This is a genomic window from Pseudaestuariivita sp. (assembly GCF_052825805.1).
The window spans coordinates 1-56,222 of record NZ_JBRBVB010000001.1; the positions used below are offsets into that span (position 1 = coordinate 1).

General features: G+C 65.8%; 53 protein-coding genes (1 of these 53 running past the window's edge). 34 read left to right on the plus strand and 19 right to left on the minus strand.

Translation table 11 applies throughout. From position 1 onward, the window contains the following. Positions 1-318: 318 nt before the first annotated feature. From ACU0B3_RS00005 to ACU0B3_RS00070, 14 genes are all read left to right on the plus strand, one after another. Positions 319-1,326, plus strand: a complete 1,008-nt coding sequence (locus tag ACU0B3_RS00005; protein ID WP_446258747.1) for an ABC transporter substrate-binding protein — start codon at positions 319-321, stop codon at positions 1,324-1,326. A gap of 115 nt (positions 1,327-1,441) precedes the next feature. Next, on the plus strand, positions 1,442-2,242 hold the full coding sequence (locus ACU0B3_RS00010; RefSeq protein ID WP_446258748.1) for an ABC transporter ATP-binding protein: 801 nt from the start codon (positions 1,442-1,444) through the stop codon (positions 2,240-2,242). Then, positions 2,239-3,000, plus strand: coding sequence for an ABC transporter permease (locus ACU0B3_RS00015; RefSeq protein ID WP_446258749.1), 762 nt, complete (start codon positions 2,239-2,241; stop codon positions 2,998-3,000). The genes ACU0B3_RS00010 and ACU0B3_RS00015 overlap by 4 nt, the downstream gene beginning before the upstream one ends. Positions 3,001-3,105: 105 nt before the next feature. Next, entirely contained in the window at positions 3,106-3,693 is a 588-nt protein-coding gene (hisB, locus tag ACU0B3_RS00020; protein WP_446258750.1) for an imidazoleglycerol-phosphate dehydratase HisB, read from the plus strand. A 3-nt stretch (positions 3,694-3,696) separates the two neighbouring features. Continuing rightward, positions 3,697-4,335 carry an imidazole glycerol phosphate synthase subunit HisH gene (hisH, locus tag ACU0B3_RS00025; protein WP_446258751.1) on the plus strand — a complete coding sequence of 213 codons (639 nt, stop codon included), beginning with the start codon at positions 3,697-3,699 and terminating at the stop codon, positions 4,333-4,335. A 61-nt stretch (positions 4,336-4,396) separates the two neighbouring features. Continuing rightward, positions 4,397-5,617 carry an MFS transporter gene (locus ACU0B3_RS00030; RefSeq protein ID WP_446258752.1) on the plus strand — a complete coding sequence of 407 codons (1,221 nt, stop codon included), beginning with the start codon at positions 4,397-4,399 and terminating at the stop codon, positions 5,615-5,617. 59 nt (positions 5,618-5,676) lie between these two features. After that, entirely contained in the window at positions 5,677-7,389 is a 1,713-nt protein-coding gene (metG, locus tag ACU0B3_RS00035) for a methionine--tRNA ligase (RefSeq protein WP_446258753.1), read from the plus strand. 195 nt (positions 7,390-7,584) lie between these two features. Next, positions 7,585-8,262 (plus strand): haloacid dehalogenase type II, encoded by a 678-nt coding sequence (locus ACU0B3_RS00040; protein WP_446258754.1) that lies wholly within the window; start codon positions 7,585-7,587, stop codon positions 8,260-8,262. Continuing rightward, positions 8,262-9,083, plus strand: coding sequence for an alpha/beta fold hydrolase (locus ACU0B3_RS00045; RefSeq protein ID WP_446258755.1), 822 nt, complete (start codon positions 8,262-8,264; stop codon positions 9,081-9,083). Before ACU0B3_RS00040 ends, ACU0B3_RS00045 begins: the two co-directional genes overlap by 1 nt. After that, positions 9,080-10,060: a threonine ammonia-lyase gene (locus ACU0B3_RS00050; RefSeq protein ID WP_446258756.1), complete on the plus strand. Its 981-nt coding sequence runs from the start codon at positions 9,080-9,082 to the stop codon at positions 10,058-10,060. The genes ACU0B3_RS00045 and ACU0B3_RS00050 overlap by 4 nt, the downstream gene beginning before the upstream one ends. Beyond that, positions 10,057-11,250, plus strand: coding sequence for an endonuclease/exonuclease/phosphatase family protein (locus ACU0B3_RS00055; protein WP_446258757.1), 1,194 nt, complete (start codon positions 10,057-10,059; stop codon positions 11,248-11,250). The genes ACU0B3_RS00050 and ACU0B3_RS00055 overlap by 4 nt, the downstream gene beginning before the upstream one ends. A gap of 63 nt (positions 11,251-11,313) precedes the next feature. Next, complete coding sequence (locus ACU0B3_RS00060) at positions 11,314-12,483, plus strand: TCR/Tet family MFS transporter (protein ID WP_446258955.1); 1,170 nt, start codon at positions 11,314-11,316, stop codon at positions 12,481-12,483. Between the two features lie 126 nt (positions 12,484-12,609). After that, positions 12,610-13,692 carry a zinc-binding dehydrogenase gene (locus ACU0B3_RS00065; RefSeq protein WP_446258758.1) on the plus strand — a complete coding sequence of 361 codons (1,083 nt, stop codon included), beginning with the start codon at positions 12,610-12,612 and terminating at the stop codon, positions 13,690-13,692. A 68-nt stretch (positions 13,693-13,760) separates the two neighbouring features. Then, entirely contained in the window at positions 13,761-14,987 is a 1,227-nt protein-coding gene (locus ACU0B3_RS00070; RefSeq protein WP_446258759.1) for a mandelate racemase/muconate lactonizing enzyme family protein, read from the plus strand. Between the two features lie 413 nt (positions 14,988-15,400). On the opposite strand, the gene ACU0B3_RS00075 is transcribed toward ACU0B3_RS00070, so the two are convergent. From ACU0B3_RS00075 to ACU0B3_RS00090, 4 genes are all read right to left on the minus strand, one after another. After that, positions 15,401-17,278, minus strand: coding sequence for an acyl-CoA synthetase (locus ACU0B3_RS00075; RefSeq protein ID WP_446258760.1), 1,878 nt, complete (start codon positions 17,276-17,278; stop codon positions 15,401-15,403). A 284-nt stretch (positions 17,279-17,562) separates the two neighbouring features. Next, positions 17,563-18,060, minus strand: a complete 498-nt coding sequence (locus ACU0B3_RS00080) for a MarR family winged helix-turn-helix transcriptional regulator (RefSeq protein ID WP_446258761.1) — start codon at positions 18,058-18,060, stop codon at positions 17,563-17,565. Positions 18,061-18,406: 346 nt separating this feature from the next. Further along, positions 18,407-18,664: an FAD assembly factor SdhE gene (locus tag ACU0B3_RS00085; protein ID WP_446258762.1), complete on the minus strand. Its 258-nt coding sequence runs from the start codon at positions 18,662-18,664 to the stop codon at positions 18,407-18,409. A 29-nt stretch (positions 18,665-18,693) separates the two neighbouring features. Then, positions 18,694-19,089: a helix-turn-helix domain-containing protein gene (locus tag ACU0B3_RS00090; RefSeq protein ID WP_446258763.1), complete on the minus strand. Its 396-nt coding sequence runs from the start codon at positions 19,087-19,089 to the stop codon at positions 18,694-18,696. An 87-nt stretch (positions 19,090-19,176) separates the two neighbouring features. On the opposite strand from ACU0B3_RS00090, the gene ACU0B3_RS00095 reads away from it, so the two are divergent. The 3 genes from ACU0B3_RS00095 to ACU0B3_RS00105 all read left to right on the plus strand — a co-directional run bounded on the left by ACU0B3_RS00095 (position 19,177) and on the right by ACU0B3_RS00105 (position 21,629). Continuing rightward, positions 19,177-20,379: a pyridoxal phosphate-dependent aminotransferase gene (locus ACU0B3_RS00095; protein WP_446258764.1), complete on the plus strand. Its 1,203-nt coding sequence runs from the start codon at positions 19,177-19,179 to the stop codon at positions 20,377-20,379. A gap of 74 nt (positions 20,380-20,453) precedes the next feature. After that, positions 20,454-21,197: a Crp/Fnr family transcriptional regulator gene (locus ACU0B3_RS00100; RefSeq protein WP_446258765.1), complete on the plus strand. Its 744-nt coding sequence runs from the start codon at positions 20,454-20,456 to the stop codon at positions 21,195-21,197. A 33-nt stretch (positions 21,198-21,230) separates the two neighbouring features. Continuing rightward, complete coding sequence (locus ACU0B3_RS00105; RefSeq protein ID WP_446258766.1) at positions 21,231-21,629, plus strand: hypothetical protein; 399 nt, start codon at positions 21,231-21,233, stop codon at positions 21,627-21,629. A gap of 175 nt (positions 21,630-21,804) precedes the next feature. Here the strand turns inward: ACU0B3_RS00105 and ACU0B3_RS00110 are convergent, their stop codons facing one another. Beyond that, a complete protein-coding gene (locus ACU0B3_RS00110) occupies positions 21,805-23,151 on the minus strand; it encodes an MATE family efflux transporter (protein ID WP_446258767.1) in 1,347 nt (448 codons plus the stop codon). A 76-nt stretch (positions 23,152-23,227) separates the two neighbouring features. Between ACU0B3_RS00110 and ACU0B3_RS00115 the strand changes: the two genes are divergently transcribed. Both ACU0B3_RS00115 and ACU0B3_RS00120 read left to right on the plus strand, forming a co-directional pair. Further along, positions 23,228-23,794, plus strand: a complete 567-nt coding sequence (locus ACU0B3_RS00115) for a gamma-glutamylcyclotransferase (protein WP_446258768.1) — start codon at positions 23,228-23,230, stop codon at positions 23,792-23,794. A gap of 63 nt (positions 23,795-23,857) precedes the next feature. Then, on the plus strand, positions 23,858-24,247 hold the full coding sequence (locus tag ACU0B3_RS00120; protein WP_446258769.1) for a VOC family protein: 390 nt from the start codon (positions 23,858-23,860) through the stop codon (positions 24,245-24,247). 19 nt (positions 24,248-24,266) lie between these two features. Here the strand turns inward: ACU0B3_RS00120 and ACU0B3_RS00125 are convergent, their stop codons facing one another. Continuing rightward, a complete protein-coding gene (locus ACU0B3_RS00125; protein ID WP_446258770.1) occupies positions 24,267-24,659 on the minus strand; it encodes a metallopeptidase family protein in 393 nt (130 codons plus the stop codon). A 200-nt stretch (positions 24,660-24,859) separates the two neighbouring features. After that, entirely contained in the window at positions 24,860-25,783 is a 924-nt protein-coding gene (locus ACU0B3_RS00130) for an MBL fold metallo-hydrolase (protein ID WP_446258771.1), read from the minus strand. 80 nt (positions 25,784-25,863) lie between these two features. Here ACU0B3_RS00130 and ACU0B3_RS00135 point away from each other — a divergent pair, with 80 nt between their 5' ends. Further along, positions 25,864-26,292, plus strand: a complete 429-nt coding sequence (locus ACU0B3_RS00135) for a DUF1801 domain-containing protein (protein WP_446258772.1) — start codon at positions 25,864-25,866, stop codon at positions 26,290-26,292. 319 nt (positions 26,293-26,611) lie between these two features. Here ACU0B3_RS00135 and ACU0B3_RS00140 read toward each other — a convergent pair whose 3' ends face one another. After that, positions 26,612-28,189, minus strand: coding sequence for a diguanylate cyclase (locus ACU0B3_RS00140; protein ID WP_446258773.1), 1,578 nt, complete (start codon positions 28,187-28,189; stop codon positions 26,612-26,614). A 208-nt stretch (positions 28,190-28,397) separates the two neighbouring features. Between ACU0B3_RS00140 and gltX the strand changes: the two genes are divergently transcribed. After that, positions 28,398-29,738, plus strand: a complete 1,341-nt coding sequence (gene gltX / locus ACU0B3_RS00145) for a glutamate--tRNA ligase (protein ID WP_446258774.1) — start codon at positions 28,398-28,400, stop codon at positions 29,736-29,738. Positions 29,739-30,125: 387 nt separating this feature from the next. On the opposite strand, the gene ACU0B3_RS00150 is transcribed toward gltX, so the two are convergent. After that, positions 30,126-31,784 carry an NAD+ synthase gene (locus ACU0B3_RS00150; protein ID WP_446258775.1) on the minus strand — a complete coding sequence of 553 codons (1,659 nt, stop codon included), beginning with the start codon at positions 31,782-31,784 and terminating at the stop codon, positions 30,126-30,128. A 1,033-nt stretch (positions 31,785-32,817) separates the two neighbouring features. Between ACU0B3_RS00150 and ACU0B3_RS00155 the strand changes: the two genes are divergently transcribed. Both ACU0B3_RS00155 and ACU0B3_RS00160 read left to right on the plus strand, forming a co-directional pair. Continuing rightward, entirely contained in the window at positions 32,818-34,284 is a 1,467-nt protein-coding gene (locus tag ACU0B3_RS00155; protein ID WP_446258776.1) for an MORN repeat-containing protein, read from the plus strand. Positions 34,285-34,366: 82 nt separating this feature from the next. Next, positions 34,367-35,389 (plus strand): glycosyltransferase family 4 protein, encoded by a 1,023-nt coding sequence (locus ACU0B3_RS00160; protein ID WP_446258777.1) that lies wholly within the window; start codon positions 34,367-34,369, stop codon positions 35,387-35,389. Positions 35,390-35,597: 208 nt separating this feature from the next. Here ACU0B3_RS00160 and ACU0B3_RS00165 read toward each other — a convergent pair whose 3' ends face one another. Together ACU0B3_RS00165 and ACU0B3_RS00170 are read right to left on the minus strand one after the other, a co-directional pair. Next, positions 35,598-37,121: a cryptochrome/photolyase family protein gene (locus tag ACU0B3_RS00165; protein WP_446258778.1), complete on the minus strand. Its 1,524-nt coding sequence runs from the start codon at positions 37,119-37,121 to the stop codon at positions 35,598-35,600. After that, the gene (locus ACU0B3_RS00170) at positions 37,118-37,783 is read right to left on the minus strand and encodes an SDR family NAD(P)-dependent oxidoreductase (protein WP_446258779.1); all 666 of its coding nucleotides are present in this window, start codon (positions 37,781-37,783) and stop codon (positions 37,118-37,120) included. Before ACU0B3_RS00170 ends, ACU0B3_RS00165 begins: the two co-directional genes overlap by 4 nt. A 258-nt stretch (positions 37,784-38,041) precedes the next feature. Between ACU0B3_RS00170 and ACU0B3_RS00175 the strand changes: the two genes are divergently transcribed. Beyond that, positions 38,042-39,625: a 2-isopropylmalate synthase gene (locus ACU0B3_RS00175; protein WP_446258780.1), complete on the plus strand. Its 1,584-nt coding sequence runs from the start codon at positions 38,042-38,044 to the stop codon at positions 39,623-39,625. A 61-nt stretch (positions 39,626-39,686) separates the two neighbouring features. Beyond that, a complete protein-coding gene (locus ACU0B3_RS00180; RefSeq protein WP_446258781.1) occupies positions 39,687-40,466 on the plus strand; it encodes a class I SAM-dependent methyltransferase in 780 nt (259 codons plus the stop codon). Here ACU0B3_RS00180 and ACU0B3_RS00185 read toward each other — a convergent pair. Both ACU0B3_RS00185 and ACU0B3_RS00190 read right to left on the minus strand, forming a co-directional pair. Then, positions 40,463-41,554, minus strand: a complete 1,092-nt coding sequence (locus tag ACU0B3_RS00185) for a THUMP domain-containing class I SAM-dependent RNA methyltransferase (RefSeq protein ID WP_446258782.1) — start codon at positions 41,552-41,554, stop codon at positions 40,463-40,465. The two genes, ACU0B3_RS00180 and ACU0B3_RS00185, sit on opposite strands and share 4 nt — an antisense overlap. A gap of 4 nt (positions 41,555-41,558) precedes the next feature. Beyond that, positions 41,559-42,545, minus strand: a complete 987-nt coding sequence (locus tag ACU0B3_RS00190) for a 2-hydroxyacid dehydrogenase (RefSeq protein ID WP_446258783.1) — start codon at positions 42,543-42,545, stop codon at positions 41,559-41,561. 124 nt (positions 42,546-42,669) lie between these two features. On the opposite strand from ACU0B3_RS00190, the gene ACU0B3_RS00195 reads away from it, so the two are divergent. After that, the gene (locus ACU0B3_RS00195; RefSeq protein ID WP_446258784.1) at positions 42,670-43,194 is read left to right on the plus strand and encodes an SH3 domain-containing protein; all 525 of its coding nucleotides are present in this window, start codon (positions 42,670-42,672) and stop codon (positions 43,192-43,194) included. Positions 43,195-43,338: 144 nt separating this feature from the next. Here the strand turns inward: ACU0B3_RS00195 and ACU0B3_RS00200 are convergent, their stop codons facing one another. Next, positions 43,339-44,421: a Hint domain-containing protein gene (locus ACU0B3_RS00200; protein WP_446258785.1), complete on the minus strand. Its 1,083-nt coding sequence runs from the start codon at positions 44,419-44,421 to the stop codon at positions 43,339-43,341. A 179-nt stretch (positions 44,422-44,600) separates the two neighbouring features. Next, positions 44,601-45,368: a hydroxyacylglutathione hydrolase gene (gene gloB / locus ACU0B3_RS00205; protein ID WP_446258786.1), complete on the minus strand. Its 768-nt coding sequence runs from the start codon at positions 45,366-45,368 to the stop codon at positions 44,601-44,603. A gap of 122 nt (positions 45,369-45,490) precedes the next feature. Between gloB and ACU0B3_RS00210 the strand changes: the two genes are divergently transcribed. The 6 genes from ACU0B3_RS00210 to ACU0B3_RS00235 all read left to right on the plus strand — a co-directional run bounded on the left by ACU0B3_RS00210 (position 45,491) and on the right by ACU0B3_RS00235 (position 51,273). Continuing rightward, entirely contained in the window at positions 45,491-46,402 is a 912-nt protein-coding gene (locus ACU0B3_RS00210) for a sugar kinase (protein WP_446258787.1), read from the plus strand. Next, positions 46,399-48,000, plus strand: coding sequence for a GMC family oxidoreductase (locus ACU0B3_RS00215; RefSeq protein ID WP_446258956.1), 1,602 nt, complete (start codon positions 46,399-46,401; stop codon positions 47,998-48,000). Before ACU0B3_RS00210 ends, ACU0B3_RS00215 begins: the two co-directional genes overlap by 4 nt. 15 nt (positions 48,001-48,015) lie before the next feature. Further along, a complete protein-coding gene (locus tag ACU0B3_RS00220) occupies positions 48,016-48,789 on the plus strand; it encodes an HpcH/HpaI aldolase family protein (protein ID WP_446258788.1) in 774 nt (257 codons plus the stop codon). Between the two features lie 54 nt (positions 48,790-48,843). Further along, positions 48,844-49,323: a DUF4166 domain-containing protein gene (locus tag ACU0B3_RS00225; protein ID WP_446258789.1), complete on the plus strand. Its 480-nt coding sequence runs from the start codon at positions 48,844-48,846 to the stop codon at positions 49,321-49,323. Between the two features lie 203 nt (positions 49,324-49,526). Then, positions 49,527-50,723, plus strand: a complete 1,197-nt coding sequence (locus tag ACU0B3_RS00230; RefSeq protein ID WP_446258790.1) for an amino acid aminotransferase — start codon at positions 49,527-49,529, stop codon at positions 50,721-50,723. A gap of 88 nt (positions 50,724-50,811) precedes the next feature. Beyond that, positions 50,812-51,273, plus strand: a complete 462-nt coding sequence (locus ACU0B3_RS00235; RefSeq protein ID WP_446258791.1) for a MarR family winged helix-turn-helix transcriptional regulator — start codon at positions 50,812-50,814, stop codon at positions 51,271-51,273. 281 nt (positions 51,274-51,554) lie between these two features. On the opposite strand, the gene ACU0B3_RS00240 is transcribed toward ACU0B3_RS00235, so the two are convergent. Beyond that, on the minus strand, positions 51,555-52,697 hold the full coding sequence (locus tag ACU0B3_RS00240) for a Gfo/Idh/MocA family protein (RefSeq protein WP_446258792.1): 1,143 nt from the start codon (positions 52,695-52,697) through the stop codon (positions 51,555-51,557). Then, entirely contained in the window at positions 52,685-53,767 is a 1,083-nt protein-coding gene (locus ACU0B3_RS00245; protein ID WP_446258793.1) for a sugar phosphate isomerase/epimerase family protein, read from the minus strand. The genes ACU0B3_RS00240 and ACU0B3_RS00245 overlap by 13 nt, the downstream gene beginning before the upstream one ends. A 99-nt stretch (positions 53,768-53,866) precedes the next feature. Between ACU0B3_RS00245 and ACU0B3_RS00250 the strand changes: the two genes are divergently transcribed. After that, positions 53,867-54,382: a winged helix DNA-binding protein gene (locus ACU0B3_RS00250; RefSeq protein WP_446258794.1), complete on the plus strand. Its 516-nt coding sequence runs from the start codon at positions 53,867-53,869 to the stop codon at positions 54,380-54,382. A 144-nt stretch (positions 54,383-54,526) separates the two neighbouring features. Further along, positions 54,527-54,895 (plus strand): hypothetical protein, encoded by a 369-nt coding sequence (locus ACU0B3_RS00255; protein WP_446258795.1) that lies wholly within the window; start codon positions 54,527-54,529, stop codon positions 54,893-54,895. A gap of 2 nt (positions 54,896-54,897) precedes the next feature. Here the strand turns inward: ACU0B3_RS00255 and ACU0B3_RS00260 are convergent, their stop codons facing one another. Next, a complete protein-coding gene (locus ACU0B3_RS00260; protein ID WP_446258796.1) occupies positions 54,898-55,371 on the minus strand; it encodes a hypothetical protein in 474 nt (157 codons plus the stop codon). Positions 55,372-55,404: 33 nt separating this feature from the next. Next, positions 55,405-56,222: the 3' end of a DNA topoisomerase IV subunit B gene (gene parE / locus ACU0B3_RS00265; RefSeq protein WP_446258797.1), read on the minus strand. Its footprint extends 1,141 nt past the window's final position; the window shows 818 of its 1,959 coding nt (coding positions 1,142-1,959); the start codon falls outside the window, past its right edge; the stop codon is at positions 55,405-55,407.

Sequence of the window (56,222 nt, forward strand, 5' to 3'; positions counted from 1 at the left end):
CAACAAAGAGCGCCTGCCTGAGCCGCTCGGCTACATCACACCAATCGAAGCAGAGGAGAAATACGAACAAGCCTTGCAGTCAGATAAAATCGTAGCTTGAAAAACGAACTCAACAGTCTCCGGCAAAACCGGGGCGGTTCACCGAAGCGCAAATTCGATGCTGCTGCGCGCATCACCACTTGCCTCTTATCAAGGCAGTCTGCATGATTTGAGGCAGCGCCCGTAGCATCGCTTGGGAGAGCACGCCCGCCGCGCCGGTTGCGATTGTCCGCACCCGGCAGGCAGGCAGGATGCACGGCGCCTATGAGGGAGAACACCATGCTCAAACGTTTGCTCGCGGCTGCCGCCGCCTCTGCCGTGATGGCCACTGCCGCCTCCGCGGAAACCGATGTGCCCTTTGCACTCGACTGGAAATTCGAAGGGCCCTCCGCGCCCTACTTTGCCGCCATCGACAATGGCCATTTCGCGGATGCCGGCCTCGCGGTCGAAATCTCGGCCGGCCAGGGCTCGCTTGACGCGATCCCGAAGGTCGCCACCGGCGCCTTCCCGATGGGCTTTGCCGACATCAACTCGTTGATCAAGTTCCTCGATCAGAACCCCGGCGCGCCCGTGACCGCCGTGATGATGGTCTACGACAAGCCGCCCTTCGCCATTATCGGGCGCAAGTCGCTTGGCGTCTCGGAACCCAAGGACCTCGAAGGCCGCGTCCTCGGCGCACCGCCCCCCGACGGCGCCTGGGCGCAGTTCCCGGCCTTTGCCACGGCCAACGACCTCGATGTGGACGCGATCACCGTCGAGCCGGTGGGCTTTCCCACTCGCGAGCCAATGCTGGCCGAAGGTAACGTGGCGGCTGTGACCGGCTTCTCCTTCTCGTCCTTCCTCAACCTCGTGCGCCTCGGCGTGCCGGAGGATGACATCTCGACGATCCTGATGGCCGACAACGGGCTTTCGCTCTACGGCAACGCGATCATCGTGAACACCGACTTCGCGGAGGCCAACCCGGAGATCGTGACCGGCTTCCTGACCGCAGTCGCGGCAGGCTGGAAAGACGCAATCGCGATGCCCGGCGCCGCCATCGAGAGCCTGATCGAGCGCAACCCCGCCGCCGACGCCGCCCTCGAAGAGCGCCGCCTGCAGCTCGCCATTGACGCAAACGTCGCCACCGACTTTGCCATGGCCAACGGCATGGGCGGGATCGACGCGGACCGTATGGCAAAGGCACTGGAGCAACTCGCCGAAACCTACGAGTTCCAGAACGCACCTGACGCCAGCCTCTACTTCACCGACGCGTACCTGCCCGCCGCTGACGCGCGGATGTTGAAGTAAGTTCTAAGTCCAATGCCTCCGGCGGGGATATTTCTCGCCAGAAGAAGATAAAGACCCGCGTGTCCTTCTTCTGGCCGTCAAATATCCCCGCCGGAGGCTCCCCAAGGCCGCCCCCATGACCGACGCCCTGATTGAGATCCGTAACGTCCGCCACGCGTACCAGACCCAGGACGGCCCTTTGCCCGTGCTGGACGGTCTCGACATCTCGGTACCCGAGGGCGGTTTTGTCGCCGTCGTAGGGCCTTCGGGGTGTGGCAAGTCCACGCTGACCCGGCTTGTGGCAGGGCTGATGAAGCCTGACGAGGGCGAGGTTTTTTTACATGGCGAGAGGGTCAAGGGACCCAAGTCGACCGTTGGCATGGCGTTTCAAAACCCGGTGATGCTCGAATGGCGGACGGTGCTTGAGAACGTGCTCTTGCCGCTCGAGATCGTGCCGACCAAGCTCTCGAAGGCAGCGCAGAAGGACCGCGCGCGGCATCTGTTGTCGCTGGTGGGTCTCGAAGGGTTCGAGGACAAGCGCCCTTCGGAGCTCTCGGGTGGGATGCGGCAGCGCGCTTCGCTGTGCCGGGCCATCGTGCATCAGCCCGAGGTGCTCATCCTAGATGAACCCTTTGGCGCGCTCGATGCCTTCACGCGCGAGGACCTCTGGCAGACCATGCACAAGGTCAAGGAGGAAGAGCCCTTCACTGGCGTTCTCATCACCCACGACCTGCGCGAATCGATCTTTCTGGCCGATCAGGTAGTCGTTCTTTCAGGCCGGCCTGCTCGCACGCAGTACGTCATGGACATCCCGTCGAACGGCCCCCGCGTGCTCGACGATCTCTACACGCCCGAAGCGGCCGAACGGCTCAACATCCTGCGCCACCAGATCCAGATCGCCCAAGGGCGCAGTCCCGCCGAGGAGACTGCAGCATGACCCCTCGCGCCATTCTCGTACCACTCTCGGCACTCGTGATATTCGGCCTCTTCTGGGAGTTCCTCGTCTGGGTGAACGGCTGGCCGAACTACAAGATGGCCTCGCCCTCGGACCTCTGGCCCGCCTTCTGGAAGTTCCGCTGGCTCTTTCTCGAATACGGCTGGGACACGCTCTGGCGCACCGTCGTCGGCCTGATCATTGCGGTGATATTCGGCGTCGCGCTCGGCATGGTCATGGGCTTTTCGCGCACCATGCGCGACGCGCTCTACCCGCTGCTCGTGGGATTCAACGCCATCCCAAAGGCCACGGTGGTTCCGATCATCGCGCTCCTCTTCGTCGGGCAGCACGACATGAACACGATCCTGATCGCGTTCCTGATTTCTTTCTTTCCCATCGCCGTGTCCGTCTCAATCGGGCTTTCGACGCTCGAGCCGGAGTACCGCGACATCCTTGCGGCCCTCGGCGCCTCCAAGATGACGATCTTCTGGAAAATCGCCCTGCCGAAGACCCTCCCGGAGTTCTTTGGCGCGCTCAAGGTCGCGGTCACGCTCGCCTTCATCGGAACCAACCTGATGGAGATTGTCGAGCCGCACGGGCGCGGCCTTGGCCACCTCTTTGACTCGGGGAAAATCTCTGCCGACTACCCGCTGATGTTCGCCGTCCTGATCGCGCTCGCGCTGATGGGGATCGTGCTCTACTACGTGGTGGTCGCGCTCGAGAAGGTGTTTGCCGGCTGGGCGGAGCGTCAGCCCACCTGACTGCCGCAGGCTCAAAGCGCAACACTTGTAAGGTGGGCATCTGCCCACCCCCTTCCCTCGGCACTGCGCACGGCCTAGAAGGCGGCAAAGCCCGAGGGACACGCCATGCGCCGCGCCGAGATCACACGCAAGACCGCCGAGACCGACATCTCCGTCCAGATCGACCTCGACGGGACCGGAGCCTACGACAACCAGACGGGCGTCGGGTTCTTTGATCACATGCTCGATCAGCTCGCGCGGCACGCGCTGATCGACATGACCATCCGCTGCGAAGGCGACCTGCACATCGACGACCACCACTCGGTGGAGGACGTGGGCATCGCGCTCGGCCAGGCGCTCACACAGGCGCTTGGCGACAAGAAGGGCATTCGCCGCTACGGCTCCTGCCATCTGCCGATGGACGACGCGCAGGTGCGCTGTGCGCTCGACCTCTCGGGGCGGCCTTTCCTTGTGTGGAACGTGGACTTCCCCACGGCCAAGATCGGGACATTCGACACCGAGTTGGTGCGCGAGTTCTTCCAGGCGTTTGCCACGCACGGCGGGATCACGCTGCACGTGGACCAGCTCCACGGGATCAACAGCCACCACATCGCCGAGGCAGCGTTCAAGGCAGTTGCGCGCGCGCTGCGTGAAGCCGTCGAGAATGACGCCCGCCGCGCGGATGCCATCCCGTCGACCAAAGGGTCGCTTTAGGCAATGACCACGGCGATCATCGACTACGACAGCGGCAACCTGCACTCCGCTCACAAGGCGTTTGCGCGCATGGCCGCCGAGGCGGACGCGGGCGAGGTCACCGTCACCTCCGACCCCGAGGTCATCTCTAAAGCCGACCGGATCGTGCTGCCTGGTGACGGCGCCTTCCCCGCCTGCCGACGGGCGCTCTTTGACCACCGCGGCGTCTTCGAGGCGATGGAGGAGGCGCTCGTCACCCACGCCCGCCCCTTCTTCGGCATTTGCATCGGGATGCAGATGCTGGCCACGAAGGGGCTCGAGTACAGTGAGACGCTCGGATTCGACTGGATCGGCGGCACGGTGGCGCCGATCACGCCGAGCAACACGAGCCTGAAGGTCCCGCATATGGGGTGGAACGATCTGGTGCTCGAGGCCTCGCATCCCGTTCTCGACGGGATCGCAACCGGCGATCACGCCTATTTCGTGCACTCGTTCCAGTTCGAGGTCGATGACCCCGCACACCGCATCGCGCATGTGGATTATGCCGGCGACATCACGGCCATCGTCGCACGCGACACGCTGGTCGGCACGCAGTTTCACCCGGAGAAAAGCGCGGCCACGGGCCTGCGCATGATCCGCAACTTTTTGACGTGGCGGCCCTGACGGGACAGCCATTGTCGGTTTTCAGGCGGAAGCGCCCTGCCCGCCCGCCTAGTCTGGACCCATGCGCCTGATCCTTACCCTCGCCGCGCTTTACCTGTCGGTGATCCTGCTCCAGCTCTCCTCCGGCGGCGTCGGCCCACTCGACGCGCTCTCGGGGCTGGCGCTGGGGTTCACGACGCCGCAGATCGGCCTTCTGGGGTCCGCGCATTTCATCGGGTTCTTCATCGGCTGCTGGTGGGCGCCGCGCCTGATGGGCAGCGTCGGGCCGTCCCGGGCCTACGCGACGTTTACCGCGCTCGGTGCGATGGGGCTCTTGGCGCACACGCTGACGGATGCGCCGCTGGCCTGGGCCGTCTTTCGCGTCGCCTCGGGCATCTGCATCGCCGGCAGCTACACCGTGATCGAGGCGTGGCTGCAGGCGCGCGCCACCAACGAGACGCGCGGCCGGGCCATGGGCACCTACCGCTTCATCGACCTCGGCGCATCGCTGGCCGCGCAAGGCATGATCGGCGTGCTCGAGCCCGGCGCCTACGTCTCCTACAATATCCTCGCGCTGATCTGTTGCGCCGCGATCCTGCCGATGGCCGTCACGCGCCTCGCGCCGCCGCCTGTGGGCGATCACCCGCGCCTCGACCCGCGACTGCCGCTGCGTCTGTCCCCGCTCGCCGTGGCCGCCGTGCTGGTGGCCGCGCTCGGCACCGCGTCCTTTCGCATGATCGGCCCGGTCTATGGCGAGAATGTCGGCCTGCCGCCCGGCCAGATCGCGCTCTTTCTTGCTGCCTTCATCGGAGGCGGGGCGCTGTCGCAGTACCCGGTGGGCTGGCTCGCGGACAAGTACGACCGGCGCTGGGTGCTGATCTGGCTGTCGGTGGCCGCGATTGGCTCGAGCCTCCTGACGGCGCTGCTCCCACCCGGAGGCGCAGGCCAGGTGCTCGCGCTCTCGGCACTCTTCGGCTTCACCTCGATGCCGATCTTCTCGGTGGCCGCCGCCCACGCACACGATTTTGCGCGCGGCGATCAGCGGGTCGAGCTGTCGGCGGCGTTGATGTTCTGGTACGCGCTCGGCGCCATCGCCGCGCCGCTCGCCGCCTCCTGGCTGATGGCGCAAGCCGGGCCGGCCGCGCTCTTCTGGCTGATCTCCGCGGGCCACGCGGCGCTTGTGGTTTTCGGCCTGATGCGGATGCGCGTGCGCGCCGCGCCCGAGGACCGCACCAACTATGTCTACGCGCCGCGCACCTCGTTCCTGATCGGGCGCCTCCTGGGTAAAAGCCGCGATAAGTGATCTGGCCCCGGGCGGGCCAAGCCTATATCACGCGCAGGACCCTAGACCCGGACGCGCCGATGACCCGCCACCTGATCACCTCCGCCATTCCCTACATCAACGGGATCAAGCACCTCGGAAACCTCGTCGGCAGCCAGCTGCCCGCCGACCTCTACGCCCGCTACCAGCGCGCGCGTGGGAACGAAGTGCTCTTTCTCTGCGCCACCGACGAGCATGGCACCCCTGCCGAACTCGCTGCTGCGAAGGCGGGCAAACCCGTGGCCGAGTTCTGCGCCGAGATGCACGAGGTCCAGGCCAGGATCGCGGACGGCTTCCGGTTGTCCTTCGACCACTTTGGGAGGTCCTCGTCACAGCAGAACCGACGCCTGACCCAGCACTTTGCAGGGCGCCTGGCGGAGGCAGGGCTGATCGAGGAAGTCTCTGAAGCCCAAGTCTATTCGAACGCCGACGGACGCTTCCTGCCGGACCGGTACATCGAGGGCACCTGCCCCAACTGCGGCTACGAGCACGCGCGCGGCGACCAGTGCGAGAACTGCACCAAGCAGCTCGACCCGACCGACCTGATCAACCCGCGCTCGGCAATCTCCGGCTCGACCGATCTGGAGGTGCGCGAGACAAAGCACCTTTACCTCCGCCAGTCCCAGATGCGCGACCAGCTGAATGCCTGGATCGACAGCAAGAGCGACTGGCCGGTTCTAACCACGTCGATCGCCAAGAAGTGGCTGAACGACGGCGACGGCCTGCAAGACCGCGGCATCACGCGCGACCTCAGCTGGGGCGTGCCGGTCAAGCGCGGGTCCGACGATTGGCCGGGCATGGAGGGCAAGGTGTTCTACGTCTGGTTCGACGCCCCCATCGAGTACATCGCCTGCGCCGAGGAATGGCAGGACGCCGGCAAGGGCTCTGACTGGGAGCGCTGGTGGCGCACGGACAAAGGCGCGTCCGACGTGCGCTACACGCAGTTCATGGGCAAGGACAACGTGCCTTTCCACACGCTCAGTTTTCCAGCGACGATCCTCGGCTCCGGCGAGGATTGGAAGCTGGTCGATTACATCAAATCCTTCAATTACCTCAACTACGACGGCGGTCAGTTCTCGACCTCGAAAGGCCGTGGCGTGTTCCAGGATCAGGCGCTCGAGATCCTGCCCGCGGACTACTGGCGCTGGTGGCTCCTGAGCCACGCGCCGGAAAGCTCGGATGCCGAGTTCACCTGGGAGGCGTTCCAAAAGGATGTAAACAAGGACCTCGCGGATGTGCTCGGCAACTTCGTCAGCCGCATCACCAAGTTCTGCCGCTCCAAATTCGGCGAAGAGGTCCCGACAGGCGGCGCCTTTGGCCCCGAAGAGGAGACGCTCGTCGCGACCTTACAGGCGCGCCTCGCGGCCTATGAAGCGCATATGGAGGCCATCGAAGTGCGCAAGGCGGCCGGTGAGCTGCGCGCGATGTGGGTTGCAGGCAACGAGTACCTGCAATCCGCCGCGCCCTGGTCGACGTTCAAGACCGATCCAGAGGCGGCCGCTGCGCAAGTGCGGCTGGGCCTCAACCTCATCCGCCTTTACGCGATCCTCTCGGCGCCCTTCGTGCCGGACGCCGCGGAGACGATGATGCAGGCGATGGGCTCGGACGACTGGAGTTGGCCGACGGATGTGGCCGCAGCCCTGCAAGCCCTGCCGGCAGGGCATGGCTTCACCGTACCGGACGTGCTTTTTGCCAAGATCACGGACGAAGCGCGAGAAGACTGGCAAGAGCGTTTCTCGGGCACGCGCGACTGAAAACGTTGCAGCAAATTCAATGCCGCCCTCCCGAGGGGAGTTTACTTGGGAAGATGAAGCGGAACGTGAGCTCTTCATCTTCCCAGAAAAACTCCCCCCGGAGGGCCGATTTACCAAAAGCCGTCAGGATGGTGGTGAGCGCCCCTTCCCCCGGTGGCAGTCGCGTGTCAGTCTCCGCGTAGCGAGGGACCTGAGATGCCGATCACGACTGCTATCTTTGACGCCTATGGCACTCTTTTTGACGTGGCAGCGGCGGCGCGCGAGGCGGCGGGCGAGCCGGGACGAGAGGCTTTTGCCGAGGCGTGGCCGCAGGTGGCAAGAGACTGGCGGCTCAAGCAACTGCAGTACACCTGGCTGCGGGCCGTCCAAGGCGCGCATTGTGATTTCTGGCAGGTCACGCAGGACGGGCTCGATTGGGCGCTGGAGGCGGCGGGGCTGGCGGAGCCGGAGCTGCGCGCGCGGCTGTTGCAGCTTTACTGGGAGCTGTCCGCTTACCCGGAGGTGCCGGGCATGTTGCAGGCGTTGAAGGCGCGTGGGCTGGCGACGGGTATTCTTTCCAATGGCTCGCCCGCGATGCTGGAGGGGGCTGTGCAGTCGGCGAGGGTCGGAGACGTGCTGGACGCGGTGCTGAGTGTGGAGGACGTGGGCGTCTTCAAGCCCGCCAGTGTGGTCTATGACATGGTCGGCGCGCGGTTCAGGTGCGCACCCGGTGAGGTGCTCTTTGTCTCGTCCAATGGCTGGGACGCGGCGGCGGCGGCGGCTTACGGGTTCCGTACGGTGTGGGTGAACCGGGCGGGGGAACCGGTGGACCGGTTGCCGGGCAAGCCTGAGACCATCCTAACGGATCTGACGCGCATCCCGGAGGTGATCTGATGGCGCATTTTACCACGTCGGACCGGCTGTCGATTTACTACGAAGATGAAGGCCAAGGACTGCCGGTGCTGTGCCTGTCGGGGCTGACGCGGGATGGGCGGGACTTTGACTATGTTGCACCGCATCTGACGGATGTGCGGCTCATTCGGATGGATTACCGCGGACGGGGGCGTTCGGAGTTTGGCGACTGGCGCGACTACACCCTGCAGCGAGAGGGGATGGACGCGCTGGAGCTGCTCGATCATCTGGGGATCGCACAGGCTGCGATCCTCGGGACCTCGCGTGGGGGGCTGATCGCCATGGGGCTGGCGGCCACCGTCAAGGCGCGGCTGCTGGGCGTTGCGTTGAATGACATCGGGCCGGAGCTGGACCCGAAAGGGCTGACCAACATCATGGGTTACCTTGGCCGGGCGCCGGTCTGGAAGACGCTAGACGAAGCAGCCGAGCACCGCCCGCATGTCATGCCCGGGTTCGCCAACGTCCCGGCTGCGCGGTGGCGGGCAGAGGTGGAAAAGTTCTACGTCGAGACGCCAAACGGGCTCACGATCACCTATGATCCGCATTTGCGCGACGCGGTCGAGGCCGGAGGCGCGACACCGATGCCAGACCTCTGGCCCTTTTTCGACGCGCTGGAGGGGCTACCCGTTGCGGCGCTGCGCGGGGCGAACAGTGACCTTTTGAGTGCCGAGACATTTGCCGAGATGCAGAGGCGCCGTCCCGACATGCACGCGGCAGACGTCGCGGACCGCGGTCACGTGCCGTTTTTGGACGAGGCGGAAAGCCTCGCCGCGCTGCGCGGCTGGATTGGAGACATGACATGAATATCGAGATGATCCGCGCGGCGCAAAAGCGCCTCGACGGCCACGCGCGCAAGACGCCGCTGCTGAGCTCACCGTTTCTGGACGAGATCGCGGGGCGGCGGGTGTTTTTCAAGCCCGAGTGCCTGCAGCACACCGGCAGCTTCAAGTATCGTGGCGCGCGCAACGCAGTGGCGGCTTTGGACGATGAGACGCGGGCGCGCGGGGTGATTGCCTCGTCCTCGGGCAACCACGCGCAGGGCGTCGCACTGGCGGCGCGCGAGCATGGCGTGCCGGCGGTGATCGTGATGCCGGACGACGCGCCGCAGCTCAAGATCGCCAACACCCGCGCGCTGGGGGCGGAGGTGGTGCTCTATGACCGCGCAGCCGGCGAGGACCGGGAGGCGATCAGCGCAGACCTGGCGCAAGCGCGCGGGCTGACGCTCATCCGCCCTTTCAACGAGCCGCAGGTGATCGCGGGGCAAGGGACCTGTGGGCTGGAGATCGCCGCGCAAGCCGCCGAGCACGGCGTGTTGGAGGCGGAGGTGCTCGTCTGCTGCGGCGGGGGCGGGTTCACGGCGGGCATCGCGCTTGCGCTCGAGGCCGAAGCGCCCGGGATGCGCGTGCGCCCGGCGGAGCCGGAGGGATTCGACGACGTGAAACGCTCGCTCGAGACGGGCGCGATCCAGAGCAACGCGGCGACCAGCGGCAACATCTGCGACGCGATCATCACGCCGGCGCCGGGCGACATCACCTTTCCGATCCTGCACCGGCTTTGCGGGCCGGGGCTGACGATCACCGAAGGGCAGGCACTCGCGGCGATGTTCCACATCTTTGAACGGCTCAAGCTGGTGGCCGAACCCGGCGGTGCGGCGGCAGCGGCGGTGGCGCTCTTTGGCGGCGACCAACTGGAGAGCGACACGGTCATCTGCACCATCTCGGGCGGCAACGTGGACCCGCACATGTTCGCCCGCGCGCTCGTCAGCAAAGGCCAGCCATGAGCGCGTTCACCATCGCCAGTTTCAACGTCAAGAACCTGATCGGGCCGGATCAGGAATACTACCGTTTTCAGAGTTACACGCCCGAGGAATACGCGTGGAAGGCGGCCTGGCTCGCCGATCAGGTGCTGACTCTCGACGCGGATGTTGTTGGATTCCAAGAGATTTTCGAGGAAAGCGCGCTGCGCGACGTGATCGCCATGGCCGATGCCGAAGGGGCGGAGGCCAATGCGCAGAACGTGCCGGACGCCTCGAAACGCTACCGGCGCAAGGCGATTTTTCGCAGGCTGGCCTACACGGGGTACGGCGATGCCGCGCTCGCCTTTGCGCCGAACGTGAACGACGGCGCGCCGGGGCAGCGGCGGCCGGGGGTGGCGATCCTCGCGCGGCACGGGTTCGCGGAGCCGCCTGAGATCATTCAAGAGCTCGAAGCGCCGCTCACGATCCCCTTTTCCGCTTTGGGTGGTGCGGAGGATGGTGGCGGGTTCACCCTGAAGCGCCTGTCGCGCCCGATCCTCAAGGCGCGGGTGCGCGCGGGCGCGCATGTCGTCACGGTCTTTAACTGCCATCTCAAGTCCAAGCTGGGCGAGTATCCGCGCCCTGAGGGGGCAGACTTTGCGCCCGAGGCGGACCTAACGCGGTATGACCCGGTGGGACGCGCGGCGGGCGCGCTCAGGGCGGCGCTGCGGCGCATGGCCGAGGCGTGGGTGCTGCGGCGCGAAATCGTGACAGAGCTTGGCAAAGGCCGCCCGGTGATTGCGCTGGGTGATTTCAACGACGGGGAGCACGCGGTCTCGTCCGAGATCATCTCGGGCGAGGTGCCGTTCAAGAACTACGCCTGGATGCTGCGCCACGATGCCGAGCACGGCGGGGATCGGTATTCGGAGGCCGAGAACGAAGCGATCACCGAGGCGATCGAGGCGGTGCGGCTGCACTCGGCCGAGCACCTCTTTGTCCAGAAATCGGCGCGGGACATGGTCTTTACCACCGCATTTGGCGGGGTCTACGAGAGCATCGACCAGATTTACCTGTCGCGGCACTTCCTGCCGCGCAGCGCGCACAGCATTGGACAGATGGACTATTTCAGCGTGCTCAACGACCACCTGACCGACGGCGCGCATCCCGAAGCGCCCTACAACAAGCTCGCCTCGGACCACGGTCAGATCATGGCGCATCTGACGCTGGGGGACTGACGCGTGAGCAGGGCGGCTGACATCACAACCACCGACGTCAAAGCGACGAAGGTCTTTTTGCTGATGACGGTGATGATCGACGCCATGGGCATCGGTTTGATCATCCCCGTGATGCCTGACCTCATCCGCGAGGTGAGGGGCGCAGACCTTGGCACGGCGGCGCTTTGGGGCGGGGTCATGTCGACCGTCTTTGCGGTGATGCAGTTTCTCTTTGGCCCGGTGCTGGGCTCGCTGAGCGATCGCTATGGGCGCCGCGTCGTGCTGATGACGTCGCTGGTGTTCATGGTGCTCGACTACCTCTTGATGGCGATTGCTGGCACGATCTGGCTCTTGCTGCTTGGCCGAGTGATCGGCGGGATCACGGCAGCGACCCAGGCGACGGCATCCGCCTGCATGGCCGACATCTCCGCCCCCGAGGACAAGGCCAAGAATTTCGGCCTCATCGGCGCAGGCTTTGGCGCGGGCTTCGTGCTCGGTCCGCTCATGGGCGGCTTTCTGGGAGAGTTCGGCACCCGCGCGCCGTTCTATGCCGCCGCGGCACTTGCGGCGCTGAACCTGGCGCTGGGGTACATGGTGCTGCGCGAGACGCTGCCGGCGGAGAAACGCCGCCCGTTCAACTGGCGCCGGGCCAACCCGTTCGGCGCGGCCAAGTCGGTGTCGGCCCTGCCGGGCGCGGGCCGCCTCCTGGTCGTTTTCTTCTTTTTCCAGCTCGCCTTTGTCGTCTATCCGGCGGTCTGGTCCTACTACGCGCTCGAGCGTTATGGCTGGGAGCCGGGCACGATCGGGCTATCGCTGGCGCTCTTCGGCATCTCCTTCGGGCTGGTGCAGGGTCTGCTGATCGGACCGGTCATCAAGCGGTTCGGGGAGAAGAAAACCGTCACCGGCGGGCTCATCTTCGACGTCGCCGCCTTTGCGGTGATCGGGTTCATCTCGTCGGGCACCTGGGCGCTGATCCTGGTGCCGATCACCTCGCTCGCCGCCGTGGTTGTGCCGGCGCTTCAGGGCATCCTCTCCAAGCAGGTGGGGCCGGAGGCGCAGGGCGAGCTGCAGGGTGTGCTGACCTCCGCCGGGGCGATGGCGGCGATCCTGTCGCCGATGATGATGACCACTGCGTTCTTTGCTTTCACAGGCGACAGCGCGGTGTACCTGCCCGGCGCGCCCTTCTTTCTGGCTGCGGCTTTGGCAGCGGCGGCGCTCTGGGTGTTCTGGTCGTGGCAAAGCGCGCCCGAGTGACGTTGCGGCACCGGGCCGTCGCCTTGGTATGTGCCTGACTTTCCCGGCAAAAGGTCGCAAACGGACGCGCGCCTGTCGCGTTCTCGCCCGCACGGTGGCGGGACGTTTCTTGCAAAGGCCCCACCGATGACCCCGATCAAAGCTGCCGTGTGCCGCGCCTTCGGCGCGCCGCTGTCGATTGAAACAGTCCACCTGCGCGCACCCACAGGCGTCGAGGTCGAGGTGGCGCTGGAAGCGGTGGCGATCTGCCATTCGGACATCACCTATGCCGAGGGCGGCTGGGGCGGCGACTTGCCTGCGGTCTACGGCCACGAGGCGGCAGGGCGCATCACGGCCGTCGGCGCGGGCGTGCGCGGGCTGTCGGTTGGGGATCCGGTTGTCGTCACGCTGATCCGTGCCTGCGGAGCTTGCCCGTCCTGCGCGTCGGGGCGCCCGGTGGGGTGCGAGACGCCTGCGGACCCGGCCTCCACCCCGCTACGCACCGAGGGCGGTGAGACCATCGTCCAGGCGATGAACTGCGGCGCCTTTGCCGAGAAGGTCGTCGTGGAGCAGAGCCAGGTGGTGCGCCTGCCCGAGGGCATTGACATGCCGGCGGCCTCCCTTCTTGCGTGCGGCGTAATCACGGGCGTCGGCGCTGTGGTGAACGCCGCGAGCCTGCGCGCGGGCGAGGACGTGGTGGTGATCGGCGCGGGCGGCGTCGGGCTCAACGCGATCCAGGGCGCGCGCATCGCCGGTGCGCGCCGCATCGTGGCCGTCGACATGACCGAGGACAAATTGGAGACCGCCAAGGCGTTTGGTGCGACCGATGGCGTGCTGGCGAGCGACGCAAAGCCCTGGCGCGCCGCGATCAAGGCGATGGGCCGCGGTGCGGACGTGGTCGTCGTCACGGTGGGCGCCATTCCGGCCTATGACCAGGCGCCCCGCTATCTGGCGAACAAGGGCCGGGTCATCATGGTCGGGATGCCGCATTCGGGCGCCATTTCCACCTACGAGCCGGTGATCCTCGCCGCGACGGGTCAGGGCATGACGGGCTCCAAGATGGGCGACGTGGTGATCCAGCGCGATATTCCTTGGATGGTGGACATGTACGCGCAAGGCCGGCTCAAGCTCGACGAGCTCGTCTCGCGGACTTGGGCTTTGGAAGAGATCAACGACGCGATTGCCGATACCAAGGCGGGTGGCGCGCGGCGCAATGTGATCGTCTTTTGAGGGGTGCTTGCGGCAGATCGGCCCTCCGGGGGGAGTTTATTTTGGAAGATGAAGCTTAGGGCGCTGCGATGAAACTGGCTGACCTCGACGTGATCGTGACCGCGCCGCCTGCTCCAGGCTGGGGCGGGCGTTACTGGATTTTGGTGAAGGTCACCACGGCCTGCGGGATCACGGGCTGGGGCGAGTGCTATGCGGCGAGCGTCGGGCCGGTCGCCATGGAGGCGGTGATCCGGGACGTCTTTGCGCGCTATTTCCAGGGGGAGAGCCCCGAAAACGTGGAGCGGCTCTTTCGGCGAGTCTACTCGTCCGGCTTCACCCAGCGGCCGGATCTGACGGTGATGGGCGCGTTTTCGGGGCTCGAGATCGCCTGTTGGGACATCCTCGGCAAGGCGCGGGAGCGGCCGGTCTGGGCGCTCATCGGCGGTCGGATGTGGGATCAGGTGCGGCTTTACACCTACCTTTACCCGCTCGAGCAGCACCGGGTGGCGGACTTTTGGACCTCGCCGGAGATGGCGGCCGAGTGTGCGGTGGAGATGGTTCGGCAGGGCTACACCGCTGTCAAGTTCGACCCGGCCGGGCCTTATACGATGCGCGGCGGGCATCAGCCTGCGATGGGGGATATTTCCCTGTCGGTGGCGTTCTGCAGAGCGATCCGAGAGGCGGTGGGCGACCGGGCCGATCTGCTCTTTGGCACGCACGGCCAGTTCAACACGGCGGGCGCGATCCGGCTGGGTCAGGCGCTCGAGCCGTATCTGCCGCTCTGGTACGAAGAGCCGATCCCGCCCGATCACATCGACCAGTTCCGCCCGGTCGTGGACGCGGTGCGCATCCCGGTGGCGACAGGCGAGCGGATGACGACCAAGGCCGAGTTCGCCGCTGCCTTGCGTGCCGGGGTGGCGATCCTGCAGCCGGCGCTGGGGCGGTCAGGCGGGATTTGGGAGACCAAGAAGATCGCGGCGCTGGCGGAGGTGCACAACGCGCAGATGGCGCCGCATTTGTACGCTGGGCCGGTCGAATGGGCGGCGAACCTGCATCTCGCGACGGCCTGCCCGAACACGCTCATCGCTGAGACGATCGAGACGCCGTTCCACGACGCGCTGATCAAGGGCAGCATCCGGGTGGAGTGCGGGCATGTGGCGCTGGGAGAGGCCCCGGGGCTCGGGATTGAGGTGGACGAGGCTTTGGCGCGCGCGCATCCCTACACGGGCGACGGCCTGCACCTGCAGATGCAGGATGACCCCTGTGATTATGTACATGGGAACAACTTTGCCGGGGGTGCTCCGGTCAAGGCGTAAGGCACAAGCCGGTTTTGGCGGTGCCCACCTTACGGGCAAGTAACGGGAGTGCAGTGGCTTACAGCGGGCGAGCTTTAGCCCAACGCAAGAGAAACATCAGTTCACGCGCCGGCCCAAGGGGTGGCGCATCGCGCCGCCCGTTTTGCCAAAGGCAAACCTAAGGTTTGACGGGGGCGGGTCGGCGCGGCCTGACGGTTCCCGTCAGGCGGGCGCTTTGATTTAGGCCAGTGCGTATAAGGTTTGAGAAGACCCACTGTTCGGCACCGGCACCGCCTTCCTTACCGGGAAGCGAAGGGAGGACCTCAGTGTGGAGCGACGGCACTGCCCACCTTACTTCGAACTCATCTAATCCCAAAGGCTTCCAGCAAAGCATCAAGCGCAGGGACAAGTCGCGCCCCCGCGCCTGATCAAACTCACGCCGCGCGGTCCCAAGGGCGGGTGTAGGCGCCCAGGACGTGCGTGATCGCGTCGTCGTCGGCCTTGCCCGAGACCTGTGCCACAAGCCCGCGTTTCTTGTCGTCGATGACCGACGTGACCTGCGCATCGACGCCTGCCTCGCTGAGCGCGGCGTTGTAGACACGGGTGATAGCCGATTTGCGCAAGTCGGGCTTGAAGACCTTGCCCACAGCGGTTTTCGGCAATTCATCCAGGATTTCCAGATGCTTGGGTTGCGCAGCGCGTTCGAGGACCTGTTCCTTGCAATAGGCCATCAGCTCGTCCGTGGTCACGGAGGCTCCCGACACCAGCTCGACAAAGGCGCAGGGCAGCTCGCCGGAGTGTGCGTCAGGCTGTCCAATGGCGCCGGCAAAGGCGACGGCATCGTGGCCGAGCAGCGCCTCCTCGATCTCGGCGGGGTCGATGTTGTGACCGCCGCGGATGATCAGGTCCTTGGCCCGGCCGGTGATCCAAAGGTAGCGGTCCGCGTCCATGCGTCCGAGATCGCCGGTCCGCAGGTGCGTGCCCCAGTAATAGAGGTCCACATTCTTGTCCGCCTCGGTGTAGGTGTTGCCGGGGAAAACGCCGGGGTTCGACACGCAGATCTCGCCGATCTCGTCGGTCTCGCACTCGACCGGGCCGTCGGGTGTCTGCTTGACGATGCGTACGTCGCAGTACGGGAAGGGGATGCCGATGGAGCCGACCTTCTTTTCCCCGTCGACGGGGTTGATCGAGACGAGGCAGGTCGCCTCCGTCAGGCCGTAGCCCTCGACGATGGAGACGCCCGTCGCTTTCTCGAAGCGCTTGAAGAGCTCGAGGGGGAGAGGCGCGGAGCCGGAGAACGATGTCTTGATCGAGGAGACATCCGCATCGACCGGGCGTTGCATCATCGCCGAGATGGCGGTCGGCACGGTGATGACGAATGTGATCTTCCACCGCTCGACCAGCTTCCAGAAGTTGTCGAAGACGCCGTCGCCCCGGTAGCCCTGTGGCGTGGGGAAGATGACATGCGCGCCCGACGACAAGCACGCCATCAGGATGACGTGGCAGGCAAAGACGTGAAAGAGCGGCAGCGGGCAGATCACGTTGTCCTCTTCGGTGAAGAGGAGCGTGTCGCCGAGCCAGCCGTTGTAGATGATGCCCGAATATTTGTGCTGCGCGACCTTCGGCATGCCGGTGGTGCCGCCAGTGTGGAAGTAGGCCGCGACGCGGTCTTCCTTGACGTCCTCGAAGGCGAGCGTGCGGGGTTGCTTGGCCAGCTCTGCGCGGAAGTTCAGGACCTTGGCCTTGTGGGTGACCTGTACCTTGGGGCGAATGAGCGGGACGATCCAGGACTTTGGCGGGGTCAGGTAGCGGTTGAGATCGACCTCGAGCACCGTCTCGACATTTGGCGCGAGCGCTACGGCGGCATCGGCCTTTTGCGGCACGTCGGTCTTGGGGAAGCCCTTGAGCGTCACCAGCACCTTGGCGTTGGTCTCGCGCAGGATCGCGCCGATCTGCTCGGCGTCCAGAAGCGGGTTGATGGGGTTGGCGATGCCCGCGACGCAGCCGCCGAGCAGCGTCAGCACGGTCTCGTTGGCGTTCGGCAACAGGTAGGCGACCACGTCGGTCGGGCCGACACCCAGCGAGCGAAAGAGGTTGGCAGCCTGCGCGGTTTGCGCCTGAAGCTCGGACCAGGAGAGCGTTTCGGCCTTGTCCTTGGGGCCGGAAAGGATCTGGTAGCTGATCGCCGGCCGGCTCGGGAAGCGCTCGGCGGTGTGGCTGAGCATGTCCCAGAGCGTGACGGCCTTGTCGCGCTGATCCCATGGCATTGCATTCTCGATCGCATCGCGATCGGCGTATGACGCAAAGGTCATCGTGGTCCTCCCCTAGGCTCCCTTGACCCGTGAAGTTTGCTTCACTGGGACGTCTTCTTGAGTGGTGATCTAAAGTGAAAGGCTTTGCGCCGCGGCGCAAGCGTGACGGGGCGTCCTTGTGGCGGCTCTTTGCGCAATTCAGGCAGTGTTCGGACCGTTTTCATGGCTTGGGGCGGGAAAAGGGCCCTGCGCGTGCTGCGCAAGGCCCTTGGTTGGTCTGCTGCTCGATCCGGTTTCGCCCGGGTTGTGGTGTCGGAAGGGTTCCCGCGTGGGCGGGATCGCGGTCAGTAGATGTAGCGAATCTGGTCGGTCCAGTAGCGCTCCATCCGGCGGAGCGCGCCGGTGATGTCGCTCATGTTCTGATCGCCCAGGATGTTCTTGGTCTCGAGCCCCTCTGCGTGGCGCTCGAAGAGCTGGCCCACGAGGTCGCGCACGCCGCGTCCCTTTTCGGTCAGGCGCACGCGCACCGAGCGGCGGTCGATCTCGCAGCGCTGGTGGTGCATATAGCCCATCTCGACGAGCTTCTTGAGATTGTAGGACACGTTCGAACCCTGGTAGTACCCGCGGCTCTTGAGTTCGCCCGCCGTGACCTCGTGATCGCCCACGTTAAAGAGGAGCAGCGCCTGCACCGCGTTGATTTCGAGGATGTCGACACGCTCGAACTCGTCCTTGATCACGTCGAGCAGGAGGCGGTGCAAGCGCTCCACCAGACCCAAAGCCTCGAGATAGCCGTCCATGAACGCCCGCTTTTCGCCCGCGTTCATTGCGTGTTGCATGTTCATCTGATGTCTCCGCCGTCTTGTTCTGTTGGCGCCAACTAGCGGGACAATCGCCAATATAACGTTAAAACGCGGCAGCTTCGGATAAAATGCGATGTAGTTTTGGGGGCGGAGGTTTGTGGTGCGTTCGAAGTGGGCTTCAGTATACTTGGTTCGTGCTCGCGTCATTCAAAGCACCCGCCTGACAGGCACTGTCAGGCCGCGTCATGCCAAAGGCATGCCTCCGGCATGACCCGCCCCCGTCAAACCGTAGGTTTGCCTTCGGCAAATTGGGCGGCGCGATTGCGCCACCCCGCGGGACGGCGCGTGAAATTCTGTTTCTAGTGTCGCAGGCTAGGCGCAGCCCACTCTACCGCTGCGGCAGCGTCGCCTGAATCTCGTCAATCAGCGCGGCGTAAACCTCCGGTGTCTCGGCGGTACCGGCGACCCAGGCGTAGAGGTCGTGGTCGTTTTCCTCAAGCATCCGCTCGTAAAGGTCGATCATCGGCGGATCGAGCTGGGCCAGACGCACATTGGAAAAGTGCATCAGGATCACGTCCATCTCTTTGATCCCGCGCCGCATGGAGCGCATCCTGAGGCGGCGCAGCTGCGTCTCGCCAGCACCCATGCCAGGCTCCTTACCAGTGTCCTTCACGGTCATTCCGCGGGCGCCGCGCCCATGGCGCGCAGCCGTTTCTCGAGCCGGCCAAGGCGGTCGGCAGAGCGCAGCATCTGCGACTTCATCTCGCGCATCTCGGCGAGGATCGCGGCCATGTCGGACTCGACCGCAGCGCTCTCCGGCGCGTCGAGCCCCTCCCCCTCGCCGGTCAGGAGCCAGGAGATCGACACGTTCAAAAGCCCCGCAAGCATCGACAAGCGGTTAGCGCGCGGCTCGGAGAGGTCATTCTCCCAGCCCTGCAGCGTCTTGAGGCGGATGCCGAGGCGGCTCGCCAGTTCTTCCTGCGTGAGGTTCAGCGCCTGCCGCGCGCCGGCGATGCGGTCGCCAAAGGTCGCCGCGTCCGGGCCGTACCAGTCAAAGTCGTGCTCTGTCATGCGTCCTGCGCCTTTCGAATGTGGATTGCCGGGAGGTTGAGGCGAGACTAGACCAAGCGCGGCCAAGTTCAATCGAAAGGCACGACCATGTCTCTGCTCTCCGCGACATTATCGACGATCAAACCCTCGCCGACGATTTCGATCACCACGCGCGCGGGCGAGCTCAAGGCAGAGGGGCGCGACATCATTTCGCTCAGCGCAGGAGAGCCGGATTTCGACACGCCGGACCACATCAAGGCCGCCGGGATCGCCGCCATCGAGGCCGGGCACACGCGCTACACGCCGCCCGACGGCATCCCCGAACTCAAGGACGCGATTGCCGCCAAGTTCGCGCGCGACAACGGCCTCAACTACACCCGCGCGCAGATCAGCGTCGGCACGGGCGGAAAGCAGGTGCTCTTCAACGCGCTCAAGGCGACGCTGAACCCCGGCGACGAGGTCGTGATCCCCGCGCCCTACTGGGTCAGCTACCCGGATATGGTGCTGCTCTGCGGCGGCGTGCCGGTGGTGGTCGAGACCGGGATCGAGACGGGCTATCGCCTGACGCCGGAGGCGCTGGAGGCGGCGATCACGCCCCGGACGAAATGGCTGATCTTCAACTCGCCGTCGAACCCCACGGGCGCGGGCTATGACTGGCAGAGCCTCAAGGCGCTGACGGACGTGCTGCTGCGCCACCCCCATGTCTGGGTGCTGTCGGACGACATGTACGAGCATCTGGCGTTTGGCGATTTCAAGTTCTGCACCCCCGCCGAGGTCGAGCCGCAGCTTTACGACCGGACGCTGACCACCAATGGCGTGAGCAAGGCCTATGCGATGACCGGCTGGCGCATCGGCTATGCGGGCGGTCCCGAGGAGCTGATCCGCGCGATGCGCAAGGTGCAGTCGCAGACGACCTCCAACCCCTGTTCGGTCAGCCAGTGGGCGGCGCTGGAGGCGCTGAATGGGACGCAGGACTTTCTCGCGCCCAATGCGCGGATGTTCGAGGCGCGGCGCGATGCGGTTGTCAGCGCGCTCAACGCCTGCCCGGGGATCGACTGCCCGGTGCCAGAGGGCGCGTTCTACGTCTACCCGTCTATCGCCGGCTGCATCGGCAAGACCTCCAAAGGCGGAACGCGCATCGACACGGACGAGGCGTTTGTGACGGCGCTGCTCGAAGAGACCGGCGTGGCAGTGGTCCACGGCGCTGCGTTTGGCACAAGCCCGGCGTTCCGCGTCAGCTACGCGGCCTCTGACGCGGCGCTCAAAGAGGCCTGCGCGCGGATCAAAGCCTTTTGCGAGGGCCTCACCTGACCTGTCGTTTTTGGACGGGACGGCGCACGCGAGCGTGCTAAGCCCGCAAGGTCGCTGGAAGGAGGGCCCGGCCGATGTGGGAGTGGATGCGCGAGAGCGAGGCGCTGGTGTACCTGGCGGGGCTGAGCCTCGTCTTTGGCTACATCATCACCAACCAGCTGGTGCTGCGGCTCTGGATCGTGGTCGGGACGGTGCTTTACATCGCCTATTACGCGACTGCCGCCGCGACGCCGCTCTGGGGCGCGATCTACATGTCGCTGGCGATGGGCGCTGCGAACTTTGTCGGGATTGCGAGCCTCCTCTGGCACCGCTCGCGCCGGGCCGTGCCGGCCGCCCACGCCGACCTTTACGATCAGCATTTCGCGCATATCCCGCCCGGTGACTTTCGCGCGCTGATGGCCCGGGCCGACCGGCACGTGCTGCGCGCGCCGCAAGTGCTGACCGAGATCGGGCGCCCCGTCGATCAGGTCACCTTCGTGATCGCGGGCCAGGCAGAGGTCGAGAAGGAGGGCGAGCGCTTCATGTTGCCGCCGGGACTTTTCTTTGGCGAGGTGTCCTACATCCTCGGTGGGCCGGCCTCGGCGACCTGCACGGTGCCAGCGGGCGCAGAGGTTGTGATCTGGCGGCGGGGCGTGCTCGATGAGATGTGCCGCAAACCGCGGCTCAAGCTCGCCTTCGAGGCCGCCGTCGCCTACGACATGGCGCGCAAGGTGAGCGTGGCCGTGGCCCCTGCCCGCCTGCGCGTGGCGCCCGATGTGCTGGACAAGGCGCCCGCCCCGCGGAACCCCGACTTTGACGCCGCCCCCGAGACCGCCTAACCTGCATCAAACCCGCAAGAGATGGGCCGAGGCATGACCGAGCTTCCCGAGTACTACTTTCGCGTGCGCGACAACGGCGCCTTTGTCTACCGTGTGGACACCGAGAACCGGCAGCGCCGGATCGAGCTAGACCAGATCGCGGTGGTCAACATCCGCAACGGCGAGGTCAAACCCCACGGCGATACGCGCCTCACGGACGCGGACAAGGCCGAGATCGATGCGTGGATGAGGCGCCGCAAGGCGGTGCTGGCCGCGCGCGACATCGATGACATCCGCCGGGCCATCGACTACCTCAACACGACCGCGCATTGGGTCCAGTCCAAGGCGAGCCCCGAACAGCTCGAGGAGATCACCGACGACATGTTGCTCGCGATGCACGATCTGCGCACGATCCTGGTGCGGAAGAAGGCGGATCGGTTGACGGGTGGTTGATGAGTTTCGGCTTCTTCACGGTACACAGTCGCCTAAATCAAAGCGCCCGCCTGACAGGCACTGTCAGGCCGCGCCGACCCGCCCCCATGGGGCGGCGCGATGCGCCACCCCTCGGGTCGGCGCGTGAACCTCTGTTTCCATTTTCTCAGCTTTAGGAACGCCTCAAGCCCCTACCTCAAAGCGTCCGCGCCTGCACCCGGAACCGCCAGCACAGCGACACCGCCGCCATCGTCAGACCCAGCACCAGCCCGGCCCAGACGCCCACCGCGCCCCAGCCAACGGTAAAGCCCAACAGGTAAGAGGCCGGCATCCCGATGCCCCAATAGCTGACCGTGGCCAGCACCATCGGCACGCGCGTGTCCTGGATGCCGCGCAACACGCCCAGCGCGACGACCTGCGCGCCGTCTGCGATCTGAAAGAGCCCCGCCATCGCCATCAGGAGCACGCCCAGCGCGAGGATCGCCAGCCGGTCGGGCTCGGCCGGATCGAGAAAGAGCGACAGGATCGGCTCGGGAAACACCAGAAAGATCAGCAGCGTCGAGACCGCGATCAGAAAGGACACCACCAAGGCCACCACTGCGCCGCGCGTCAGGTGCACCGGATCGCGCCGCCCGTAGGCATTGCCCGCCCGCACCGTGGCCGCATTCGCCAGCCCGAGGTGGATCATGAACGTGGCCGAGGCGACCTGTAGCGCGATCCCGTGCGCAGCAAGCGGCACCGTCCCGAGCCAGCCGACCATCAGCGCCGATCCGGCGAACAGCCCCGTCTCCGCCAGACTTGTCCCGCCAATTGGCAGGCCGAGGCGAAAGACGCGCGCCATGATCTCGGCATCGGGCCTCCACACCCGTTGGAACAGCGCATGCTCGGGCAGCACCCGCACCGCGTAGGCCACCACCGCGATCACCGTCAGCAGCGCCGTCAGCAATGACGCCCAGCCCGCGCCCACGATCCCCAGCTCGGGCGCGCCATAGCGGCCAAAGATCAGCACCCAGTTGGCAAAGCCGTTGACCACCGCCCCACCCACGCTTAGCCACAGCACGATCTGCGTGCGCTCGAGCGCGGCGAGGTAGGACTTCATCGTCATGATGATCAGATGCGGGATGATCGCAAAGCCCATGACCCGCAGGTAGGACTGGCCCAGCGTTGCCAGCTCCGGCTCCTGACCGAGCAGGCGCAGGATCGCCCCCGACCACCAAAAGAGCGGCAGGCAAAGCGCCCCGAACAGCACCGACAGCCACAGCCCCATGCGCGTCACGCGCCGCACCTGCGTCTCGTCGCCCTGGCTGTGCGCCTCCGCCACCAGCGGCATCACCGCCCAGGCAAAGCCCGACCCGACGATGAACAGCAGGAAAAAGTAGCTCCCGGCCAGCACCTGCGCGGCCAGCGCCTCAACCGCGTACCAGCCCAGCATCACCGTGTCCGTCAGCTGCACGGCGAACTGCGCCAGATGCCCGCCGATCAGCGGCAGGCCCAGCACCAAAAGCGCGCGGGCATGCGCTGGAGGAGACACGGTTTTCAGCATGCCCACTCCTTAGGCAGAGGGGAGATCGCCCGCAATGGGGATTGCGCGCCCCGCCGTCCGCGCGCATCACTGCGGCATGTCCACACCGCGCTTTTTCGGCTTCGGCAGCCTCGTGAACACCGCCACCCATAGCTACCCGAACCCCCGCCCCGACCGCGCGCAGGGGTGGGAGCGGGTCTGGGTGCAGGCGCCCGGTCGCGCGGTGACGTTTCTGTCGGCGCGTCCGGCTCCGGGATCTGCGATCGACGGTCTGGTGTGCGACGTGCCGGGCGGTGACTGGGCGGCCCTCGACGTGCGCGAGGCCGGGTACACCCGCCTCGACGTCAGCGCCGACGTCGCGTCCTCTGGCGCCGTCGCGATCTACGGCACACCGAAGCTTGCGCCCGCCACGGATGCCGCCAAACCGATCCTGCTGAGCTATATCGACGTGGTGATGCAGGGATTCGGACATTGGTTCGGCGAGGACGGCGTCGCGCGCTTTTGCCAAAGCACCCGTGGCTGGCAGGTCCCGATCCTCGATGATCGCGCGGAGCCGCTCTACCCGCGTGCGCAGACGCTGACACAGGCGGAGACGGCGCGCGTCGACCGGCATCTGGCCACACTTGGTGTCCGGATCGTGCCGGCGGATGCGCTGGGAATTTAGCGCTTGACCTCAACCGCACTTGAGGTCCGACAAAGGGCGAAACCCGAAACTAGGAGACACCCCATGCCAGCGCAATTCGAACACGTGAACGTCACCGTCAGCGACCTCGACCGCTCGGTCGCCATGGTCACCGACCTCTTTGGTTGGCACGTCCGCTGGCGCGGCAAGACCATGACGGGCAGTGAGACGGCGCATGTCGGCACGAACGCGGCCTATGTCGCGCTCTACCAGCACCACGCGCAAACCGAAGAGACGCCCTCGACCTACACGACGCCGGGATCGCTCAACCACATCGGCGTGGTGGTCGACGACCTCCCCGCGCTCGAGGCCAAGGTCAAGGCGATGGGGTTCGAGACCCACGGCCACGCCGACTACGAGCCGGGACAGCGGTTCTATTTTTTCGACGCGGACAAGGTCGAATACGAGGTCGTCAGCTACGCCCGAACGGCCTGAAACGGTAGACCGGCGACGGCTATTCCCACCACGGATCGATCACGGCGATGTCGTCGTCCGACCACCCGAAATGATGCGCAAATTCGTGGACGACGATGTGGGTGACCAGCCGCTCCAGCGTCTCGCCCGGGCGCGAGGCCAGCTCGTCGAGGATGGGGCGGCGATAAAGCCAGACCGTGTCAGGCCGCATCGGCTGATCGAACACGGACTTTTCGGTGAGCGGAATGCCATCGTAGAGACCGGTGAGCTCGAGCGGATCTTCGATCTCCATCTCGCGGAGCACGTCGGCAGCTGGCCAATCCTCGACAACCAACGCGACCTCACGCGCGGCCTCAGCAAACGGCGCAGGCAGCTGCGCCACAGCCGCCTCCGCAAGCGCGTGTATGTCGTCAAGTGTAGGCGCGGCGGTCATGGGCGCATCCCAACACCGCCGCGCGGCAAAGCCAAGCGGCTAAAAGCCTGCTAGAGCTTAATCCGCTAGGCCACCGATACAGTGTTTCACGCGCCGCCCCATGGGGGGGGCGGCGCGGCCTGACGGTGCCCGTCAGGCGGGCGCTTTAATCTACGCGTGTTCGGATTGCATTTGGAGCAATACGCTTCCTAGGTTCTACCCTACAGCATCAGCTGATAGCTCGTCGGCTCGTAGGCGTAACCGTCTCCGCGCGCCACGACGTACCCCGTCGCGGGGAAGGGCATGTGATAGCCGGTGAACGGAATACCGGTCGTTGCGAGCATGTCGAGGAGGCGGCGGCGCGTGGCGGCAGCGGCCTCCTTGTCGCGGTCGAACCGGACCTCCCAGTCGGGATAGGCCAGCGACCAGACGTAGTGGTTGGCGAAATCGGCGCCCAGCATCATCTGCCGCCCGTCTGATTCGAGCATGTAGACCATGTGCCCCGGCGTGTGCCCGAAGGCGGCCATCGCGGTGATGCCGCTGGCGGCGCTCCCGCCATCCTCGACAAAGGTCATGCGCTCGGCGAGCGGGCGCACTTTGGTTTCGAACCCTTCGTTTTCGGCGGCGGCCATCGTGTCGTACTCGACCCGCCCGGTCACGTAGTCGGCATTGGCGAACGTCGGCGTGCCGTCGTCCTGCGTCAGCCCGCCGATATGGTCGCCGTGCATGTGGGTGATGACCACCGTGTCGACCTGGTCGGCGGTGTAGCCCGCACCTTCGACCGCGGCGGTGATGCCCGGGCCGTTGAACCCTGTGTCGAAGAGGACAAGCTTTTCGCCATTGTTCACGAGGACCGGGTTAAAGAAAAACTGCGTCTTGTCGACGGGGATGCGGGCGGCGGCGGAGGCTTCGGCGAACTCCTCGGCACTGACGTTCATGCCAAAGATGGTCTGTGGGTCCTCGACCGTGCGGGTGCCGGCCATGAGGGTCGTGACCTCAAAGCTGCCAAGCTTGACCCGGCGGAACTGCGGCGTGGAAACCCCCAGCATGGGCGCGCCGGCGAGCGCGCCGGTGGCGGCCGCGCCTGCGGTTGCGGCAAGACCGCCGAGGACAAGGCGGCGGGACGGGCGGATCAGATGGGTCATTCGGAACTCCTCACGTTTGTGCTAGGCCAGACGTAGAGCGCCGTGCGGCGGCGGCGATCAAAGAGACGTGAGGAGTGCGCATGAGCGAGGCAGTGACAGTGCCCACAGGGGCGTCCGTCGCGGAGTTTCTGGCATCGGCAGAGCCCGCCGGGCGGCATGAGGATGCGCTGGTGCTCGACGCGCTCTTTCGGCGCGTGACCGGGTGGCAGCCACAGATGTGGGGGCCGTCGATCATGGGGTACGGCGCCTACGATTACACCTATGACAGCGGGCGGAGTGGCACATTTCTGGCCACCGGCTTTTCGCCGCGCAAGGCCAAGATGTCCGTCTACATCATGCCGGGCTATGCAGACCATAGTGAGATGCTCGGGCGCCTCGGTCCCCACAAGATGGGGAAGGCGTGCTTGTATTTAGGGCGTTTGGGAAAGGTGGACCTTGGTGTGCTCGAAGAGCTGATCTTGGCGGGGCTGGCGGATTTGCGGAACAAGTATCCGGTGCGGGGGAGTTAGAAGCGGTTTGGTTTGAGGCTGGTTTGGTTTTGGAAATGATCCAAAGCTTGCGATCCCAACGCGCGCTCCATTCAAAGCTCCCGCCTGACGGGCACCGTCAGGCCGCGTCATGCCAAAGGCATGTCTCCGGCATGACCCGCCCCCGTCAAACCGAAGGTTTGCCTTCGGCAAAAAGGGCGGCGCGTTGCGCCACCCGTCGGGTCGGCGCGTGAATTTCTGGTTCTTTAAGCAGCGGTTCGAGATCGGCCAATTTCTCAAGCAGGTCCTGTGGAAATAAAAACACCAATTGGAACGCCTGAAGTTCGGACCAAAGACCGCTTTACCCCAACGCAGACCCCGGCAGACCGCGCGCGAGGCACACGCGGTTCCGTCCGTCTGCCTTGGCCTGATAAAGCGCTTCATCGGCGGCCTTGATGAGGTCCTGCGGATGGTTGCCGCTGGCCGGGTAGACCGCCACGCCGGAGGACACGGTCACGGTCGGCAGCACACCGCCGCCATAGCGCAACTCGACCGCCTCGATCGTCGTGCGCAGCTTTTCGGCGGCCTCTGCAGCAGTGGAGGCATCGGCGTGCGGCAACAGGACCGCGAACTCCTCCCCGCCAAAGCGGCAGGGCACATCCTCGCCCTCGAAAAGCTCGGTCAGGGCCTGCCCGATGGCGCGCAGGACCATGTCGCCCGCGTCGTGGCCGTGATTGTCGTTGAAGGATTTGAACTTGTCCGCGTCGAACGCGATCAGTGCGCTCTCATGTCCCTTCCGCCCTGCGTGCGAGAGCGCGTTGCGCATCGCGTCGAGAAAGTAGCGCCGGTTGTAGAGCCCCGTCAGCGGATCGCGCGTCGACTGGTCGCGCAGCTCGTCGCGCAGCTTGACGTTGGCGATGGCGAGGCTGACGTGCTCGTTCACCTGGGTCGCAAAGCCCTTGGGATCCCCCACGAGGCGCGCGTCCGTCAGGCCGTCGAGGCCGACGTGCATGAGGCCGACCGTGTCGCCATGCGCAATGATTGGCAGGCACAGGTAGCGCTTGGGATGGGTGTCGTGATGGTGATCGCCCACGTGGTCGCAGACAAAGCTGATCGTGTCCGGGTTGTGGTCATAGGCCCGCCCGCGGCGCAGCGACCAGCAGCTGTCGGGCGCGATGTGATCGTGCAGCGCCGCCCCGCCCCAGCTGACGACACCGTCGAGCACGTCGCGGCTGTTGGAGTAGATGTAGAGCTCTCCGGTCGACCCGCACAGGGTGCGGTCCATGAAGGTGCGGACGATTTCGAAGAGCTCGTCGAGCGATTTGCAGGTCTGCAGCCACTCGTCGAGCTCGCTGAGGATGCGGGCCTCCCGCTGGCGGCTTTGCTGCGCCTCGAGCGCGACGCGGGCCTGTTCATGCGCGCGGTCGGCCTGCCGCTTGGCCAGCGCCAGCTCGGCCTCGGCGCGCTTGGCCTTGGAGATGTCGGTAAAGGTGACCACCGACCCGCCACCCCGGACAGGCCGGATGTTGGTGGCCACCGTGCGCCCCGAGGGCAGCTTGCGGTCAAAGGCAAAGGGGCGCCCTTCGGCAAAGCGCGCCTCGGCGATCTCGGCACGATCTGAGGTGATCTCCCCCCGCGCGACGGCGGCGGCAAGAAAAGCGCGCCGCTGCGTTCCGATCTGCAGGTCGCTTTCGCGCAGCTCGAGCACGTCAAAGACGCGCGCGTTGAACATCTCGCAGATGCCTTCGCGGGACCAGACGAGCACGCCCTGCTCCATGGCGTGCAGCACCTCGTTGTCCCAGTTCGGGGTTGCTATGGTCTCGCGGTCTGCCGCAGCGCTGCCTCGCGCACTTGCCGCTGGGCCACGGATGTCCTGAACGCCGGCCTGCCGGGACGTGTCCCGCTCAGCCAGCCGTGCGCTGTCTGCCTCATGTCTCATTGCCGGCCCCAAATCCTCAGGCGCCTCCACCGCGGGTCAACCTGCACGGCGTCCCTTAAGAGCGCCCTAATCCGGCCCTGCCATCTGCGGAGACTTCCAGTCAAAACCGCGTCAAATGCGAGCAGATGGGTAGGCGCGGCGCGGGCGCGGTCTGGACATCGCGGGCGCAATCATCAACAAGCCGGGCCGAGCAAGAGGACGCGCCCCCGTGACTGATACGAGCCAGACCATCACCCGCTTTGCCCCGTCGCCGACGGGCTACCTGCACATCGGCAACCTGCGCACGGCGCTTTTCAACTGGCTGATCGCGCGCAAGGCCGGCGGGACGTTTATCCTGCGCATCGACGACACCGATCCCGAGCGGTCCAAAGAAGAGTATGTCGACGCCATCCAGGAGGACCTGACATGGCTCGGCCTGACATGGGACCGGATGGAGCGTCAGTCGGCCCGGCTCGATCGCTATGCGGCGGCGGCCGACAGCCTGCGCGCCATGGGGCGGTTCTACGAGGCGTTCGAGACGCCGACCGAGCTGGACCTCAAGCGCAAGAAGCAGCTCAACATGGGCAAGCCGCCGGTCTATGACCGGGCCGCGCTGGCGCTGAGCGAGGCCGAGAAATCCGCGCTGCGCGCCGAGCGGGGTCAGGGCGTGTGGCGGTTCAAGCTGGACCATCAGCGGATCGAGTGGACCGACGGGATCCTCGGGGACATCAGCATCGATGCGGCCTCTGTCTCGGACCCGGTGCTGATCCGGCAGGACGGTCAGGTGCTCTACACGCTGGCCTCGGTGGTCGACGACACGGAGATGGGCGTGACCCATGTGGTGCGCGGCTCGGATCACGTGACGAACACGGCGACGCAAATCCAGATGATCGAGGCGCTCGGGGCTGTGCCGCCGTCCTTCGCGCACCACTCGCTGTTGACGGGTCCGCAGGGGGAGGCGCTTTCGAAACGGCTCGGCACGCTCAGCCTGCGCGATCTGCGCGCGAGGGGCGTGGCACCGATGGCGGTGCTGAGCCTGATGGCGCGGCTCGGCTCGTCGGACCCGGTGGAGCTGCGCAGCTCGCAGGACGAGCTGATCGAGGGCTTTGACCTGACGAAGTTCGGCTCGGCGCCGACCAAGTTCGACGAGGCAGACCTCGATCCGTTGACGGCAAGGCACCTAGCCGGGCTGCCGCTGGAGGCGGTTGCCGCCGACATCGCGGCCCTGGGCGTTCCGCAGGATCAGGCGGCGCAGTTCTGGGACGTCACACGCGAGAACATCGGCACGATGGGGGATCTCGCCGGTTGGTGGACGCTGATGCAGGAAGGCGCCGATCCGGTGATCGCGGACGAGGACGCGGCCTTTGTCGCCGAGGCGCTGGCGCTGATGCCGGAGAGTCCGTGGGACGAGACGACCTGGGGCGCGTGGACCGGCGCGGTCAAGACGGCGACCGGGCGCAAAGGTCGCGGGCTTTTTATGCCGTTGCGTAAGGCGCTGACGGGTCAGGCGCATGGGCCGGACATGGCCAAGCTGTTGCCGCTTTTGCGGGTGGTGCGCGCGAAGGGGTAGTCGGCTTTTCGGCAGTGCCCACCTTGCCGGTGCTTGTTGCAGGGCGGAGTATGGTAGGCAATGCGGTAGGTACTCTTTCGACGGAGCCACCGGTGCAAGACACCAATGCGGCTTTAGTTCGGCACTGCCCACCTTACGGTTGCGCCTTCAGAGCGAGGTAACGACGCCGTTCTGTATCTGTGCGTAATAAGCGCTATCGACCACGCGACTGGCGTCTGACGTTGCTGCTGCCTACGTTCGGCAGTGCCCACCTTACTAGGGTGAATTTTAAGCGAGGTAAGGCGGGCACTGCCGAACGTGAAAGGGCACATTCGTGCAACGCGGTAAGGTGGGCAGTGCCGCATTCGGGATCGCGGTCAGACCCGAACCTAGACTGCACTGCCCACCTTACGCCTCGTCGCGAAAGCCGTTCACGATCGGATACCGCCGGTCCAGCCAGAAGGCGCGTTTGGTCAGACGCGTGCCGGGCGCCGACTGGAAGCGCTTGTATTCGCTGAGGTAAATCAGCCGCTCCACTTGTTTCACATCCGCGCGGGCAAAGCCTGCATCCACACAATCGGCCACGCTGGCCTCGTCGTCCACGAGCATCTCGAGGATGCCGTCGAGCACCGCGTAGTCGGGCAGCGAATCGCTGTCCTTCTGATCCTCGCGCAATTCAGCCGACGGCGGCTTGTTGATGATCGAGACCGGGATGACCTCGCCCGCGGGGCCCTTCATCCATCCCCGGTGCTGGTCATTGCGCCAGCGGCACGTCTCGAAGACGCGCATCTTGTAGAGGTCCTTGATCGGATTGTACCCGCCCGACATGTCGCCGTAGATCGTGGCATAGCCGACGGCGACTTCGGACTTGTTTCCGGTGGTCAGGAGCATCTCTCCGAACTTGTTCGACAGCGCCATGAGCAGCAGCCCGCGCAGGCGGGACTGGATGTTTTCCTCGGTGATGTCGGGCGTGGTGCCTTCGAAAAGCGGGCCCAGCGCTTCGGTCACTGCCGCGCGAGGGCCGGAGATCGGGACAAAGTCGTACCGGGCGCCCAGCGCCTCCGCGCAGGCTTGCGCGTCATCGAGCGAGCCTTGCGAGGTGTATTCGGACGGCAGCATCACGCATCGCACGTTTTCCGGGCCGAGCGCGTCCACGGCGATGGTCGCCACCAACGCCGAATCGACGCCGCCCGACATGCCGAGCAGCACCTTTTCAAAGCCCGTCTTGCCGCAATAGTCGCGCAGCGATTGCACCATGGCGCGGTAGTCGGCCTCCCATTCGTCCAGCTCGGGGGCGACTTCGCCGGGGACCACGCGCCAGCCTTCGGCGCCGCGTTCGAGGTCGATATGGCTGACGACGCTGTCGAACATCGGCGCACGCCACGCCAGCGCCCCGCCCGGGTTCAGTGCAAAGGAGCCACCGTCGAACACCTGGTCGTCCTGCCCTCCCACCATGTTGAGGTAGATCAGCGGCAGGCCCGTCTCGACCACACGGGCGACCATGTGGTTGAGCCGGGTCTCCATCTTGCCGCGGTAGTAGGGCGAGCCGTTGGGGACCAGCAGGAACTCCGCGCCGGTCTCTTCGAGCGTTTCGGCCACGTCCTCGTGCCAGCTGTCCTCGCAGATGGGCGAACCGATGCGGGCGTTCGAGACGACGTACGGCCCGCCGATGGGCCCGCTGTCGAAGATGCGCACTTCGTCGAACACCGTCTCGTTCGGCAAGTGGTGCTTGAGCACGCGGCTCACGACTTTGCCGCCCCGGCAGACGTGGTAGGCGTTGAAGAGCTTGCCATCCTCGACCCACGGCCCGCCGATGGCAAGCGCAGGACCGTTCGCGCAATCCTTGGCGAGCGTTTCGATGGCGGCGATGGCGGCCTCGTGGAAGGCCGGTTTGCGCACCAGGTCCTGCGCGTTGTAGCCGGTGATGAACATCTCGGTCATCGCGACGAGGTCCGCGCCCGCCTTTTTGCCGGCCTCCCACGCCTCCCGCGCCTTTTGCGCATTGCCGTCTATGTCACCGACGACGGGATTGAGTTGCGCCAGTGTGATGCGGAAACGGTCGCTCATGTGTGTTGTCCCTCGGCCTTGGAGGGTGACTTAGCAGATGGGAGGCGGAGGGAAAGGTGGATGTGAGGTCGCGGCAGACGTGATGGGTTGCGAGCGCCAATATGCGTGGCATCAGGTGCGCTGCACGTCGACCGGCCGCGGTGCGTCGATCGCACGTTTGCTCTAAGCGTTTTTTTCTCTGCCAAATCCGGAAGACCTTGGATCGCAGCGCTAACTTCGACGTATCGACGTGCCGTCACGCCAGAGGCGTGCCATCGATAGGTGGCGCACCTTTGGTGCGACGAGCGGTCCGTCAATGTGCCGCGCCTGCGGCTTGGTTCAGCACGGGTGAAGGGCTCAATTGGGCAATTTATATTCATCGGTAGAAAAGTGTTCAAAGTGACAGATCGGAGCCGGTGCAATCGAGATTGAGCGCATCGTCGGGCCGCGGTGCGTCGAACCACAGCGTTTCTACGCGCCTTTACGGTTGCCAAGTTCGGAAGACCTCTGAGCGAGGCGTTTACGTCTATGTATCGACGTGCCGTGGGGGCGGCCCGTCGATGTGAGGCGGCTGCGCCTTGATTCCGCACTGGTGAGAAGCTCAGTCGCGCAACTTACATTCATTGACAATAGACAGCCAATTACGCGGCCGCGATGGCGGTGCATCTAAGTGCGAGCATATCTTCGGGGCGCGGTACGTCGAACCAACGCTCGTTGCGAGCGCCTTTATCTCTGCCAAATCCCGAAGACCTTGAATCGAAGCGCTAACCTCGACGTATCGACGTGCTGTCACGCCAGAGGCGTGCCAATCATAGACGGCGCACCTTTGATGCGACGGGCGGCCCGTCGATCTGCGGCGGCTGCGCCTTGATTCCGCACAGGGGCTTTGCTCAAACCAAAGACTGCGTGCGTCCGGGGGATGGTAGGCGAAGTTAAGGCCACACCTCCCCGCCCATTCCTCCGCCCACTGCCCGCACACCCCATTGCCGCCCGGCGAGGGTTCACCTAACCTGCCGCCAAGCACACGGGACACCTGCGCCGGGGGATACGCGCAATGCACCACACGACACTGATCGCCGCCGCCATTGCGCTTGCCTTCGCCACCGGCGCGCAGGCGCAATCGGACGAGGTCGTCACCAAGCAATACGACGACGGCGGCGTCTACGAAGGCACCTTCAAGGACGGCCTGCAGCACGGCACCGGCACCTATCGGCTGCCGAACGGGTACGAGTATACCGGCGAGTGGGTCGAGGGCGAAATCCGCGGCATGGGCGTCGCGCGCTTCCCCAACGGTTCGGTCTACGAAGGCACCTTTGCCAAGGGCAAACCCGAGGGTGTGGGCAAGATCACATTCGCAGACGGCGGCACCTACGAGGGCAACTGGCTCGACGGGAAGATCACCGGCCAGGGCGTCGCCATCTACGCCAACGGCGTGCGCTTCGAAGGCAGCTTCCGCAACGCCATGCACCACGGGCGCGGCGTGATGATCTCTCCGGGCGGGTACATCTACGACGGCGACTGGGTGAACGGCGAAAAGGACGGCGAGGCGACGGTGACCTATCCCGACGGCGCGCTCTACAAAGGCTCGATCGTGCAGGGCAGCCGCGAGGGCCAGGGCACGCTGACGATGCCCGACGGGCTGGTCTACTCCGGCCTCTGGCAGGACGGAAAGATCAACGGTCCCGGCACCCTCACCCAGCCGAACGGCGACGTCTACGAAGGCCAGATGGTCGACGGGCGGCGGGAAGGACAGGGCAAGGTGACCTTTGCCAACGGCGACACCTACGAGGGACAGTTCCGCGCCGACCAGCGCCACGGACAGGGGACCTTCACCGGGCAGGACGGCTACGAATATACCGGCGCCTGGGTGAACGGCCAGATCGAGGGCGACGGTCAGGTCACCTACCCCGACGGGTCGATCTACGTCGGCCAGTTCCGGGGCGATCTGGCGGACGGTGTCGGAACGATCACCTACCCCGACGGCAACACCTACGAGGGCGAGTGGGTGGCCGGCGTGATCGAGGGCAACGGCAAGGCCACCTATACCAATGGGCTGGTCTACGAAGGCGCCTTCCAGAACGCGCGCAACCATGGGTTCGGCATCATGACCTTTCCCGACGGCTACCGCTACGAGGGCAACTGGCAGAACGGCCAGCGCCATGGCGAGGGCACGGCCACCTACCCCGACGGCACCGTCTACACCGGCACGTTCGTGAACGGACAGCGCGACGGGACCGGGCGGATCGTCATGGCCGATGGCTTCACCTACGAGGGCGCCTGGTCGAACGGGGAGATCAACGGGCGCGGTACGGCAACCTACACCAACGGGGACGTCTACGAGGGCATGTTCGTGGCCGGCAAGCGCGAGGGACCCGGCACGATGCGCTACGCCACCGGGCAGGTTGCCGAAGGCGAGTGGGTGAGCGGCGCGCTGACCGACCAGACCGCGCCGGCGCAGCCCGCTGCACCCGCGACCGAGGCCGAGGCCGAGGCAGAAGAGCCCGCAGCGGACAGCAACTGACGCGGACCGGGGTCGCCATTGCGTCAGGCGGCCCGGACGAAAGCCCGAGCAAAAACGAAGCCACAGACAACAAGGCCGCCCCATGGCCCATGTGCTCCTGGCGCTGCCGCGCTTTCACACCAACCTCTTTTTCGCCGCGCGCGCGCTGACGGCGGCGGGCCACAAGGTGACCGTGCTCGCAGTGCATGCCGCAGCCCTCGAGGATCACAGCGACGTTCAGCCCATCGTGGTCGGCAAGGCGCCGGACCCGCGCCACGTGGCTCAGCTGGTGGCAGACGCCGCGCCCGACCTCGTGCTGGTGCGCAACATCACGCCGCTCTCGCAGGCGGTGGCGCGGGCGGCGCGGCTGCAGCGGCGCAAGTGCCTGCTCTACAACCTCGCGCCGATGACGGAGGTGCCATCAACCGCCCGCCGGTTCCTTTTATGGCGCAAGGGGATGCCGCAGAACCGGGTGACGCCCTGCCCCGGCCTCGACCCCTCCGCGCCGCGTGATCCGCGCGCGACGTATTTGCCCTGGCCGGTGGCGGCGCTGCCCGGCGGGGCGCGCAGAGCGTCGGACAAGCTGCGCTTATTGTGCGTCGCCAAGCTCGGCCAGCCGCGCAAGAACCAGGACAAGCTCATCGCCGCGATCGAGGCTGCTGGCCTTGAGGCTCATGTCCACCTGACCCTCATCGGCAACGACGATTTGCGCGGGTCCGACATGGATGCGGGCTACCTCCAGCGGATAATGGACGCCGGGCAGAAGGACTGGATCACCGTGCAAGGCCCGGTGCCGTATGCCGAAATGCCCGCCGTCTACCGCGAGCACGATGTGATCGTAATGCCAAGCAATGACGAGCCGCTCGGCATGGCTCCGGTGGAGGCGATGGCCTACGGCCTGGCTCCTGTGATCTCGGATGCCAGCGGGTCGGCGGGGTATCTGACCGATGGCGTCGATGGGCTGCGGGTGGATATGCGCGATCCGGTCTCGCTCGAACAGGCGCTCACGCGGTTGGTGAAGGAGCCGGGGCTGGCAGATCAGCTTGGCAAGGCCGCGCTGCAGCTGGCTGAAACCGAGCTGAGCCCAGCACACTTCCTCCAACGTTTCGAAGCGCTCCTATTGTAGCGATAGGAGGAGTGCGCATAGCCAAGATAGGCGATCAGCAAGCCTGAAACCGCAGTTCACGCGCCGGCCCGCGGGGTGGCGCATCGCGCCGCCCCAGGGGGGCGGGTCGGCGCGGCCTGATAGTGCCTGTCAGGCGGGCGGTTTGATCTGAGAGGTCGCGAAAAGGGCTATGTCGTAACAGAATTTTCGCAAGAAAATTCTGTCCGCACTACACCAACTCCCCCTTGTCAAGTTTGGCCAGCCAACGGTCCGCATCACGCAAGACGGCGTCGCGACGCTCCTCGTCCATCCGCTCCCACGTCCGGTACATCTGCGCCATGCGCGGGTTCTCCTCGAACTTGTCCCGGTGCCGCATCAAGAAGTGCCAGTAGAGCAGATTGAACGGGCACGCCTTGTCACCCGTCTTGGCGCTCACCTTGTACGAGCAGCCTTTGCAGTAGTCCGACATTCGGTTGATGTAGGCGCCGCTCGAGACATAGGGCTTCGACGCGATCACCCCGCCGTCCGCGAATTGCGACATGCCGATCACGTTGGGCGCCTCCACCCATTCAAAGGCGTCGGCGTAGACCTCCAGATACCACTCGTGCACGCCATGCGGATCGAGCCCGGCCAGCAGAGCAAAATTGCCGGTCACCATCAGCCGCTGGATGTGATGGGCGTAAGCTTCCTCCCCCGTCTGCGCGACCGCCTTGGACACGCAATTCATCTGCGTCGGCTTGCCCCAGTAAAACCCCGGCACCTCCCGGTCATGGCCGAGGAAGTTGCGGTCCGTATACTCCGGCCCCTCGAGGAAATAGATGCCGCGCACGTAGTCACGCCACCCGATGATTTGCCGGATAAAGCCCTCAACCGCGTTAATTGGCGCGTCTCCCGACTGGTAGGCAGCCTCCGCCCGCTTGCAGACCTCGAGCGGGTCCAAAAGCCCGATGTTGATGTAGGGCGAGACAATTGCGTGATAGAGGAACTTGTGCTCGGACAGCATCGCGTCCTGATAGTCGCCAAACCGCGGCAGCGCCTTTTCGATGAAGTGATCGAGCACCTTTTCCGCCTGCTCTGCATCCGTCGCAAAACCGAAAGGCCGCAGGTCGCCAAAGTGATTGCCGAACCGCCGCTCGACCAGCTCCAGCACCTCCTCTACCGTCTCATCCGGCTCGAACCAAAGAGGCTCGTGCGTCACCTCGTCCGGCGCGGGCTTGCGGTTTTCGTGGTCGAAATTCCACTTCCCCTCGACAGGGTCCTTCCCGTCCATCAAGAGGCCCGTCTTGCGCCGCATGTCGCGATAAAAGTACTCCATCCGCAGCGCCTTGCGCCCGTCGGCCCACTTTTCGAACTCGGCATGGGAGGCGATGAACCGGTCGTCCCCCAGCATCTCCGTCGTGAGCGGCAAGTGCTTGAGCTTATTGATCAAACGCCACTCACCTGGCTCTGTCACCAGCGCGCTGTCAAAGCCCGTCTCCTCGGCCCGCCGCAAAAGCTCCCCGCCAATCGAGTCCGACGCATCCGGGTCATCGAGCTTTGTGTAGCGCACGTCCCAACCGTCCTCCCCGAGGCGCGCAGCGAACTTGCGCATCGCCGCCAGGATCAGTGCAATCTTCTTGGGGTGGTGCTTGACGTAGGTCGTCTCGTCCGTGACCTCGGCCATCACGACCACATCTTTGGACTTGTCCGCCGCTTTGAGCGCTGCGACTTCAGTCGTCAGCTGATCGCCGAGAACCAGAACAAGACGGCTCACCAGGGAATCTCCTTGCCGGCATAGTCAAAGAAGCCTCCCGACTGGTCGGCAGAGAGACCATCCAGCACGTCCAGCAGCATCTCCGCCGTCTCATCCGGCGGCGTCGTCTTGTGCCGCCCTGCGTATTTCTCGGTGAATTTCGTTGCAACCGTGCCCGGATGAAGCGCCACACAGACGGCCTCCTTATGCGTGCGCCTCAGCTCGATTGCCGCCGTATGCACCACCTGGTTCACCGCCGCCTTCGCCACCCGGTAAGAATACCACCCGCCGATCTGGTTGTCGCCGATGGAGCCCACCCGGGCCGAGAGCACCGCCATCACCGAGCGTTTGTCCCTCGGCAAAAGCGCGCCCGCATGTTTCAGCACCATCGCCGGACCAATGGCGTTCGTCGCGAACTGGTCCATCATGGCCTTGGGATCGAGCGACCGGATGGTCTTCTCAGGCGTGGCCCCGTCGATCTCGAGCGCGCCTGTCGCGCAAAGGATGATCTCGTAAGGGCCTTTCAAAGCCTTTGCCGCCTTGGACACAGAAGCCTCGTCCGTCACATCCACGCCGTCGCTCGACCGCGAGAGCCCGGTCACCTCATGCCCCCGCCCTTCCAAAGCTGCCACCAAAGCCGAGCCGATCCCGCCCGAGCTGCCGAATACCAGTGCCTTTGCCATGCGTGCCTCCGTGCTGCCTCCACGCGACTTAGCCTTGCGGCGCAACTTGGCGAGGGGCGAAGGCGGCGGACAAAAAAGGACTTTCCCCTCGGGCACGAGCGGCGTAATGTCACGCGCATGTCTCGCAATGGTCAGATCGCAGCTCTGCTGCTCCTTCTTCTTAGCCGCCTCTGAGCGTGCCCTTCGGCGCGTCCGCTCAGAGGGGACCCAACCGCGCCAAAGAAGAGACCACCAGACATCAGCCGAAAGACCCAAGACATGACCGACAAGAACCGAGTCTCGCCAGAGGCGAGCAAAAACAAAGTCGTCATTTTCGACACGACCCTGCGCGACGGTGAGCAATCGCCCGGCGCCACCATGAGCCACGACGAAAAGCTGGAGATCGCCTCCCTCCTCGACGAGATGGGCGTCGACATCATCGAGGCGGGTTTTCCCATCGCCTCGGACGGTGATTTCCGCGCCGTCTCCGAGATCGCCAGGAACGCGCAGAATGCCACGATCTGCGGCCTCGCCCGAGCCGTGCCAGGCGACATCGACCGCTGCTGGGAGGCGGTGAAGCACGCGAAATCGCCGCGCATCCACACCTTCATCGGCACGTCCCCGCTGCACCGTGCCATCCCGAACCTGACGCAGGACGAGATGGCCGAGCGCATCCACGACACCGTCACCCACGCGCGCAACCTCTGCGAGAATGTGCAATGGTCGCCGATGGACGCCACGCGCACCGAATGGGACTACCTCGCACGGGTTGTGGAGATCGCGATCAAGGCCGGCGCCTCCACGATCAACATCCCCGACACGGTTGGATATACCGCTCCGGTTGAATCCGCAGACCTGATCCGTCGCCTCATCGCCGAGGTGCCGGGCGCGGACGAGGTGGTGTTCTCCACCCACTGCCACAACGATCTGGGCATGGCGACGGCCAACAGCCTCGCCGCCGTCGACGGGGGCGCGCGCCAGATCGAGTGCACCATCAACGGCCTCGGGGAACGCGCGGGCAACACCGCCCTCGAAGAGGTCGTCATGGCCATGAAGGTGCGCGGCGACATCATGCCCTACGCCACCGGCATCGACACGACCAAGCTGATGAACATCTCGCGCCGCGTCGCGACCGTCTCGGGCTTTCCGGTGCAGTTCAACAAGGCCATCGTCGGGAAAAACGCCTTTGCGCACGAGAGCGGTATCCACCAGGACGGCATGTTGAAGAACGCCGAGACCTTCGAAATCATGCGCCCCGAGGATGTCGGCCTGACCGCCACGAACCTCGTCATGGGCAAGCACTCCGGCCGCGCCGCCCTGCGTTCAAAGCTCGAGGAGCTGGGGTTTTCGCTGGGGGACAACGAGCTCAAGGATGTGTTCGTGCGATTCAAGGAACTCGCCGACCGAAAAAAGGAAGTCTACGACGACGACCTGATCGCACTGATGCGGGCCGGCGGCAGCGAGGGCGATCATCTGGTGCTCAAATCGCTGTCGATCCAGTGCGGCACCTCCGGGCCCGCGACCGCTGACCTGGTGATGCAGGTGGGCGAAGGCGTTGAAACTGCGGAAGAAACCGGCGACGGCCCGGTCGACGCGACCTTCAAAGCCGTGCGCGCGATCTACCCCAACAAGGCGCGCTTGCAGGTTTACCAGGTCCACGCCGTGACCGAAGGGACCGACGCGCAGGCGACCGTCTCGGTCAAGCTTGAGGAAGATGGCAACATCGCCACCGGCCAGTCCGCCGACACCGACACCGTCGTCGCCTCCGCCCGCGCCTATATCGACGCTTTGAACCGCCTCCACGCCCGCCGCGGCAAGACGGGCGAAGACCAGCGCGAGGTGAACTGGAAGGTGGTGAGTTGAGCGCGCCCGGGCCCGGGCTCACGGCCCGGGGCGCAGGAAACAGAAGGAAAAGGCGGGAGCAATGAAACAAGACTATCTCGCCGTCAACCGCGACATCTGGAACGCTGACGCCCCGCAATGGGTCGCGTTCGCTGAGGCGCGCTGGGCGCTGGCAGACCCCGAGTGGGGCTGCTGGGGCAACCCAGAGGCAAAGTTGCGCCTGCTGCCGCACGACATGTCCGGCTTGGACACAATCGAGTTGGGCTGTGGCACAGGCTACGTCGCGTACTGGATGGCTAAGCGCGGCGCACAGGTCACCGCCATCGACATCTCGGAGCAGCAACTGGATACCGCCCGCGCTTTGCAGGCCACGCACGGATCACAGATCACGTTCATCGAGGGCAACGCCGAGGCGACGGGACTTCCCGTTGCGGCGTTCGATTTTGCGATATCCGAGTACGGTGCGTCGATTTGGTGTCAGCCCGAGGTATGGCTGACCGAAGCGTGGCGGCTGCTTCGCCCCGCTGGTCGGCTGGTCTTTCTTGGCAACCATCCGATTTCCTTGATCTGCTCACCGGAAAACGGCGCACCTGCGGACATGACGTTGCACCGGCCATACCGCGATATGTGGGGGGCAGACTGGACCCAGGTTGCCTTCGAGCCAACCGGCATCTGTTTCAACCTGACGCACGAAAGCTGGATGAACCTGTTCGCAAAAGTCGGGTTCACGGTAGAGCGGTATCAGGAGCTTTACGCACCCGAGAAAGCCGAAGGCACGCGCGCCGCGATTCCCGCCGATTGGGCAAAAAAATACTCGGTAGAGCAAGTCTGGCACCTGGCTAAACCGGGCCAGTCGTCTTAGCCCACCTTACCCTGCCAGAGCCGCACCTTGAGCCCGCCATGTGCCACCGGCGGACCCGGCTCCATGGGCAGGCCGCAGGCGCGGACAAGGGCTTCGCGGGTGGTGATCACCCCGATGCGCCAACCCTGAAAATGCGTGCGCATGGTCTGGCCGAAACTGGCGTAGAGGCCGGTCAGGGCGCGCACGTCGCCGATGCGGTCGCCATAAGGCGGGTTGATCAGCACAAGGCCCGGAAGCCCGTTCGGAGAACGGGCTTCGGAGAGGGCCTTGCAGGCAAAAGACACCGCAACACCAGAACGGGCGGCGTTGGCTTCCGCGCTTTTGATGACACCTGCGTCGCGGTCAGAGCCAAAAAAATGCGCAGCATTTTTTTGGGGAGCGGCAGATTTTTCGTCAGGAAAATCTGCGCGGTCGATGCCCTGCAATGCTTCAAAAGCGAAGGTGCGGGAGCGTCCCGGCGCAAGGCCCGCCGCGATCTCTGCGGCCTCGATCGGGATCGTGCCAGACCCGCACATCGGATCGACCACGGATTGCGTCCCGTCAAAGCCCATCTGCCGCAGGAACATCGCTGCCATCGTCTCGCGCAGCGGCGCTTTCCCGACCGCCTCCTTGTGCCCGCGCTTGTGCAAGGGCGCACCGGAGGTGTCGATGGAGAGCGTCACGTGGTCCTTCTCCACCCGCGCGAGGATGCGCAGCTCCGCGGCGTCACCCGGCACAGCCCCCGTCACTTCCGCGATGGCGCCTGTCACCCGCTCGGCGACGGCGCCGGCGTGGTAGAGCTTGGACTTCCGACAGACCGCCTCGACGCGAAACGGCGTGCCAGGCGCGAGCAGCGCCGCCCAGTCGATCGCGCGCGTTTCGGGACCGAGCTGCTTCAAGTGATGCGCCTTGAAAACTGCTACACGCGCCAGCACCCGCACTGCGCCGCGCAGGCGCAGGTTCGCGCGCCAGACATGCGCCCACGTCCCGTCAAAGATCACGCCCCCCGGCACGATGCGCGGGTTGTGAAAGCCGGTCTCGAGCGCCTCAGCCCGCAGCGGCTCTTCGAGCCCCGGGGTCGCCACCAGGAAAATCTGAAACTTTTTCAAAGGGCTACAGCATAGCCGGCAACACCTGGTCGGGCGGGCGGTGGCCGTCCTCGAAGGTGCGGATGTTAAGGATGACCTTCTCCCCCATTTCGAGCCGGCCCTCTTCGGTGGCCGAGCCCATGTGCGGAAGGAGCACCACGTTAGGCTGCGCCCGGAGACGGGGGTTCACGTCCGTGCCGTGGGCGTAGACGTCGAGGCCGGCGCCCGCCAGCTCGCCCGCCCTGAGCGCGCGGGTCAGCGCGTTCTCGTCCACGACCTCGCCGCGGGAGGTGTTCACGATCACGGCGGAGGGCTTCATCAGCTTGATCCGGCGGGCGTTGATCAGGTGGAAGGTGGCCGGGTCGTGCGGGCAGTGCACCGACAGGATGTCCATGCGCGCGACCATCTGGTCGAGGCTCTCCCACCAGGTCGCGCCGTACTGCGCCTCGGTCTCCGGGCGCAGGCGCCGGCGGTTGTGGTAGTGGGTTGCGCAGCCGAAGGCCGCCGCCCGCTGCGCAACGGCGCGCCCGATCCGTCCCATGCCGAGGATGCCGAGCTTGCGTCCGCGCAGGCGCCCTCCGAGGAAGGCGCCGGGCGACCATCCGTCCCACGTCCCGGACTGCATCGCGGCCATCCCTTCGGGCAGGCGGCGCGTGACGGCGAGGATCAACGCAAGCGTCATGTCGGCGGTGTCTTCGGTCACGGTGCCGGGCGTGTTGGTCACAAGGATGCCGCGCGCCCGGGCGGCCGCCACGTCGATGTGGTCAAACCCCGCGCCAAAGCTCGCGATGAGCCGCAGCTGGTCGCCTGCGCCCGCGAGCATGTCCGCATCAATGCGGTCGGTGATGGTCGGCACCAGCACATCGGCGGTCACCATCGCCTCTGCCAGGGCGGCGCGGTCCATGGGTGTGTCGTGCTCGCGCAGGCGCACATCAAAGAGCTCGCGCATGCGCGCCTCGACCGCGTGCGGGAGGCGTCGCGTCACGACAACACTCAGGCGTTTTGATGTCATCTCTCCCCCCGCGCTGCTTTGCGCCGCTGCCTGCCCCATGGCAAAGTGACGCCAGAGCATGAGGGGTACAAGCCCCCGCGTAAGCAAAACAGGCAGACCTTTGAAACGATCAAGCGTTCTCGTGATGCTGTGCGCCGTGCTGGCGCTGGGTGTGGGGCTGCCCGCGGGTCTGGGGGCGGGTCCGGCACAGGCCGAGGGGCTGGAGCCGCGCGCCGCGCCGACCAAGGGGCCGGTGACCGGGCTGCCGATGCCGCGCTACGTGTCGATGAAGGCGAGCACCGCCAACGTGCGGCGCGGGCCCTCGCTGGGGCACCGGATCGACTGGGTCTTCAAGCGCCAGAACATGCCGCTGACGATCACCCACGAGCACGGCCACTGGCGGCGCGTGGCGGACCGCGACGGGGCGGGCGGCTGGGTGCATTACTCGCTCCTGTCGGGCGTGCGCACGGTGATCGTGGAGCAGGACATGTTGCAGCTGCACACGCGGCCCGATGCGGAGACGCCGATCACGGCGATGCTCGAGCTGGGCGTCGTGGCGCGGCTGGGCAAGTGCGGGCCGGATTGGTGCCGCCTGCGCACCGGCGGCCACCGGGGCTGGGCGCGCAAAGCCGCGCTATGGGGTGTTGCGCCGGGGGAGCTGCGGGAGTGACTTCGGACTGAGAGTGTTTGGAGGCTGTGGCGTCAGCACGCGTTTTGGGGGCGCTGCCATTTTTTGAGCGTGGATTGGGGGCCAGCCCCCAAACCCCCGGGATATTTTTGGCCAGAAGAAGCTGGGGCCTTGGCGCTTTAGAGGTCAGGCGGCGCTGTGTTTGAGCAGGACAGCTTCGGCGCGCGAGAGGTTGCGGCGGACGTAGGCGCCGTAGCTCGACGGGTCGACATCGAGGTCGCGGCAGACGTCGAGGAGCCGCAGGTGGTCGGAGGGGTCCAGCGAGGAGAGCGCGACATTGCCGGGGTGGAAGCTCTCGGTCTCGATTCCGTCGGCGCGCAGGATCTCGTGGCGCGGCAGCATGAGGTGGAGGTAGGTGACCTCGCGCACGGTCAGGTCGATGGAGACGGAGCCTCCGTTGACGAGATCGCCGGCGCGGACGAGGACTTCGTCCGTGTTGAAAAGCTCGCGCGCCGCGGCGCCGTTGACCACGATGCGGTGGTCGGGGGAGACGAGGCTGTCGCGGTCCGGCGTGTCATGGCCAAAGGCACCCCAGCGCAGGCGGATGGGCCGGAGGCGCGGCATCGAAAAGAGCCGTGCGCCCGTCATGTGGCGCCGTCCGAGCCAGACGATGGGCTGGGGTCCGTTGTCGACGGTCTGGACGAAGTCGCCCTCCCGCAGGTCCTCGACCCGGCGGCGGCCGGTGGGGGTCTCGATCAGCGTGCCGGGCGTGAAGCAGATCACGCCGCCCACGTGCTCGCGCGCATAGGCGTCGAGCGCCATGTCGGGCGCGTCGTGGAGTGCGTGGGTCACCACCCAGAGGTCGGTGCGCTGCGGGGGCATGTCCCCGGTGAACATCAAGAGCGGGTCCTTGCCGGGCGCCACGGGGATCAGCGTCACGACGTAGCTGCGCCGCCCGTCGGTCACGGTGAAGTGGAGATCGCCGAACTCTTCTTCGGTGTCCGCATCGAGGTCCGGCACCAGTTCCGGCACCCGCCGGGCGAGGCCGACCAGCCGCGAGACCATGCGCGCGGCGCCGCGCCGAAGCGCGACGTCCTCGTCCCGCATCCCGAGTTCGAGCACCGTGGCCGGGCCGTCGACGCGCAGCGCCTCTCCCGTCCAGGTCCAGTCCGCACCTGCCTCCATGGCGCCGAGCGGCGGCGCGCTTACACCGTCGATCCGCGTCTGGGCCCATGGGATGACAAAGGTCCCGCGCACGTTTGTGGCCATGACCTGCTCCGCCTGCATCTGCTGTTTTTGTTGTTCTTTGTTTTTCAGAACCCTAGCGGGAGCGAATCACGAAAGAAAGCCTCGGCCGTAGGGCCTGATGCAGCGCGGACACAGAAAAAGCAGTGTTTCGCGCGCGAAACAATCGATCAAGTTTTACGGATGCAACTTGGGGTAGTGCTTCACGCCTGATCCTTGAGGGCGCGCAGGCGGGTAAAGACCTCGGCGTCGGTGGCGTCCGTCATGCCGAGATGCGCGCGCAGCCCGGCGCTGGAGGCGCGCAGGAAGGGGTTGGTGGCAAGCTCGATCCCCATCCGCGTCGGCACGGTTGGTTTGCCTGCTGCGCGTAATTCAGCAACCCCCTTCGCGCGGGCCTCCAGCGCGGCGTTGCCGGGGTCGACCGTGACGGCGAAGGCGGCGTTTGCGGCGGTATACTCGTGGGCGCAGTAGACAACGGTCTCCTCCGGAAGCGCCATCAGCTTTTGCAGGCTAGTCCACATCATCGCGGGCGTGCCTTCGAAGAGGCGCCCGCAGCCCATGGCAAAGAGGGTGTCCCCTGTAAAGACCACACCCGCCTCCGGCAGGTAGAAGTTGATCATGTCGGTCGTGTGGCCCGGCGTGTGCAGCACCTGCACCTTGTGGCCGGCAAAGGCGAACGTGTCGCCGTCCGCCAGGTGGCGGTCGAGGCCGGCGATATCCTTGCCCTGCGAGACCGGTCCCAGCACGGTGGCGCCGGTTGTCTCTTTGGCCTCGTCAAGGCCGTCGGTGTGGTCCCAGTGGTGGTGCGTGATCCAGATCTGCGAGAGCGTCCAGCCGGTATGGTCCAGCGCTTTCGCCAGGGCGGTGGCGTCGCCGACGTCGACGCAGGCGGTCTCGGCGCTGACGGGATCGTGGATCAGCACGCCGTAATTGTCGTCGTTGTAGGCAAACTGGTGAAACTCGAGCGGCATGGCGGGCTCCCTTGTTGTTGGCGTGCAACCTAGCCGCCGGGGCGGGTGCGGCAATGGCGCGCGGCGCGGGTTGTCATCGGGCAGGCGCTTCGGCAGGGTACCCGCCTGGAGGAGGGCGCGCGATGGCACTGCATGTGGTCTGCATTGGCGAGGTGATGATCGAGCTGTCGGGCACGGCGCATGAGTCCGATGCCGCGCGGCTGGGCGTTGCGGGCGACACGTTCAACTGGGCGGTGTACCTGCGCCGGGCGCTGCCGCCGCAGCACAAGGTGTCGTACCTGACCTGCCTGGGCGCTGACCCTTTCAGCGCGCGCATCAAGGAGGCGATCGCACGGGAGAGCGTCGACACCGGGCATATCCTGACCCACCCCACGCGCCTGCCGGGGCTTTATGCGATTTCGCTCGATGCTGCCGGGGAGCGCAGCTTTCACTATTGGCGCGGGCAGAGCGCGGCGCGGACGCTTTTCGACACGAGCGCGAGCACGCCGAGCCTTGAGGGCGTGGACGTGGTGGCGCTGTCGGGGATCACTCTGGCGATCCTGACGGATGCGGCGCGCGCCGATCTGTTGGTCGCGCTCGGCCGGCTGAGGGCGGATGGCGGCCTCGTGGCGCTCGACAGCAACTACCGCCCGGCGCTCTGGTCTTCGGCGGAGGAGGCGGCCGCGGTGCTCGACCAGTTCTGGGAGGTGACCGACATCGCCCTGCCCTCGCTCGACGATGAGCTGGCGCTGGCGCCCGGGAGCCGCGAGGCAGACGTCATCGCCCGTTTCTCCGCGCGTGACCTGCGCGCCGGAGCGCTGAAACGGGGTGACGCGGGGCCTTTGGGACTGACCAGTGGGGCGCACCACGTACCAGCAGCACAAGTCAAAGTGGTCGATACCACCTCTGCCGGGGACAGCTTTAACGGCGCGTTTCTGGCGGCCATCCTCGAGGGGCAGAGCGAGGCGGAGGCGCTGGCCGCCGGGCACGCCTGCGCGGCGCGGGTCATTACCTATCACGGCGCCATCGTGCCGCGAGCCGAGTGGACCGTTTGAGCGAGACGCGGGACACCGACATCCTGATCGTCGGCGCCGGGACCGCCGGCTGCGTGCTGGCAAACCGGCTGACTGAGGATGGGCGGCACAGGGTGATGCTGCTCGAGGCGGGCAAGCACGACCGGACGTTTTGGGTACCGATCCCGGTGGGCTACCTCTTTTGCATGGGCAATCCGCGCACGGATTGGATGATGCGCACCGCAGAGGAGCCAGGGCTGGGCGGGCGATCCCTCCCCTACCCGCGCGGGAAGGTGCTGGGCGGGTGCACCTCGATCAACGGGATGCTCTACCTGCGCGGGCAGGCGGCGGACTATGACGGCTGGCGGCAGATGGGGAACACCGGCTGGGGCTGGGACGATGTGCTGCCGTACTTTCTCAAGTCCGAGGGGGCGGATGCCGAGAGTGATCTGCATGGGACCGGCGGGCCTTGGAAGGTCACGGAGCAGCGGCTCAGCTGGGACATCCTCGATGCGGTGGCGAGGGCCGCCGAAGAGATGGGCGTGCCGCCCACGCGCGACTTCAACACCGGCGACAATTTTGGCTCGGGCTATTTTCAGGTGAACCAGAAAGGCGGCACGCGCTGGTCGACGGCGCGGGGGTTCCTACGGCCTGCGATGAAGCGTCAGAACCTGCGGGTGGAGACGGAGGCCGAGCTCAAGCACCTCACTTGGGACGGCACGCACGTGACCGGGGCGGTCTACGTGCAGCATGGCCGGGAGGTCATCGTGCGGGCGCGCGAGGTGGTGCTGGCGGCAGGAGCGATCAACTCACCGAAGGCTTTGGAGCTGTCGGGGGTCGGGCAACCGGAGCGCTTGCAGGCGCTCGGGATCTCGCCGCAGGTGGAGCTGCCGGGTGTCGGGGAGAACCTGCAGGACCATCTGCAGATCCGCACGGTGTTCGAGGTGTCGAACGCGCTGACGCTGAACCAGCTCGCGAACTCTTGGACCGGCAAGGCGCGCATGGCGCTTGAGTACGCGGTGAAGCGGTCGGGGCCTCTGTCGATGGCGCCGAGCCAGTTCGGCCTCTTCACCCGGTCGGACCCGTCCAAGGCGACGCCCGATCTGGAGTACCATGTGCAGCCTCTGAGCTGTGACCGGCTGGGGGAGCCCTTGCATGACTTCCCGGCGATCACGGTCTCGGTCTGCAACCTGCGGCCGGACAGCCGGGGCCATTGCCATATCGAAAGCGCGGACTTGAGCGCTCAGCCGCGTATCCAGCTGAACTACCTGAGTGCGGAGAGTGACCGGAGGGTGGCTGCCACCTCGATCCGGCAGGCGCGCGCGCTGATGGCGACGGAGGCGATGAAACCCTACCTTCCGGTCGAAAGGCTGCCCGGGCCGGAATTTGCGGATGACGCCACGCTGGCGGACAAGGCTGGCGAGATTGCCACGACGATCTTTCACCCGGTCGGGACCTGCAAGATGGGCTCGGATCCGATGGCCGTCGTCGACGAAAGGTTGCGCGTGCACAAGACCGAAGGGTTGCGCGTGGTCGATGCCGCGATCATGCCGACGATCCCCTCTGGCAATACCGCCTCACCTGTGGTGATGATCGCCGAGAAGGCCGCGGACATGCTGCGCGCCGATCTCCGCCAGTAAAGCAAAGGACTTCCCATGGAGCTGCGCCGCAACACCTTCAAACACGCCATCGCCGCGGGGGAAAAGCAGATCGGCATTTGGGCCTCGATCAACTCGCCCTTTGCGACCGCGACCTATGCCGCGGCGGGCTATGACTGGGCAGTCGTGGACATGGAGCACACGCCGGGCGATCTCGCCACCACCGTGCAACAGCTGAGCGTGCTGGAGGCGGACGGCACTCCGGCGATGGTGCGGGTGCCGTGGAACGACGCGGTGATGATCAAGCGGGTGATGGACGCCGGCGCGCAAGGCATCGTGATCCCCTATGTGCAGACGCTCGACGAAGCGCGGGAGGCCGTCGCCGCCACACGCTATCCCCCGAACGGGGTGCGCGGCTTTGGCGGCACGACGCGCGCGACCAAGTTCGGGCGGATCACGGATTACGCCAAGCGCTGCGAAGAGGAGTTCGCTCTGATCCTTCAGGTGGAGACGCAGGCGGCGATGGACCTTGCGCTCGACATGGGCCAGCTCGACGGGGTCGACGGTGTGTTCTTTGGCCCCGCGGACATCGCGGCGGACCTTGGGTATCTCGGCCAGCCGATGCACCCGGCGGTGTGGGAGGCGATCATGGCGGTGGCGGAAAAGCTGATGGCGGCGGGCATTCCGGCAGGCACATTGGTGACCAATCCCGAAAAGGCGGTCGAGCTTTACAAGGCGGGTTTCAGCTTCATCGCCTGCGCGATCGACAGCGGGCTTTTGGCGCGTGCGGCGGACAAGGTGCTGTCGGATGTGCGCGGTGGGCTTGGTTGAGGTAGGGTGGGCACTGCCGTCCGGGAGGCTTTGGGAGAGGATTGGGCGCGCCTCGTGCCCACTTTACAAGCGCTGCACCAGGAGCCCGGCACACACCACGGCGTGATTACCGTCACGCATGGTCCGGTCCCGGGACTGGCGCGGCTCATGGGCTTTCCTCCGCCCTGCACCGCGGCGCTTCTGACGCTAACGCGAGAGCGGCATCCGACACATGAAACATGGACACGGCAGATCGGGACGCGGCAGATCGGCAGCGCCCGCCTTATCTCTACGCAACGCGCCAAAGACGGCCTCGTGATCGAGCGGATGGGCATGACCACCGCCGCTACCAAGCTCACCGTCACCAAGACCGGTCTTCGCCACGACATCCGGCAGGTGCGTATCCTCGGTGTGCCGGTGCCTCGCGCGCTTGCACCCGGCATCGACGCACGCGAATGGGAGAGCGGCGGGCTCTACCACTTTGCCATCACGGTGACGCTGCCGCTCACCGGCACGCTCCTCGCGCGGTATTCCGGCTATCTCGAGGTAGGCTGAAGCGGGCGACCTTAGAACTGATAAATCCTGAACGGACATTCACGCGCCGCGCCATATAAGCGGGTCAGGCGGGTGCTTTGATTTAGGCCAATCCTTTGCGATCCGACGTCACCTAGCCCAACCCGCCGCGCTTCTCCCTTTCCCTTACGCCAGCTTGGCGGTATCACCCGCGAGGCTCCAGACAATCGAGAAAGGTCCTTCCCATGTTCGCACAGATCGAACCGCGTGCCGTCGACCCGATCATGGCCATGATGGCCGAATTCAAGGCCGACCCGCGTGACACCAAGGTCGATCTGATCGTGGGCGTCTACAAGGACGAGAACGGCAAGGTCCCCGTCATGCGCGCGGTCAAGGGCGCGGAGGCCAAGACCCTCGACGCCGAGGCGACCAAGACATACGTCGGGATCGCCGGCGACGCGGACCTCAACACGCGCACACCGCAAATCCTGCTGGGCAAGGGGCATGCGGCGCTTGAGGCGGGGCGCGTCGGAGCGGTGCAGTCCGTCGGCGGGTCGGGCGCGCTGCGGGTTGCGTGCGATCTGATCGCAAGCACCATTCCCGGCACCACGGTCTGGGTCTCGAACCCGACCTGGGCCAACCACATCCCCGTCGCCAAGGCGGCGGGCCTGCGGGTCGACCACTACCCTTATTTCCGGCCTTCCGACCGCGGGCTCGATTTCGACGGGATGATGTCGCACCTCAAGGACAACGCGACCCCCGGCGACGTCGTGCTGCTGCATGCGTGCTGCCACAACCCGACGGGTGTCGACCTGTCGCTGGAACAGTGGAAAGAGGTCACGCAGCTGATCGTGGACAAGGAGCTCTTCCCGTTTGTCGATTGCGCCTACCAGGGCCTCGGCAACGGGCTCGAAGAGGACGTGGCCGGCCTGCGCCATCTTGCGGACAACGTGCCGGAGATGCTGATCGCCTCGAGCTATTCCAAGAATTTCGGCATCTACCGCGAGCGCACGGGCGGGCTGACGGTGCTGGCCGAAAGCGCCGAGGCGCTGAAACCGGTCATGGCGCAGCTCAACGCGACGATCCGCTCGAACTACTCGATGCCGCCGAGCCACGGCGCGCGCATCGTGGCGGAGGTCTTTGCCGATGCCGCGCTGCACGCCGACTGGGAGGCGGAGCTGACCGAGGTGCGCGAACGCATCGCCGCCATGCGCTTGGCGCTGCGCGAAAAGCTCGAAGAGCGGCAGGTGTCGGTCGATCTCAGCTTTGTCACCGACCAGGTGGGCATGTTCTCCTACACCGGATTCACGCCCGAACAGATTAAGCTGGTGCGCGACGAGTACGGCATCTACATGGCCTCCGACGGGCGCATCAACGTGGCCGCGCTTGGCCCGAGCAACATCGACCACGTCGCCGACGGGTTTGCCGCCGCGCTGCGCTGAGGGGCGCCGCCCCGATTGACCTTGTGTCATTTAACATAGATAAAAAGGAGGTCGGCCGTGGGCCGGCCACCACAGTTCGGTGCATCCCATGTCTCAAGAGCCGCTGACCCCCGGCGACCGTCACTTCGGAAAGTTCGATCGCAACCTGATCTACCTGCTGGTGACGGTGGCCAAGCAGCTTGAGGCGGACATGCCCACCCTACTGGAAGGTACGCGGCTCAATCCGACGACCTACCGCATCCTCGGCTCCTGCGCGATCTACGGTGCGGTGTCTATCTCGGACCTGGGGCGGATCATGCTGATCGACCGTGCGCAAATCAGCCGCACCGCCGCGCAGCTCGAGCAGGACGGCCTCGTGCGCTTTGCCGAGCACCCACACAACAAGCGCAAGAAGATGGTGACCTTGACGGATGCCGGACGGGCCGAGCTCGATCACGCGGCGCCAAGGGTCACCGAACGGCGGGAGGGGCTCGAGGCGATGCTCGGCAAGGAACGGCTGGCCGATCTGCTGGACGCGCTCAACACGATCTCGGACGTGTTGCCGAGGTAGGGCCGGCGAGTTTTAGCCAATACAGCCTAAACGGATATTCACGCGCCGTCCCGCGGGGTGGCGCATCGCGCCGCCCGTTTTGCCGAAGGCAAACCTACGGTTTGACGGGGGCGGGTCATGCCGGAGGCATGCCTTTGGCATGGCGCGGCCTGACAGTGCCTGTCAGGCGGGCGTTTTGTTCTGAGCTAACCGTATCCGGTCTATCCTCGTCTGCTATGGGGTGGCTGTCGCAATGGGCGCTTGGAGTCGCCGCCGCATGGCCCCGCGTCACGTCTTCGGCGTCACAAGTTCAACTTCACCCATGCCGCATTGCGCGCGGACGAGCGCACGCAGGCATCGACAAAGGCCACGCCCTCCAGCCCCGCCGCGATACCGGGCACGAGATGCGCGGCCTCCGGGTCCCGCAGAGCAGCTGCTATCTCGGTGTAGAGCGCGCCAAACGCCTCGAGATACCCTTCGGGGTGGCCCGGCGGGATACGGGAGACGGCCGCGGCCGCCACGCCGCTCCCGGCGCCGCCCCGCGTGATCCGCTGCATCGGCTGACCAAGCGGTGTGTGCCACAGCACGTTGGGGTCCTCCTGCCGCCAGCTGAGACCGCCTTTGGCACCGTAGACCCGCAGCTGAAGCCCGTTCTCGGCGCCCGTCGCCACCTGCGAGACCCAAAGCGTCCCGCGCGCGCCGCCCTGATACCGCATCAGCACGTGCGCCGTGTCGTCAAGCGCGCGGCCCGGCACAAAGCTCGCGAGATCCGCCGACAGGCCCTCCAGCTCCAGCCCCGTCACGAACCGCGCCAGCTGAAAGGCGTGCGTACCGATGTCGCCCGTTGCCCCGCCCGGCCCGCTCTGCGCCGGATCGGTGCGCCACGCCGCCTGCTTGTGACCCGTGTCCTCCAGTGGCTCGGCCAGCCAGTCCTGCGCATATTCCACCTGCACCAGCCGGATATCGCCCAGCACGCCCTCCGCCACCATCTCCCGCGCCTGCCGCACCATGGGCGTCGCCGAGTAATTGTGCGTCAGGAATAGCCGCCCCGGCCCTTTGTCGACCGCCTTGGCGAGCGCCTTGGCCTCCTTGAGCGTCGCGGTCAGCGGCTTGTCACAGATCACATGAATGCCGCGTCGCAGGAACGCCTTGGCGATTTCCGCGTGCAGGTGGTTCGGCGTGACGATCGCCACCGCCTCGATCCCGTCCTTGAGCCGTGCCTCGCGCCCCGCCATCGCGGTGTAGTCGTCATAGACCCGCGCAGGATCGAGCCCCAGCGCCGCACCCGAGCTCTGCGACCGTGCCGGATCGCTGGCAAAGGCCCCCGCCACCAACTCGAAATGGTCATCGAGCCGCGCCGCCATGCGGTGCACCGCTCCGATAAAGGCGCCCGCGCCGCCGCCCACCATCCCCAGCCGGATGCGCTCCGCGTTCAGTCTTTCCATCGGTCGATCCCCAACATCTTGGCATTGGTCGCGGCATCCGCCTCGCCGCCGGCAAAGTCGTCAAACGCGGTCTCGGTCACCCGGATCATGTGGTCCCGCACGAAGGCCGCGCCCTCGCGCGCGCCATCCTCCGGGTGTTTGAGCGCACATTCCCACTCGACCACTGCCCAGCCGTCGAAGCCATACTGCGCGAGTTTGGAGAACACGGACCTAAAGTCGATCTGCCCGTCGCCAAGCGAGCGGAAGCGCCCCGCGCGCGACACCCAGTCCTGGTACCCGCCATAGACGCCTTGCCGCCCGTCGGGCCGGAACTCGGCGTCCTTGACGTGAAACATGCCGATCCGTGCGTGGTAGATGTCGAGCGTGGCGAGGTAGTCCATACCCTGCAGCACAAAGTGCGACGGATCATAGAGCATCTTCGCCCTTGGATGCCCCTTCACCACGTCGAGGAACCGCTCGAACGAAGCTCCGTCGTGCAGGTCCTCGCCCGGATGGATCTCGAAACAGAGGTCGATGCCGTTTTCCTCGGCATGGTCCAGGAGCGGCAGCCAGCGCCGGCCCAGCTCTTCGAAGGCTTGCTCGATCAGCCCCTCGGGCCTTTGCGGCCAGGGGTAGACATAGGGCCACGCCAGCGCGCCGGAAAAGACCGCCATCTGGGCGAGGCCAAGGTTGCGCGAGGCGGTAATCGCCTGCTTGACTTGCTCCACCGCCCACGCCTGCCGCGCCTTCGGATTGCGGTGGACCTGCGCCGGCGCGAACCCGTCGAACGCGTCGTCATAGGCCGGGTGCACAGCGACAAGCTGGCCTTGCAGATGGGCGGAAAGCTCCGTGATCTCGATGGCGTGCGCGCGTGCCTGCCCGGCGATCTCCTCGCAATAGGTCCGGCTCTCCGCGGCCTTGGCAAGATCAAAGAGCCGTTCGTCCCACGACGGGACCTGCACGCCGATGTACCCGCACGCCGCCGCCCATTTTGTGATCCCCTCCCACGTGTCGAACGGCGCCGTGTCGCCGGCAAACTGCGCGAGAAAGAGCGCGGGACCCTTGAGCGAGGCAAGCTGGGGCGTGGTCATGGTCTCTCCGGTTCGGGGGCGCGCACGCGCGCGAAACGCGGGTGACAGCGCGGTGTTTTGCCGACATGGTATCAGCGTAGAGCGTTCAGGAAAGCCCAGATGTCAGACACCGACAGCCGCCGCATCGTCTCCTCCCGCCATTTGGCCGATGGCGCAGGCTGGGAGGCGTCCGAGTTCGAGTTCGGCCTGATCGTGGCATCGAACGCCTTTCAGCGCTGGATGGTCAAGTGCATGTCCGCCGCCGGGCACCCGGACCTGACCCCGCTCGACATCCTCGTGCTGCACAACGTCAACCACCGCGGGCGCGACAAACGGCTGAGCGACGTGTGTTTCATCCTCAATGTCGAGGACACGCATACCGTGAACTACGCGCTGCGCAAACTGCTCAAGGCGGAGCTGCTGACCTCCGAGAAACGCGGCAAGGAGGTGTTCTACGCCACCTCCGAGACGGGCGCCGCGCTCTGTGAAGCCTACCGCAAGGTGCGGTCGCAGTGTCTGCTGGAAGGGCTGGCGCGGATGGACCTCAGCGGCGAGGAGCTGCGCGAGATCGCGGCGAATTTGCGCGCCTTGTCAGGGCAGTACGATCAGGCGAGCCGGGCGGCTGCGAGCCTTTGAGGCGCTGATCTGGCCGGACCGGTGTTAACTATGAACACCGGAAATCCTTGATGGCGACACATTCTGCCCGGCATTCTGCCGCCGGGGCCACGGGCGAAATTCGGCTTTTGTGGCGGGGGCGTATTCGAGCCGGAGGGCAGGAACTTGAAGAAATTTGCATTGGCGGCCGCGGTCGCCGCATTGACCGCGGGCGCTGCACAGGCCGGCGGTGGGCACGGTCACGGGCATGGTCACAGCCACGGGCATGGCCACGGACACGTCGTTCAGTATGGCGGCGTCGCCCATTCGGGTGTCACGATCAAGGTCGTGTGCTGGCGCGGACCTCTGAAGAAGGTCTGGGTCGACAAGCCGAAGGACGTGTTCATCAACACGCTGATGGCCGCGGGCCTGAGCGCGAACGCCGCGACCAACGTGGCCTATTCAGTGTGCCGTCACCCCGGTCTGGTGAACAATCCGGCGGGTCTGCGGGCCGAGACGATCCGGCTCTACAACCAATATCGCCGCGGCTGGTAACGTTACTCGATCACGGTGAAGGTGTCCGGGGCCTTGGGGCTCCGGGTGGTCGCTCTGCCGAGAACCTTTCCCTCTGCCCAGCCATGCGGATGGCCGGGCATGCCGCAGCGAAAGCGCTCGATCAGTTTGGCGTAGCTGAAGCCCAGCTCGGACGCCTTGCAAAGGCGCGCGCCGCTATGCCTGCGATGCAGGGCGAGGCCCGCGCCTGCCGGCACGAGTTGATAATCCTTGCGCGCAAGCCGTGCGTCGAGGTCATCCCAGCTCTGCGCTTCCGCAAGGTCTCTGGCGAGGCGCGCCCGTAGCGGCGCGACGAGCCGCTCGTCCGCCCGATTGGGCGGCCTCGCATTGCGCGCGCGAGAGATCTCCTCCGACAGCAGATTGCGGACCAATTGACCAAGCGTGATGTCCTGCGCCCGCGCCAGTTCGGCACCGACCTGCAGCATTTCCCGGGGCACTTGAAGCGTCACACGTTCCATGCCGCCAGCATCGCGCGCCTGCCTTAAGAAACGCTAAACGTCCAACTCCTGTGCGAACCGAGCGTTCTCCTGGATGTACTGAAACCGCATCTCGGGCTTCTTGCCCATCAGCCGCTCGACCAGATCGCCGGTCTCGCCGGGCTCGTCCTCGTCGATGGTCACCCGGATCAGCTTGCGCGTTTCGGGGTTCATCGTGGTGTCCTTGAGGTCCTTGGCGTCCATCTCACCAAGCCCCTTGAACCGGCTCACATCGATCTTGCCTTTTCCGCCCAGACCCGTCTCCAGATACGCGTCCCGCTCCGCCTCATCGAGGCAATAGACCCGCCGCGCGCCCTGCGTCAGCCGGTAAAGCGGCGGGCACGCGAGGAAGAGGTGGCCCGCGTCGATCATCGGCCGCATCTGGGTGAAGAAGAACGTCATCAACAGCGAGGCGATATGCGCCCCGTCGACATCCGCGTCGGTCATGATGATGATCTTGTCATAGCGCAGGTCATCGACGTTGAACCGCGTGCCAAGGCCCACGCCGAGCGCCTGCGTCAGGTCGCTGATCTCCGCGTTCGAGCCCAGTTTCGACGAGGCCGCGCCGAGCACGTTGAGGATCTTGCCGCGCAGAGGGAGCAGCGCCTGCGTCTTGCGGTCGCGCGCCATCTTGGCCGAGCCGCCGGCGCTGTCGCCCTCGACGATGAAAAGCTCGGTGCCGTCGCGGTTCGTGGCCGAGCAATCGACCAATTTGCCGGGCAGGCGCAGCTTTTTCGTCGCGGACTTGCGGGCGGTCTCTTTTTCCTGGCGGCGGCGGAGGCGTTCTTCGGCGCGCAGCACGAGAAAGTCGAGTATGGCGCCGGCGGCCTTGG

Coding starts and splice junctions, on each gene's coding strand:
- ACU0B3_RS00005 (WP_446258747.1), top strand. CDS start 319: ATGCTCAAACGTTTGCTCGCGGCTGCCGCCGCCTCTGCCGTGATGGCC.
- ACU0B3_RS00010 (WP_446258748.1), top strand. CDS start 1,442: ATGACCGACGCCCTGATTGAGATCCGTAACGTCCGCCACGCGTACCAG.
- ACU0B3_RS00015 (WP_446258749.1), top strand. CDS start 2,239: ATGACCCCTCGCGCCATTCTCGTACCACTCTCGGCACTCGTGATATTC.
- hisB (WP_446258750.1), top strand. CDS start 3,106: ATGCGCCGCGCCGAGATCACACGCAAGACCGCCGAGACCGACATCTCC.
- hisH (WP_446258751.1), top strand. CDS start 3,697: ATGACCACGGCGATCATCGACTACGACAGCGGCAACCTGCACTCCGCT.
- ACU0B3_RS00030 (WP_446258752.1), top strand. CDS start 4,397: ATGCGCCTGATCCTTACCCTCGCCGCGCTTTACCTGTCGGTGATCCTG.
- metG (WP_446258753.1), top strand. CDS start 5,677: ATGACCCGCCACCTGATCACCTCCGCCATTCCCTACATCAACGGGATC.
- ACU0B3_RS00040 (WP_446258754.1), top strand. CDS start 7,585: ATGCCGATCACGACTGCTATCTTTGACGCCTATGGCACTCTTTTTGAC.
- ACU0B3_RS00045 (WP_446258755.1), top strand. CDS start 8,262: ATGGCGCATTTTACCACGTCGGACCGGCTGTCGATTTACTACGAAGAT.
- ACU0B3_RS00050 (WP_446258756.1), top strand. CDS start 9,080: ATGAATATCGAGATGATCCGCGCGGCGCAAAAGCGCCTCGACGGCCAC.
- ACU0B3_RS00055 (WP_446258757.1), top strand. CDS start 10,057: ATGAGCGCGTTCACCATCGCCAGTTTCAACGTCAAGAACCTGATCGGG.
- ACU0B3_RS00060 (WP_446258955.1), top strand. CDS start 11,314: ATGACGGTGATGATCGACGCCATGGGCATCGGTTTGATCATCCCCGTG.
- ACU0B3_RS00065 (WP_446258758.1), top strand. CDS start 12,610: ATGACCCCGATCAAAGCTGCCGTGTGCCGCGCCTTCGGCGCGCCGCTG.
- ACU0B3_RS00070 (WP_446258759.1), top strand. CDS start 13,761: ATGAAACTGGCTGACCTCGACGTGATCGTGACCGCGCCGCCTGCTCCA.
- ACU0B3_RS00075 (WP_446258760.1), bottom strand. CDS start 17,278: ATGACCTTTGCGTCATACGCCGATCGCGATGCGATCGAGAATGCAATG.
- ACU0B3_RS00080 (WP_446258761.1), bottom strand. CDS start 18,060: ATGAACATGCAACACGCAATGAACGCGGGCGAAAAGCGGGCGTTCATG.
- ACU0B3_RS00085 (WP_446258762.1), bottom strand. CDS start 18,664: ATGGGTGCTGGCGAGACGCAGCTGCGCCGCCTCAGGATGCGCTCCATG.
- ACU0B3_RS00090 (WP_446258763.1), bottom strand. CDS start 19,089: ATGACAGAGCACGACTTTGACTGGTACGGCCCGGACGCGGCGACCTTT.
- ACU0B3_RS00095 (WP_446258764.1), top strand. CDS start 19,177: ATGTCTCTGCTCTCCGCGACATTATCGACGATCAAACCCTCGCCGACG.
- ACU0B3_RS00100 (WP_446258765.1), top strand. CDS start 20,454: ATGTGGGAGTGGATGCGCGAGAGCGAGGCGCTGGTGTACCTGGCGGGG.
- ACU0B3_RS00105 (WP_446258766.1), top strand. CDS start 21,231: ATGACCGAGCTTCCCGAGTACTACTTTCGCGTGCGCGACAACGGCGCC.
- ACU0B3_RS00110 (WP_446258767.1), bottom strand. CDS start 23,151: ATGCTGAAAACCGTGTCTCCTCCAGCGCATGCCCGCGCGCTTTTGGTG.
- ACU0B3_RS00115 (WP_446258768.1), top strand. CDS start 23,228: ATGTCCACACCGCGCTTTTTCGGCTTCGGCAGCCTCGTGAACACCGCC.
- ACU0B3_RS00120 (WP_446258769.1), top strand. CDS start 23,858: ATGCCAGCGCAATTCGAACACGTGAACGTCACCGTCAGCGACCTCGAC.
- ACU0B3_RS00125 (WP_446258770.1), bottom strand. CDS start 24,659: ATGACCGCCGCGCCTACACTTGACGACATACACGCGCTTGCGGAGGCG.
- ACU0B3_RS00130 (WP_446258771.1), bottom strand. CDS start 25,783: ATGACCCATCTGATCCGCCCGTCCCGCCGCCTTGTCCTCGGCGGTCTT.
- ACU0B3_RS00135 (WP_446258772.1), top strand. CDS start 25,864: ATGAGCGAGGCAGTGACAGTGCCCACAGGGGCGTCCGTCGCGGAGTTT.
- ACU0B3_RS00140 (WP_446258773.1), bottom strand. CDS start 28,189: ATGAGACATGAGGCAGACAGCGCACGGCTGGCTGAGCGGGACACGTCC.
- ACU0B3_RS00150 (WP_446258775.1), bottom strand. CDS start 31,784: ATGAGCGACCGTTTCCGCATCACACTGGCGCAACTCAATCCCGTCGTC.
- ACU0B3_RS00155 (WP_446258776.1), top strand. CDS start 32,818: ATGCACCACACGACACTGATCGCCGCCGCCATTGCGCTTGCCTTCGCC.
- ACU0B3_RS00160 (WP_446258777.1), top strand. CDS start 34,367: ATGGCCCATGTGCTCCTGGCGCTGCCGCGCTTTCACACCAACCTCTTT.
- ACU0B3_RS00170 (WP_446258779.1), bottom strand. CDS start 37,783: ATGGCAAAGGCACTGGTATTCGGCAGCTCGGGCGGGATCGGCTCGGCT.
- ACU0B3_RS00175 (WP_446258780.1), top strand. CDS start 38,042: ATGACCGACAAGAACCGAGTCTCGCCAGAGGCGAGCAAAAACAAAGTC.
- ACU0B3_RS00180 (WP_446258781.1), top strand. CDS start 39,687: ATGAAACAAGACTATCTCGCCGTCAACCGCGACATCTGGAACGCTGAC.
- ACU0B3_RS00190 (WP_446258783.1), bottom strand. CDS start 42,545: ATGACATCAAAACGCCTGAGTGTTGTCGTGACGCGACGCCTCCCGCAC.
- ACU0B3_RS00195 (WP_446258784.1), top strand. CDS start 42,670: ATGCTGTGCGCCGTGCTGGCGCTGGGTGTGGGGCTGCCCGCGGGTCTG.
- ACU0B3_RS00200 (WP_446258785.1), bottom strand. CDS start 44,421: ATGGCCACAAACGTGCGCGGGACCTTTGTCATCCCATGGGCCCAGACG.
- gloB (WP_446258786.1), bottom strand. CDS start 45,368: ATGCCGCTCGAGTTTCACCAGTTTGCCTACAACGACGACAATTACGGC.
- ACU0B3_RS00210 (WP_446258787.1), top strand. CDS start 45,491: ATGGCACTGCATGTGGTCTGCATTGGCGAGGTGATGATCGAGCTGTCG.
- ACU0B3_RS00220 (WP_446258788.1), top strand. CDS start 48,016: ATGGAGCTGCGCCGCAACACCTTCAAACACGCCATCGCCGCGGGGGAA.
- ACU0B3_RS00230 (WP_446258790.1), top strand. CDS start 49,527: ATGTTCGCACAGATCGAACCGCGTGCCGTCGACCCGATCATGGCCATG.
- ACU0B3_RS00235 (WP_446258791.1), top strand. CDS start 50,812: ATGTCTCAAGAGCCGCTGACCCCCGGCGACCGTCACTTCGGAAAGTTC.
- ACU0B3_RS00240 (WP_446258792.1), bottom strand. CDS start 52,697: ATGGAAAGACTGAACGCGGAGCGCATCCGGCTGGGGATGGTGGGCGGC.
- ACU0B3_RS00245 (WP_446258793.1), bottom strand. CDS start 53,767: ATGACCACGCCCCAGCTTGCCTCGCTCAAGGGTCCCGCGCTCTTTCTC.
- ACU0B3_RS00250 (WP_446258794.1), top strand. CDS start 53,867: ATGTCAGACACCGACAGCCGCCGCATCGTCTCCTCCCGCCATTTGGCC.
- ACU0B3_RS00260 (WP_446258796.1), bottom strand. CDS start 55,371: ATGGAACGTGTGACGCTTCAAGTGCCCCGGGAAATGCTGCAGGTCGGT.